The organism is Micromonospora sp. NPDC050200, from assembly GCF_040656135.1.
GTDB lineage: Bacteria > Actinomycetota > Actinomycetes > Mycobacteriales > Micromonosporaceae > Micromonospora.
Map to the genome: position 1 here is coordinate 1 of NZ_JBFALG010000001.1, position 42,912 is coordinate 42,912.

36 protein-coding genes are annotated in these 42,912 nt (G+C 69.5%); 18 read left to right on the forward strand and 18 right to left on the reverse strand.

Translation table 11 applies throughout. The annotated features are described in order from the left end of the window. Positions 1-89: 89 nt before the first annotated feature. From AB0I41_RS00005 to metK, 4 genes are all read right to left on the reverse strand, one after another. Positions 90-2,288, reverse strand: a complete 2,199-nt coding sequence (locus tag AB0I41_RS00005) for an MMPL family transporter (protein ID WP_357099677.1) — start codon at positions 2,286-2,288, stop codon at positions 90-92. 62 nt (positions 2,289-2,350) lie between these two features. Continuing rightward, positions 2,351-3,391 carry a carbohydrate kinase family protein gene (locus AB0I41_RS00010; protein ID WP_357099680.1) on the reverse strand — a complete coding sequence of 347 codons (1,041 nt, stop codon included), beginning with the start codon at positions 3,389-3,391 and terminating at the stop codon, positions 2,351-2,353. Between the two features lie 12 nt (positions 3,392-3,403). Beyond that, positions 3,404-4,879 (reverse strand): adenosylhomocysteinase, encoded by a 1,476-nt coding sequence (gene ahcY, locus AB0I41_RS00015; protein WP_357099684.1) that lies wholly within the window; start codon positions 4,877-4,879, stop codon positions 3,404-3,406. 9 nt (positions 4,880-4,888) lie between these two features. Then, positions 4,889-6,079, reverse strand: coding sequence for a methionine adenosyltransferase (gene metK, locus AB0I41_RS00020; protein ID WP_357099687.1), 1,191 nt, complete (start codon positions 6,077-6,079; stop codon positions 4,889-4,891). 147 nt (positions 6,080-6,226) lie between these two features. Here metK and AB0I41_RS00025 point away from each other — a divergent pair, with 147 nt between their 5' ends. Both AB0I41_RS00025 and AB0I41_RS00030 read left to right on the forward strand, forming a co-directional pair. After that, positions 6,227-7,738 (forward strand): FAD-dependent monooxygenase, encoded by a 1,512-nt coding sequence (locus AB0I41_RS00025; RefSeq protein WP_357099690.1) that lies wholly within the window; start codon positions 6,227-6,229, stop codon positions 7,736-7,738. After that, the gene (locus AB0I41_RS00030; protein ID WP_357099693.1) at positions 7,731-8,966 is read left to right on the forward strand and encodes an FAD-dependent monooxygenase; all 1,236 of its coding nucleotides are present in this window, start codon (positions 7,731-7,733) and stop codon (positions 8,964-8,966) included. The genes AB0I41_RS00025 and AB0I41_RS00030 overlap by 8 nt, the downstream gene beginning before the upstream one ends. Positions 8,967-9,072: 106 nt before the next feature. On the opposite strand, the gene AB0I41_RS00035 is transcribed toward AB0I41_RS00030, so the two are convergent. Genes AB0I41_RS00035 through AB0I41_RS00050 form a run of 4 tightly spaced genes read right to left on the reverse strand, consistent with a single transcriptional unit; the run spans position 9,073 to position 12,928 of the window. Continuing rightward, positions 9,073-10,419, reverse strand: a complete 1,347-nt coding sequence (locus AB0I41_RS00035) for an acetyl-CoA carboxylase biotin carboxylase subunit (RefSeq protein ID WP_357099696.1) — start codon at positions 10,417-10,419, stop codon at positions 9,073-9,075. Between the two features lie 12 nt (positions 10,420-10,431). Then, positions 10,432-10,926, reverse strand: coding sequence for a biotin/lipoyl-containing protein (locus AB0I41_RS00040; protein ID WP_357099699.1), 495 nt, complete (start codon positions 10,924-10,926; stop codon positions 10,432-10,434). Positions 10,927-10,983: 57 nt separating this feature from the next. Next, entirely contained in the window at positions 10,984-12,660 is a 1,677-nt protein-coding gene (locus AB0I41_RS00045) for an acetyl-CoA carboxylase carboxyltransferase subunit alpha (RefSeq protein ID WP_357099701.1), read from the reverse strand. A gap of 10 nt (positions 12,661-12,670) precedes the next feature. Beyond that, the gene (locus AB0I41_RS00050) at positions 12,671-12,928 is read right to left on the reverse strand and encodes an acyl carrier protein (protein ID WP_357099705.1); all 258 of its coding nucleotides are present in this window, start codon (positions 12,926-12,928) and stop codon (positions 12,671-12,673) included. Positions 12,929-13,230: 302 nt separating this feature from the next. On the opposite strand from AB0I41_RS00050, the gene AB0I41_RS00055 reads away from it, so the two are divergent. After that, positions 13,231-14,280 carry a Gfo/Idh/MocA family oxidoreductase gene (locus tag AB0I41_RS00055; RefSeq protein ID WP_357099708.1) on the forward strand — a complete coding sequence of 350 codons (1,050 nt, stop codon included), beginning with the start codon at positions 13,231-13,233 and terminating at the stop codon, positions 14,278-14,280. A gap of 73 nt (positions 14,281-14,353) precedes the next feature. Then, positions 14,354-16,234, forward strand: coding sequence for a KedN5 family methylcobalamin-dependent radical SAM C-methyltransferase (locus tag AB0I41_RS00060; RefSeq protein ID WP_357099711.1), 1,881 nt, complete (start codon positions 14,354-14,356; stop codon positions 16,232-16,234). A gap of 138 nt (positions 16,235-16,372) precedes the next feature. Here the strand turns inward: AB0I41_RS00060 and AB0I41_RS00065 are convergent, their stop codons facing one another. Together AB0I41_RS00065 and AB0I41_RS00070 are read right to left on the reverse strand one after the other, a co-directional pair. After that, complete coding sequence (locus tag AB0I41_RS00065) at positions 16,373-18,328, reverse strand: AMP-binding protein (protein WP_357099714.1); 1,956 nt, start codon at positions 18,326-18,328, stop codon at positions 16,373-16,375. 9 nt (positions 18,329-18,337) lie between these two features. Further along, positions 18,338-18,772 (reverse strand): nuclear transport factor 2 family protein, encoded by a 435-nt coding sequence (locus AB0I41_RS00070; protein ID WP_357099717.1) that lies wholly within the window; start codon positions 18,770-18,772, stop codon positions 18,338-18,340. Between the two features lie 235 nt (positions 18,773-19,007). Between AB0I41_RS00070 and AB0I41_RS00075 the strand changes: the two genes are divergently transcribed. From AB0I41_RS00075 to AB0I41_RS00095, 5 genes are read left to right on the forward strand one after another with little or no spacing between them, the layout of a single operon-like run. Then, positions 19,008-19,796, forward strand: coding sequence for an SDR family NAD(P)-dependent oxidoreductase (locus AB0I41_RS00075; protein WP_357099720.1), 789 nt, complete (start codon positions 19,008-19,010; stop codon positions 19,794-19,796). A gap of 44 nt (positions 19,797-19,840) precedes the next feature. Beyond that, on the forward strand, positions 19,841-20,788 hold the full coding sequence (locus AB0I41_RS00080; RefSeq protein ID WP_357099723.1) for an aromatase/cyclase: 948 nt from the start codon (positions 19,841-19,843) through the stop codon (positions 20,786-20,788). Next, positions 20,781-22,433 (forward strand): FAD-dependent oxidoreductase, encoded by a 1,653-nt coding sequence (locus tag AB0I41_RS00085; protein ID WP_357099726.1) that lies wholly within the window; start codon positions 20,781-20,783, stop codon positions 22,431-22,433. Before AB0I41_RS00080 ends, AB0I41_RS00085 begins: the two co-directional genes overlap by 8 nt. Next, a complete protein-coding gene (locus tag AB0I41_RS00090; RefSeq protein WP_357099729.1) occupies positions 22,430-23,206 on the forward strand; it encodes an SDR family oxidoreductase in 777 nt (258 codons plus the stop codon). The genes AB0I41_RS00085 and AB0I41_RS00090 overlap by 4 nt, the downstream gene beginning before the upstream one ends. Before the next feature lie 30 nt (positions 23,207-23,236). After that, the gene (locus AB0I41_RS00095; RefSeq protein ID WP_357099733.1) at positions 23,237-24,010 is read left to right on the forward strand and encodes a cyclase family protein; all 774 of its coding nucleotides are present in this window, start codon (positions 23,237-23,239) and stop codon (positions 24,008-24,010) included. A 95-nt stretch (positions 24,011-24,105) separates the two neighbouring features. Here AB0I41_RS00095 and AB0I41_RS00100 read toward each other — a convergent pair whose 3' ends face one another. Next, positions 24,106-24,855, reverse strand: a complete 750-nt coding sequence (locus AB0I41_RS00100; protein WP_357099736.1) for a cytochrome d ubiquinol oxidase subunit II — start codon at positions 24,853-24,855, stop codon at positions 24,106-24,108. Positions 24,856-24,872: 17 nt separating this feature from the next. Beyond that, positions 24,873-26,126, reverse strand: a complete 1,254-nt coding sequence (locus tag AB0I41_RS00105; protein WP_357099739.1) for a cytochrome ubiquinol oxidase subunit I — start codon at positions 26,124-26,126, stop codon at positions 24,873-24,875. A gap of 176 nt (positions 26,127-26,302) precedes the next feature. Between AB0I41_RS00105 and AB0I41_RS00110 the strand changes: the two genes are divergently transcribed. The 5 genes from AB0I41_RS00110 to AB0I41_RS00130 all read left to right on the forward strand — a co-directional run bounded on the left by AB0I41_RS00110 (position 26,303) and on the right by AB0I41_RS00130 (position 30,620). Further along, entirely contained in the window at positions 26,303-27,232 is a 930-nt protein-coding gene (locus AB0I41_RS00110; protein WP_357099742.1) for an ABC transporter ATP-binding protein, read from the forward strand. 37 nt (positions 27,233-27,269) lie between these two features. Next, positions 27,270-27,989, forward strand: coding sequence for an ABC transporter permease (locus AB0I41_RS00115; RefSeq protein WP_357099745.1), 720 nt, complete (start codon positions 27,270-27,272; stop codon positions 27,987-27,989). Further along, a complete protein-coding gene (locus AB0I41_RS00120; RefSeq protein ID WP_357099748.1) occupies positions 27,986-28,657 on the forward strand; it encodes a TetR/AcrR family transcriptional regulator in 672 nt (223 codons plus the stop codon). Before AB0I41_RS00115 ends, AB0I41_RS00120 begins: the two co-directional genes overlap by 4 nt. A gap of 192 nt (positions 28,658-28,849) precedes the next feature. Then, positions 28,850-29,842, forward strand: a complete 993-nt coding sequence (locus tag AB0I41_RS00125) for a methyltransferase (RefSeq protein ID WP_357099751.1) — start codon at positions 28,850-28,852, stop codon at positions 29,840-29,842. A gap of 16 nt (positions 29,843-29,858) precedes the next feature. Continuing rightward, positions 29,859-30,620, forward strand: a complete 762-nt coding sequence (locus AB0I41_RS00130) for an SDR family NAD(P)-dependent oxidoreductase (RefSeq protein WP_357099754.1) — start codon at positions 29,859-29,861, stop codon at positions 30,618-30,620. 63 nt (positions 30,621-30,683) lie between these two features. Here AB0I41_RS00130 and AB0I41_RS00135 read toward each other — a convergent pair whose 3' ends face one another. Beyond that, complete coding sequence (locus AB0I41_RS00135) at positions 30,684-31,724, reverse strand: NAD-dependent epimerase/dehydratase family protein (protein WP_357099757.1); 1,041 nt, start codon at positions 31,722-31,724, stop codon at positions 30,684-30,686. A 181-nt stretch (positions 31,725-31,905) separates the two neighbouring features. Here AB0I41_RS00135 and AB0I41_RS00140 point away from each other — a divergent pair, with 181 nt between their 5' ends. Together AB0I41_RS00140 and rfbC are read left to right on the forward strand one after the other, a co-directional pair. After that, positions 31,906-33,117 carry a nucleotide disphospho-sugar-binding domain-containing protein gene (locus AB0I41_RS00140; RefSeq protein ID WP_357099760.1) on the forward strand — a complete coding sequence of 404 codons (1,212 nt, stop codon included), beginning with the start codon at positions 31,906-31,908 and terminating at the stop codon, positions 33,115-33,117. A 4-nt stretch (positions 33,118-33,121) separates the two neighbouring features. Beyond that, entirely contained in the window at positions 33,122-33,736 is a 615-nt protein-coding gene (gene rfbC, locus AB0I41_RS00145; RefSeq protein ID WP_357099763.1) for a dTDP-4-dehydrorhamnose 3,5-epimerase, read from the forward strand. A gap of 162 nt (positions 33,737-33,898) precedes the next feature. Here the strand turns inward: rfbC and AB0I41_RS00150 are convergent, their stop codons facing one another. From AB0I41_RS00150 to AB0I41_RS00170, 5 genes are all read right to left on the reverse strand, one after another. Beyond that, positions 33,899-34,564: a response regulator transcription factor gene (locus tag AB0I41_RS00150; RefSeq protein ID WP_357099766.1), complete on the reverse strand. Its 666-nt coding sequence runs from the start codon at positions 34,562-34,564 to the stop codon at positions 33,899-33,901. A 531-nt stretch (positions 34,565-35,095) separates the two neighbouring features. Continuing rightward, positions 35,096-36,358: a nucleotide disphospho-sugar-binding domain-containing protein gene (locus AB0I41_RS00155; RefSeq protein WP_357099769.1), complete on the reverse strand. Its 1,263-nt coding sequence runs from the start codon at positions 36,356-36,358 to the stop codon at positions 35,096-35,098. Between the two features lie 39 nt (positions 36,359-36,397). Next, the gene (gene rfbH, locus AB0I41_RS00160) at positions 36,398-37,696 is read right to left on the reverse strand and encodes a lipopolysaccharide biosynthesis protein RfbH (protein WP_357099772.1); all 1,299 of its coding nucleotides are present in this window, start codon (positions 37,694-37,696) and stop codon (positions 36,398-36,400) included. A 35-nt stretch (positions 37,697-37,731) separates the two neighbouring features. Next, positions 37,732-38,697: an NAD(P)-dependent oxidoreductase gene (locus AB0I41_RS00165; protein ID WP_357099775.1), complete on the reverse strand. Its 966-nt coding sequence runs from the start codon at positions 38,695-38,697 to the stop codon at positions 37,732-37,734. 2 nt (positions 38,698-38,699) lie between these two features. Beyond that, positions 38,700-40,136: an NDP-hexose 2,3-dehydratase family protein gene (locus AB0I41_RS00170; protein WP_357099778.1), complete on the reverse strand. Its 1,437-nt coding sequence runs from the start codon at positions 40,134-40,136 to the stop codon at positions 38,700-38,702. Positions 40,137-40,380: 244 nt separating this feature from the next. On the opposite strand from AB0I41_RS00170, the gene AB0I41_RS00175 reads away from it, so the two are divergent. Continuing rightward, positions 40,381-41,637: a beta-ketoacyl-[acyl-carrier-protein] synthase family protein gene (locus AB0I41_RS00175; protein WP_357099780.1), complete on the forward strand. Its 1,257-nt coding sequence runs from the start codon at positions 40,381-40,383 to the stop codon at positions 41,635-41,637. A gap of 9 nt (positions 41,638-41,646) precedes the next feature. After that, complete coding sequence (locus AB0I41_RS00180) at positions 41,647-42,861, forward strand: ketosynthase chain-length factor (RefSeq protein WP_357099783.1); 1,215 nt, start codon at positions 41,647-41,649, stop codon at positions 42,859-42,861. Positions 42,862-42,912: the final 51 nt, after the last annotated feature.

Below are 42,912 nucleotides of genomic sequence, written 5' to 3' on the forward strand. Positions count from 1 at the left end.
CCCCTATGTGTCAACTCCCGGGCCACCCCTCCCCCGGGCCCGGGGCGGCCCCGCCCACGCTGGGGGCCGGCGCCGGCCGCTGCCAGCCCCTACTTGGCGACGGTGGTCTGCAGATTCGACGGTGTCGAGGTCCGGTAGTCGTCAGGCGGGTCGATCGACGCGTGCGGCAGGATCCGGTCGAGCCAGCCGGGCAGCCACCAGTTGGACCGTCCCAGGAGATGCATCACCGCGGGCACCAGGAACGTGCGCAGGATGAACGCGTCAAGCGCGACCGCGACCGCGAGCCCGATGCCGAACTCGGAGAAGGTCCGCTCGTCGCCGAGACCGGTGGAGCCGAACACCAGGATCATGATGGTCGCGGCGGCGGTGATGATCCGGCCGGTTTCGGCCTGCCCCACCTGGACCGCCCGGCCGTTGTCCCGCGTGTTGACCCACTCCTCGTGAATCCGGCTCACGAGGAACACCTGGTAGTCCATCGAGAGTCCGAAGAGGACGGCCAGCATCAGCGCCGGCAGGTAGGACTCGATCGGCCCCTCTCTGCCGATGGTGATGAGGTTGATGTCCCAACCCCACTGGAAGACCGCGATCACCACACCGAACGAGGCTCCGGCGGCGAGCAGGTTCATCGCGGCGGCGGTGAGCGGGACGACGATGCTGCGGAACGCGATGAGCAGCAGCAGACAGCCGAGCCCCACAATGACCGTGATGAACAGCGGCAGCTTGTCGGCGAACACCTCCGCGAAGTCGTCGAAAATCGCGGTCAGGCCGCCGACGTGGACGGTTACCCCGGTGCCCTGGGTGACCGACGGGATCACGTCGCCCCGGAGCCTGGCGATCGTCTTGGTGGTCGCCTCGTCCTGCGGTGCGGTGGTCGGGATCGCCTGCAGGATGGCCGCCGTGCCGGCCTCGTTGGGAATCGGCACGCTGACCGCGGCGATGCCCGGGGTCGCCTTGACCCGATCGGCGAGCGTCTGGAGGGTGGCGTCACCGCCGCCACCGGGCGGCAGTTGGGCGACCAGCAGCAGCGGACCGTTGAAGCCGGGCCCGAAGCCCTGCGCGAGCAGGTCGTAGGAGCGGCGGGCCGTCGTCTCCTCGGGGAGGTTGCCTTGATCGGCGGCGCCGAGCCGGAGCGAGAAGAACGGGATGACGAGTACCGCCATGACGGCCAGCGAGAACAGAGCCAGGATGGCGGGGCGGCGACGCACGAAGCCGGAGAACCGCGTCCAGTAGCGGCCCACGTTGTCGACCCTCGGGCCCAACTCGGCGAGCCGCTTGCGCTCCCGCCGGCTGAGCACCCGGGTGCCGATGACGCCGAGCATCGCGGGCAGCAGGGTGAAGGACGCCGCCACGGTGAACGCGACGGTGACCGCCGCGCCGACCGCCATGCCACTGATAAACGCGATGTCAAGGACGAAGAGGCCGAGCAGGGCCACGACGACGGTCCCGCCGGCGAACAGGACCGCGCGGCCCGAGCTGTTCAGCGCGTTGCCGATCGACTCATCGGGGGTACGTCCGGCCTTGATGCCGTTGCGGTGCCGCGTCACGATGAACAACGCGTAGTCGACGCCGACACCGAGCCCGATGAGAGCGGCGAGGGTGGGCGCCGTGGTGCCGATCGTCATGGCGTGGCTGAGCAATCCGACGGTGAAGAGTGCGGCGCCGAGCGCGACGATCGCGGTGAGCAGCGGCAGGAACATCGAGGCGAGTGAGCCAAATGCGAGGAAGAGTACGACGGCTGCGGCAATGAGCCCGACATACAGCTCGGCCCCGAAGGACGGCCCCTGCTCGCTCGCCTGGATGGCGATGCCGCCCAGCTCCACCTGGAGGCCGTCGGTGCGGGCGTCCTCACCGATCTCGATGATGTCGGTGAAGACCTTGGTGGGCAGTTGGTTCGCCTGGTCATCGAAGTTGACCAGCGCGTATGCCGTCTTCTTGTCGCCGCTGATTTGCGTGCCGCCGAGCTCGCCGTACGGGCTCATCACGCCGGAGACGTGCGCCGAGTCGTCGATACGTTGGAGCGTCGACGTCATGCGGTCACGCACGGCCTGGTCCTCGACCGAGCCGTTGGTGGTGTGCCATACCACGGTGATCGTGTCACCGGATGTCGCCGGGAAGGAGTGCTGCAGCAGGTCCAGCGCCTTGGTCGACTCGGTTCCGGGCAGGGAGAAGGTGTCGTTGTACGCACTTCCGACGGCGCTGTTGGACACGCCGAGACCGCCGAGAACCGCGACCCAGATCAGGATCACGACGTACCTGTGCCGTAAGCACCAGCGCCCGAGCGTCGCCATGGTTGACTCCTCCTACACCCTAGAGACCTCTACGGGGTAGAGTAGTTCTACGGTGTAGGAAGTCAAGCGACGCCGGCCTGCTCGTGTCGACCACCGACCAGATCCGGGGTCTGCCGTGGGGACGAGCCCGTCCACGCGTCGCGCACTCTGATCGCGTCGGCGTCGCCGTAGGTCACGGCCAGTCGGGCGCAGAAGAGGTCCGGCTCCACCACGTACTCCTGGGCGCCGTCCGTCTCGAGGGTGTAGGCGGCGAGGAGGCAGCCGACCTGCGCGGCCTCCCGCAGTGACAGCCCCCAGGCCAGACCGGTGAAGAAACCGGCGCGGAAGGCGTCGCCGACCCCGGTCGGGTCGACCGGCTCGGACACCACAACGGCGGGGACGTGCCTCGGCGCGCAGCCCCGCTCGGTGATGTGCACTCCGCGCTCACCGAGCGTCGTCACCCTGACGTCGACCAGATCGGCCAGGGCCTCCTGCGACAGGCCGGTCTTCGACGCGAGAAGGTGCGCCTCGTATTCGTTGGTGAGCAGGTACTCGGCGCCGCGGATGCATTCCAGCACATCCTCACCGGGCATGACGGCCAACTGCTGGGACGGGTCGGCGGCGAACCGCCACCCCTCCCGACGGCAGGTCGCCGCGTGCCGCAGCATCGCCGCGGGATCGTCAGTGCCGATCACGACCAGATCCGGGCGGCCGGTACGGCGGGCGACGGCCGCGAGATCGATGGAGGCGGCCTCCCGCATCGCACCCGGGTAGAAGGAGGCGATCTGGCACATGACCTCGTCGGTGGTGCAGACGAACCGGGCGGTGTGTGCGGAGTTGCTCACCTGGACGTGGTCGCAGTCGACGCCGTGCCGCTCCAGCCACGCGCGGTATTCGGCGAAGTCGAGTCCCACCGCGCCGACGACGACGGGGCGCCGTCCGAGCTGCCCCATCCCGTAGGCGATGTTGGCGGCCACACCGCCCCGCCGTACGACGAGGTCGTCCACGAGGAACGACAGCGAGACGGTCGCCAACTTGTCGGCGACGATCTGGTCGGCGAACCTGCCGGGAAAGCGCATCAGATGGTCGGTGGCTATCGAGCCTGTGATCGCCACGATCTGCATTCCGGTCACCGCCTAATACCGGTAGTGGTCTGCCTTGTACGGGCCTTCGACGGGGATGCCGAGGTAGTCGGCCTGCTTCCTGGTCAGCTCGGTGAGCCTGACGCCGAGGGCGTCGAGGTGCAGGCGGGCGACCCTCTCGTCGAGGTGCTTGGGCAGGGTGTGGACGCCGGTCGGGTACTGCTCGCGCTTGGTGAACAGTTCGATCTGGGCGATGACCTGGTTGGCGAAGCTGTTGGACATGACGAACGACGGGTGTCCGGTGGCGTTGCCGAGGTTGAGCAGCCGCCCCTCGGACAGCACGATGATCGAGTGGCCGTCGTCGAACTTCCACTCGTCGACCTGCGGCTTGATGGTGATCCGGGTGACGTCGGAACGTTTGGCCAGGCCGGCCATGTCGATCTCGTTGTCGAAGTGGCCGATGTTGCCGACGATGGCCTGGTGTTTCATTCGCGCCATGTGCTCGGCGGTGATCACATCCAGGCAGCCGGTCGCGGTGACGAAGATGTCCGCGGTCGCGACGACGTCGTCGATGGTGGCGACCTGGTAGCCGTCCATTGCCGCCTGCAAGGCGCAGATCGGGTCGACCTCGGTCACGATGACCCGGGCGCCCTGGCCTCGCAACGACTCCGCGCAGCCCTTGCCCACGTCGCCGTAGCCGAACACGACCGCGACCTTCCCACCGATCAGTACGTCGGTGGCCCGGTTGAGGCCATCGACGAGGGAGTGCCGGCAGCCGTACCGGTTGTCGAACTTCGACTTCGTCACCGAGTCGTTGACATTGATCGCCGGGAACAGCAGTGTCCTGGCCCGCTGCATCTCGTACAGCCGGTGCACCCCCGTGGTGGTCTCCTCGGTCACGCCCCTGATTCCGGCCGCGACCCGGGTCCAGCGACCGTTGTCCTCCCGCAACGACCGTTTCAGCACGCCGAGGATGACCGCGGACTCCTCCGAGTCGGTGGTGTCCGGTGCGGGGACCGCGCCGGCGTGCTCGAACTCGGCGCCCTTGTGCACCAGCAGCGTGGCGTCACCGCCGTCGTCGAGGATCATGTTCGGGCCGCACCCGGCCGGCCACCGCAGCGCCTGCTCGGTGCACCACCAGTACTCCTCCAGCGTCTCGTCCTTCCAGGCGTACACCGGAATCCCGGACGGCCGCTCCGACGTGCCGTTCGGGCCGACGGCGACCGCGGCGGCCGCGTGGTCCTGGGTGGAGAAGATGTTGCAACTGGCCCAGCGCACTCGCGCACCCAGCGCGGTCAGGGTCTCGATCAGCACCGCGGTCTGGATCGTCATGTGCAGCGAACCCGTGATCCGCGCGCCACGCAGCGGCTGCGCGGCGGCGAACTCACGGCGGATCGCCATCAGGCCGGGCATCTCGTGCTCGGCGAGCTCGATTTCCTTACGCCCGAAGGCCGCCAGGGAAAGGTCGGCCACCTTGAAGTCGCGGTTCGTGTCAGGCGGGACCGTTTCGGGCGGTGCGATGGTCGTCATGAGTGCCTCTCAGAGTGCGATGGACTTGAGCTCGGCGACCCGGTCCGTCCGCTCCCAGGCGAAGCCGGGCAGCTCCCAACCGAAGTGACCGTAGGCGGCGGTCCGCCGGTACACCGGCTTGAGCAGGTCCAGATCCCGGATGATCGCCGCCGGACGCAGGTCGAAGACCTCGTCGATCGCCTGCTCGATCCGCTCCACCGGGACGACCTCCGTGCCAAAGGTCTCCACGGACAGGCTCACCGGGTGCGCCTTGCCGATCGCGTACGCCACCTGCGCCTCGCAGCGCTCGGCCAGCCCGGCGGCCACCACGTTCTTGGCCACCCAACGCATCGCGTACGCCGCGGAGCGGTCCACCTTCGACGGATCCTTGCCCGAGAAGGCCCCACCGCCGTGCCGGGCGTACCCGCCGTAGGTGTCGACGATGATCTTCCGCCCGGTCAGGCCGGCATCACCCATCGGACCACCGATCTCGAATCGCCCGGTCGGATTCACCAGCAGTCGGTATCCCCCGGTGTCCAACCCCAGACCCTCGAGCTCTGGCGTGATCACGTGCTTGCGCACGTCCGGGGTCAACAGCGACTCCAACGAGATGTCCGGCGCGTGCTGGCTCGACACCACCACGGTGTGCAGTCGAACCGGGCGCAGCCCGTCGTACTCGATCGTCACCTGCGTCTTTCCGTCCGGCCGCAGGTACGGGATCGTGTGGTCCTTGCGCACCGCGGCCAACCGACGGGCCAACCGGTGCGCCAGTGCGATCGGCAACGGCATCATCTCGGGCGTCTCGCTGCACGCGAACCCGAACATCATGCCCTGGTCGCCGGCGCCCTGGAGGTCCAGATCATCCGTGCCGGAACCCTCCCGCACCTCGATCGCCGCGTCCACACCCTGGGCGATGTCCGGCGACTGCGACCCGATGGAGACGCTGACCCCGCACGACGCACCGTCGAACCCCTTCTTCGACGAGTCGTAGCCGATCTCCAGGATCGTGTCCCGCGCGATCTGCGGGACGTCCGCGTACGCACGCGTCGAGACCTCACCGGCCACGTGCACCTGGCCGGTCGTGACAAGCGTCTCGACCGCCACGCGACTGCGTGGATCCCCGCCGATGAGCGCGTCGAGAATGGCGTCGGAGATCTGGTCCCCGATCTTGTCGGGATGTCCCTCGGTCACTGATTCCGAGGTGAAGAGTCGAAACGCCATGGGTGATCCTTCCGTGGATGCTGCGCCGAGACGCTAGCGCCGTGTTTTCGAGGGCGGTTTGAGCCGGCGACTCGACCGCACCACGACGTGTCCTTGAGACCTGCGAGCCAGGCTCGGTCGGACGTGTCACCAGGGAAAGAGGTTGCGATGGCGGTCGATGTCGTGGTCGTTGGTGGAGGACCTGTCGGCCTGCTGCTCGCGGCGGAGCTGCGCCTCGCCGGGGTGGGCGCGGTGGTGCTGGAGAAGCGACCGGACATCAACCCGCACTCGCGCGCCTTCCGGTTGCAGCCGCGCACCCTGGAGATCCTGGACGCACGCGGGCTGCTCGACCGGTTCCGCAAGGACAACTTGATGTGGCCGAGCGCCCACTTCGCCGGGATCAAGCCGTTGCTCAACCTGGCCGGCCTGGAAAGTGAGCACCCGTACTCGTTGCTGATCCCGCAGGCCCGCACCGAGCGGCTGATCGAGGCCCACGCCCGGGAACTGGGCGCCGAGATCCGTCGCGGCCACGAGGTCGTCGACCTGCGCCAGGACGACGACACAGTCACCGTCCAGGTACGGGAGGGCGACACCGAGTACGAGCTGCGGGCGGACTTCCTGGTCGGGTGTGACGGCGGTGGCAGCACCGTCCGGAAGCTCGCGGGCATCGAGTTCCCGGGCACCGGCGGATCCGTGGCCGCGCTCCTCGGCGACGTGACGATCGTGGAGCCGGAAAAGCTGCCCTCCGGCGTCCCCGGCACCATGCGTACGGCGAACGGCCTGCTGATGGCGGTCGCCCTCGAGGTGCCGACGACACGCGTGCTGACGACCGAGTTCGGCCGCGAGCACGCGGACCGGACGGCCCCGGTCACGCTCGACGAGCTGCGCGAGAGCATCCTGCGGGTCACCGGCCAGGAGGTGCGGCTGCGCGACCCGCAGTGGCTGTCCCGGTTCACCGACGCGACCCGTCTCGCGGAGAAGTACCGCAGCGGCCGGATCCTCCTCGCCGGTGATGCCGCGCACGTGCACTTCCCGATCGGCGCGCAGGGACTGAACCTCGGCCTCCAGGACGCCATGAACCTCGGCTGGAAGCTTGCCGCGGAGGTCAACGGCTGGGCACCGAAGGGCCTGCTCGACACCTACGCCCGGGAACGCCAGCCGGTCGCGCGGGCGGTGCTGCGCGAGACGCAGGCCCAGCTCGCGCTCATGAATCCCGACGAGCGCGTCAACCCCCTCCGTGAGCTGTTCGGGCAACTGCTCGCGCTCGACGCGGTCAACCTGTTCCTCTCCAGACTCGTGAGCGGCACGGACGTCCGGTACGCCTTCGACCCCGCCGACGAGGCGGATCCGTTGGTCGGCGGGTACGCCCCCGCCATCGCCATCCGAACGGCGGACGGGCGGGGCCGGGTCGCCGAGCTGCTCCGCTCCGGTCGGGGTGTGCTGCTGGTCCTGGGCGACCTGCTGGAGCCCTCCGCGCTCCAGGGGGGTTGGGCGCGGCGGGTCGACGTGGTCGCCGCCGATCCGGTGGACAAACCGGAGGTGAAGGCGTTGCTGCTGCGCCCCGACGGGCACGTGGTCTGGGCGGCGCCGCTGGACGCCGTGCAGGAGGAGACCCGTACCGGGCTGCGTCAGGCGCTGACGACCTGGTTCGGCGCGCCGGACGAGGACGGCCGTGGCTGACGTCGAGACCGACTTCTGCGTGGTCGGCGCCGGCCCGGCCGGCCTGGTGCTCGCGCTCCTGCTGGTACGCTCCGGCGCCCGGGTCACGCTCGTCGAGCGCTCGCGCAGCTTCGAGCGCGAGTACCGGGGCGAGATCCTGCAACCGGGTGCGCTGAGCCTGCTCGACCAGCTCGGTGTGCTCGAGGCCGCTCGGGCGCGAGGTGCCCACGAGCACCACCGGTTCCGGCTGGAGGACGGCGATCGGGTCCTGCTCGACAGCGACTATCGGGCACTACCCGCGCCGTACAACTACCTGCTGAGCATCCCGCAGCGGCACGTGCTGGAGGAACTGCTCGGTCAGTGCCGCCGCTTCGCCCAGTTCACCTACCTCGACGGCAACCGGGTCACCGCCCTGCTGCGCGACGGCGGCCGTACCACCGGCGTGGTCACCGACCGCGAACTCGTCGTCAACGCCCACTGTGTCATCGGTGCCGACGGCCGGTACTCGAAGGTGCGTCGCCTCGCGGGGATCGAAGACGGCCGGCTGGACGTCTTCGAGCGCGACGTGCTGTGGCTCAAGGTTCCCGTGCACGGCGAGGCACCGCGCGACGTGCGCATCTTCCGTGCCGGCGGGGAGCCGGTGCTCAGCTACGTCTCCGTCCCCGGCTCCATCCAACTCGGCTGGACGCTCCCGCACGGTCGCTACAACGAGGTGGTCGGGGAAGGGCTGGACAGCCTCAAGGAGCGCATCGGCGCCGCGGTCCCGCCATACGCCGAGCTGATCCGTGAGCACGTCACCAGCCTCAGGGATCTCAGCCTGCTCGACGTCTTCTCTGGGCGCGCCGAAACGTGGGTGCGCGACGGGCTCGTGCTCATCGGCGACGCCGCTCACACCCACAGCCCCATCGGTGCGCAGGGCATCATGCTGGCCATCCAGGACGCCGTGGTGCTGCACCCGATCCTCGTGGACTCGTGGCAGTCGGGTGACCCGAGCTCGGCGCGGCTCGGGGCGTTCCTGGCCCGGCAGCGGGACATCGACCGGGTCATGCGGTTCCAGGTCGCGCAGAGCAAGGTGATGCTGTCCACCACCGGCATGGCGGCGCGGGTCCGGCCGAAGATGGCCTCGCTCGTGTCGCGGACCCCGCTCTACGGCAGGATCCTGCGTCAGATCGCCTACAACAACGCCGGCATCCGCATTGCGACCGAGGCGTTCACCACGCCCGGCCGGCAGAATTCCCCACGTCGCTGAGTGACCTCCGGAAGCCCTTGTGATCCACGGCGCTCTCGGCGCCGGGAACGCTTCCGCCACGGCGTCTCCGCGCCGTGGCGGAACCTCCAGCTGGAGTGTGCGATGGTCAGCCGGGCTGGGTCATGCCCTCGACGAGTGCAGTGCTGTGCAGACCCTGCCGGAAGGCCGGCTCGTCGAGGACGCGCCGCAGGAAGGCGGACGTGGTGCTGACCCCGGCAACCCGGAACTCTTCGAGCGCGGCGCGCATCCGGTCGATCGCCTCGTCGCGGTCTGGCGCCCAGACGACGACCTTCGCCAGCAACGAGTCGTAGGACGACGAGATCGTCAGGCCGGGGAAGCCGTGGGTGTCGACGCGGACGAACGGGCCACCGGGCGGCCGGAACTCGGTCAGGAGCCCGGGCGTGGGCACGAAGCCCCTCTCCGGGTCCTCGGCGTTGACCCGGCACTCGATCGCCGCGCCGCGCGGCACGATGTCCTCCTGCTTGAGGCCGAGCGGGTGCCCGGCCGCGACCCGGATCTGCTCGCGGACCAGGTCGATGCCGGTGGCCATCTCGGTCACCGGGTGCTCGACCTGGATCCGGCAGTTGACCTCCAGGAAGTAGAAGCCCCCGCGGTCGTCGACGAGGAACTCGAACGTGCAGCACCCGACGTAGCCGACGCTCAGCGCACCGTGCAGGGCGAGTCGTTTCATCTCGTCCAGCAGGTGGGCGGGCAGGTGCGGAGCGGGCGTCTCCTCGATGAGTTTCTGGTGCCGGCGCTGCACGCTGCAGTCCCGCTCACCCAGGTGCACCCCGTTGCCCTCGCCGTCGCACAGGACCTGTACCTCCACATGGCGGGCGAAGGGCAGGTACCGCTCCAGGAACACCCGGCTGTTGCCGAAGAACGCCTGCGCGTCCGACCTGCCGCGCTGGTACGCGCCGGGAAGCTCATCGGCGGTCGTGGCCACGTGCATCCCGCGCCCACCGCCACCGCCGACGGCCTTGATGATCACCGGATATCCGATCTCCCGCGCGGTCTCCTGTGCCTCGGCGAGGCTTTCCACCGGGTCCACGGTGCCGGGCAGCAACGGCAGCCCCGCCTCCGCCATCGCGGCCCGCGCCAGGGCCTTGTCGCCGAGCCGGCGCAGGACCGGCGCGGGTGGACCGATGAACGTCAGGCCCGAGGTGGTGCAGACCTCGGCGAAGTCCGCGTCCTCGGAGAGGAATCCGTAGCCCGGGTGGATCGCGTCGGCCCCGGTCCGTCGGGCGGCGCCGATGATCGCCGGGATGCTGAGATAGCTGCGCTTCGCCGGCGGCGGCCCGATCCGGACGGCCTCGTCGGTGACGCCGAGCACAGCCGCGTCGGCGTCCTCGCTGGAATACACGGCGACGGTACGAATGCCGAGACCACGGCAGGTGCGGGCGATCCGCAGCGCGATCTCGCCCCGGTTGGCGATGAGGACCTTGGCAAACATTCCGACCCCGCGTCACGCCGCGTCGAGCGGGACGATGGTGAGGAGCGGCTCGCCGAACTCCACGATGGTTCCGTCCACCGCGATCACCTCCACGATGTGCGCCGCGCGGTCCGCCTCGACCGGGATCATGAGTTTCATCGCCTCCAGAATGCCGATCTGCTGGCCGACCTCGACAATGTCGCCCTCCTCGACGAACGGCTTGGCGTCCGGACCCGGCGCGCGATAGAACGTGCCCACCATCGGCGCGCGCAGGTATTCGACGCCGTCGGCGCCGCTCGTGCCCGCCGTCACCGCCGTGTCGGTCGACATCGATGTCGGCGGGTCGACCTGGATCGTTGTGAGGCTCGCGGTCGCGGCCGCCCACTCCAGCTCGACGGTCATCCCGTCGGCCCGGAGCAGCAGCCTGCTCGGCGGCACGGGCGTGGCCGTCGCCAGCCGTACCGCGTGCTGGCAGAGCTCCTGGAATGCCGGACGGTTGCCATCTTCGGTTCGCTCTTCCTGCCCCACCTGCTGTCCTCGCCTTCACACTTGTGACCGAGCGCCGATCGCGTGCGTGCCCACCCTTCACACGGGTGGCAGGGTGCCGAAGCTCCGGAAGCGGAGCCTCCGCTCTGCGATGAGCTGGCGGGCGTCGAGCCCGGAAAGCTCCTCCAACGTGCTCTTGACCGCGTGGCCCAGCCGCTCGGCGGCCAGCGCGGGGTCGGCCTGGGCGCCGCCCTCCGGCTCGGGGATGACCCCGTCGATGATCCCGAGCGCCAGCAGGTGCCGCGTCTCGAGGCGCAGCGCCTCGGCCGCGCGGGGTGCCTGCGCCGCGTCCTTCCACAGGATCGCGGCGCACCCCTCGGGGCTGATGACCGAGTAGACGGCGTTGGAGAAGGCGAGCACCCGGTTCGCGACCGCGATCGCGAGCGCGCCGCCGCTGCCGCCCTCGCCGGTCACGACCGCGACCACCGGCACCGGGAGCCTGGTCATGATCCGGAGGTTGTCCGCGATCGCCACGGCCTGCCCCTGCTCCTCGGCCTCCGGGCCGGGATAGGCGCCGGGTGTGTCGACCAGCGTCAGCAACGGCAGCCGGAGCTTGGCGGCCAGGCGCATCAGGCGGGCGGCCTTGCGGTAGCCGGCCGGCGTGGCCATGCCGAAGTTGCACGCGGCCAGCTCGGTGGCTGTGTGCCCCTTCTGGTTACCGAGGACGACGAGCGGGACGTCGTCCAGCCGGGCCAACCCCCCGACGACGGACGTGCAGTCGCTGGCGAGCCGGTCGCCGTGCAGCTCCTCGAAGTCCTCGAGCATCGCATGGATGTAGTCGAGCGTGGTCGGCCGGTGCGGATCCCGCGCCTGTTGCACGGTCTCCCACGGACTACCCGCCACCAACTCCCCGCCGTCGTGGACCAGCCGCGCGGTCCGGGCTCCGGATGGGCGCTCGGCGCGGTCACGCACCCCGAACGACAGGATCCGCGCGAGCGTGGCCGGCAACGCGGCGCGTGGGCACACCATGTCGACCATGCCGTGATCGAGCAGGAACTCCGCGGTCTGCAGGCCGGTGGGCAGCACGCGCCCGATGGTCTGCTCGATCACCCGGGGTCCGGCGAAGCCGAGGCGCGCGCCGGGCTCGATGACGATGACGTCGCACAGGGTCGCGTACGACGCGGCTACCCCGCCGAACGTGGGATCGGTGATCAGCGAGACCGTGAGGATCCCGGCTTCGTCCAGCTCCGCCAATGCCTGGCTGGTCTTCGCCATCTGCATCAGGGCCAGCGCGCCCTCCTGCATCCGCGCGCCACCCGACGCGGTCACGAGAAGGAGCGGGATCCGCCGGTCCAGCGCGTGCTCGGCGGCCCGAGTGACGAGCTCACCGACGGCCGTGCCCAGGCTTCCACCCATGAAGTCGAAGTCCATGACCGCGGCGACCACCGGACTGCCGCCGATGGTGCCGCGCACGCACAGCACCGCCTCGGCGAGACCCGTCTTGCGCTGTGCCGAACGGATCCGCTCCGGATACGGGCGCGTGTCGACGAACCCCAGCGGGTCGCCGGGGTCGACCTGGAAGTCGAGCGGTGTGGCGGAGCCGGCGTCGAAGAGCTGCCGGACCCGCTCCCGGGCGGTCAGCCGCTCGTGCCGCCCGCACTCCGGGCAGACGCTCCGGTTGCGTTGCAGGCGTTTGCGGTAGACGAGACTGCGGCAGTGCGCGCAGAGCTGCCACTCGGCCCCCCCGACGGCCGCATCACCCACAACGGCGGTCATCAGTGCCCGCTCACGCCTTCGCGGCGAGCTGATCGTTGATGAAGTCGAGGAGCCGTCGCGGCGTGGTGGCGCTCGCCATCCCGTCCTCCGGCAGCTCGACCGCGAACTCCTGCGAGGTGCGGCTGGTCGTCTCCAGCAGCGCCAGCGAGTCGTAGCCCAGATCGTCGAACGACGTGTCGAGGATGTCACCGTCAAGGTTCAGCGCGTCGCTCTCGCCGGCGCACTGGCGCATGATCCGCCTGAGGTCCTCTATCGTGAACTGCCGCATGTGGTCCCTCCCACGTCTGGTGACATGCTGCGGAAGTGGTGGCGCAGGATGCCACCGCGCCGCCAGGACCCAGATCGTCGGCCGATGCCGTCGAGACACGCTCAAGGCTCGTTGGCGGTGCGGGTGGGCGCGCACCGACGGACGTCCCGACAACTGCTCGACGTCGTCTCGAACGGTGTCCGCGACGTTGGAGGCCTCGTAAGCCTCGCGCACACCGTGGAGGATCCGTGCGGCCCGACCATGACATTGCGGCCATCGATGCCGGTCCGGGCGCAACTGCGACGCGCCCCGGGACGACCGGGGTGACGAGCCCTCGCGGGAGGGTCCGACTCGGCGTGCTGGGCTGCGCCGGGATCGCCTGGCGGCGGACGCTCCCGGCCGTCGAGGACGAGCCGAGTCTCGATCTCGTGGCCGTCGCGAGCCGGGACGCCGACAAGGCGCACCGGTTCGGCGCACGGTTCGGGTGCGAGCCGGTCGAGGGGTACCAGCGGCTGCTCGATCGAGCCGACATCGACGCTGTCTACGTGCCCCTTCCGGCGGCGCTGCACTCGCCGTGGGCACGTGCCGCGCTCCGGGCCGGCAAGCACGTCCTCGTCGAGAAGCCGTTGACGCCTGATCCCGCGGAGACGGCGGAGCTGCTCACCGCAGCCCGGAAGGCGGGACGGGTGCTGATGGAGAACTACATGTTCCCCTTCCATACCCAGCACGCGGCGATCCGGCAGCTCATCGCCGAGGGCGCGGTGGGTGAGCCCCGCTCGTTCCTCAGCGCGTTCACCATCCCGCGGCGGCCGGAAGGGGACATCCGCCTCCAGGCCGCGCTCGGTGGCGGTGCGCTGCTCGACGTTGGCGGCTACCCGGTCGGCGCGGCCGAGCTCATTCTCGGACCGCGGCTGCGCGTCGTCGGTGCGGCCCTGCGGCGGCAGCCCGACCTGGGTGTCGACATCGCCGGCGCCGCGCTGCTCGTCACCGATGACGACGTCACCGCACACCTCACGTTCGGGATGGACCACGCGTACCGCGCATCCTATGAGCTGTGGGGAACCGCCGGCCGGCTCGTGCTCGAGCACGCGTTCGCACCGCCGGCCGACCACCGGCCCGTCGTGCGGATCCACCGCCAGGACGGCGTGGAGGAGCTCGTGCTGCCCGCGGACGACCAGTACCGCCGCGCGATGCGCGCCTTCGCGTCCGCCGTGCTGAACGGCGACAGCGGTCACGGCGAGGGTGACGACGACGGCACCGACCTGTCGGCGACCCGGCGGACGGAGCGGGAGGGGGCTGCGCTGCACCACGCGGAGCTCGTGCGGCAGATCGCCCGGACCGCGGAGGTCCAGCCACCTTCCACCGGCCCTTGAGCGCGCTTCGTGAGTATCGAGGCCCGTCCGGCCAGGAGCGTCCATTCGGACGCCCGTCAGGAGCGTGAGTCGAGTGCTTACCGTCGATATCGTTCAGCAAGGTGCCTGGGACATGCCGTTGGACTCCATGCCCCTCGCCGCGGGCTACCTCAAAGCGTCACTCGACGCTGACGTGGACATCGGCGGCGAGGTGGACGTACGGATCCGCAACTTCCGTGGTGGCGTCGGCCTCCCGGACATGGCGCGGGAGCTGTTCGGCGAGCGGGTGCCCAACGTGATCGCTTTCTCGGTCCTGGGCTGGAACTACCGTAACTTCGCCACCTTGGCCGAGACGTTCAAGCAGTTCAACCCACACGGTCTCGTCGTCTTCGGCGGCAACCACGTCGCCAATCAGGGCGAGCGGGTGTTCCGCGAGTATCCCCAGGTCGATGTGGTGGTCAACGGTGAGGGTGAGTTCACTTTCCGCGACCTCATCGAATACCGGCTGAGCAATCCGCGTGAGCTGAACCCCGTGACGACCGGCGGGATCTCGTTCCGCACGGAGGACGGCGTCGTCCACACCACACCCGACCGGGAACGCATCGACAATCTGGATATCGTGCCGTCGCCGTTCCTCACCGGCACCCTCCCGATGCTCGACGCCGCCGGCAACTTCCGCTACGACGTCGCGCTGATGGAGACCAACCGCGGTTGCCCGTACAAGTGCTCGTTCTGCTACTGGGGCGGCGCGGTCGGCCAGCGGATGCGGTCCTTCTCCCGGGAACGGATCGCGGAGGAGCTCGACTACTTCGCCTTCCACGGGGCGCCGACCATCGTGTTGTGCGACTCCAACTTCGGGCTCCTGGAGTCCGACGAGGAGTTCACCGAGGACCTGATCAAGACCCGGGAACGGTACGGGTACCCGCGCGCGCTGGAGACGAGCTGGGCGAAGAACAAGTCGACCCGCTTCCACCGCATCGTGCGCGAGCTCAAGGCACACGGGTTCAAGAGTTCCTTCACCCTGGCCCTGCAGACGCTCTCTGACGAGGCGCTCGGCGACATGCAACGCAAGAACATGAAGGTCAACAAGTGGGAGGAGCTGGTTGACTGGCTCCGCGACGAGGACCTCGACTGCTACGCCGAGCTGATCTGGGGTGCCCCCGGAGAGACCGTCGAGTCGTTCTTCGAGGGCTATGACCAGCTCGCGGCCAAGGTGTCGCGGATCGCGATCTATCCGATGCTGCTGCTGCCGAACACGTCCTACGTGGAGAGCCGGGAGCTGCACGGCTTCGTGACGATCCGCGGCGAGGACGACGACTTCGAGTACGTACTGGCCAACCGCAGCTCCACGCTGGCCGAAAACCTGGAAATGCAGCGGTTCATGTTCTGGGCGCGCATCATGGGGGAAAACCAGTTCCTCCGCTGCACCTGGGACCCGGCCCGACAGCTCGCTGGCATGACCCAGTCGGAGGTCATCAAGAGCATGATGGCCGCGGCCGCCGCGTCGAGCGACCCGATCGTGAGCGAGTTCCACGACATGGCGCCGGTCATCGCGGAGTCGCCGGTCATCGCGGCCGGACTCCGCCGCCTGTGCTCGCAGCCGGTGTTGCAGGAGTTCGTCCGGTCGTGGTGGCGGGAGGTGGTGGTGCCCCGGTTCCCCGCCGCCTGGCAGGCGTTCGCGGTCGACCTCTACGAGTACGAGCACTGGTCACGCCCCGTCTACGACCAGCCGGGTGGCGAGCTGTCGGCGGGCTGGAGCGTGATGGAGACCGCCGACGGACCGGCGTTCGCCAGCGCGCCCGTCGAGTTCGACTACCCGGTCAAGGAGATGCTGGCCAACTGGGAGACGGTGCGGACGGCGCAGCCGGTCAGGCAGCCCACCACGTACGTGTTCGAGGCGATTCCGGGCTACCACGACCACCTCGACAACCACGAGACCGCGGCGCACTACATCGCGCAGGCGCGCCTGGTGTAGTCGACGTGACAGGGGCCGGCCACGTTCGTGGCCGGCCCCTGTCGCATGCGGTCACCGTCGGTCAGCTACTCGAGGCATGCGGGCGGGAGAAGAGGGCGGGGCGCCGCCCCGCCCCTCCCCCTTGTCCCGCCCGCGGGGCTATTTCGCCACGGCGACGTCGTAGCTCTTGAGGATGGTGAAGGGCGCCGGGTCCGCGGTGGTGACCTTCATGAGCTGCTGGACGAAGCCCTTGAACTCGTCACTGCCCATCGCCTGCCGGTGTCCGCTCGGGTCGTCCCACTCGGAGATCTCGACGTAGATCTTCGGATCCTTCGCCGAGTGGTAGAGGCGGTGGGTACGGAATCCGGGCTGCTTGATCATGAAGTTGGTGAGGTTCTCGAGCACGGCCTCGAACTCGTCCGTGTCGCCGGTGACCGTGAACCGGTTGATGAGTGTGAACACGCGAACTCCTCCTGGTCGGTGAGACACCATTGGGTCGGTTGTTGCCATCTGGGAGAGCACCCGGGACCGGAGGTCCCGGCGCTGCACCTTGCCGGTCGGGGAACGTTGGATCTCGCCCACGAACTCGACCGCGCGGAGATGCTGGTAGTAGGGCAGCCGTTCGGCGACGAACGCGATCAGTTCCTGCCGGTCGACGGCGGAACGCTTCGGGAGCACAACGCCGAGGGCGACCGCTCCGCTGTGCGGGTCCGGCACGTCGACGACCACGCAGTCGGCGACCGCCGGGTGGGTACGCAGGACGTCTTCGATCTCGGTGGGCGAGACCAGCCAGTTGTCACACTTGAAGACGTCCTTGATCCGGTCGACGAGGAACAGGTAACCGTCGGTGTCGACGTAGCCGACGTCGCCGGTGGAGAACCATCCGTCGGGGTCGACGCAGCGGCTGTTCCCGCCGTCCAGATAGCCGAGCATGAGCTGCGGGCCGCGCACCTGGATCTCGCCCTTGGCGCCGACCGGCAGCACGGCCCGGGTCTCCACGTCGACGACGCGGCATTCCGTGCCGGCCACCGGCGTGCCGCACGAGCGCAGCCGCGGGCGGTCGAGGCTGTCGCAGTGGGTCAGCGGCGAGGTCTCCTGCAGCCCGTAGCCCTGCACCACCGGCACGCCGAAGTGTGCGGCGAGCGCGTTCGTCGCCAGTGCTGGCAGTCCCGATCCGCCGGACAGCACGGCCTCCAGGGTCGGTACGCCATGCCCTGGGAGCCGGGGGTCGACAGCCAGCTGCGACAGGCGCATCGGGAGGCTGTAGTAGTGGGTCGCGCCGAACTCGGCGGCGGCGTCGACCGAGCCGACGAGGTCGTCGTCCGGCCAGAGCACCAGCGTCGCGCCGGCGGCGACCGGCGTCGTGAGGTGCATGAGGTGGAAGGTCGGCAGGTGGTCGAAGAGCACCGACGTCGACGTCACCCGATGGGCGTGCGCGGTCTGCGCCGCGTTGACGCTCAGGTTCCGGTGGCTCAGCCGCACCCCCTTGGGTAGGCCCGTCGTGCCGCTCGTGAACTGCAACACCGCGAGCGCGTCTGGATCGGCGGACGGTGCCGCGGGCGGCGGCGGGGCGCTCGAAACGGCCCCGACCAGCTCCTCCAGGGCGGACAGTCCGGACAACTCGTCCGTGACGTCGGAGGGGCGACGCGTCAGGAGGATGGTGTCGAGCTCCGGGATCCGGTCGCGGACCCGGGCGATCCGCTCGGCCATCACCGGAGTGGCGATGACCACACGCGCGCCGGCGAGCCGCAGCACGTGGGCCAGCGCCTCCTCCCGTAGCAGCGGGTTGACCAGCGCGGCCACGCCGCCGGCGCGCACGATGCCGAAGAAGGCCGTGGGAAACACCGGATCCAGGGCCAACGCCAGTGCGACCACGCCGCCGGGGCCACCGACAACCGCGTGCAGGGCCGACGCGCAGGCGGCCACCCGCTCGTCGAGGTCGCGGTAGGTGAGGTCGCCGGCCGGGGACCGCACCGCGAGCCGGGACGGCGTCCGTTCGGCCGCCCGCCGGAGCAGGTCGTCGACGCGCGGTCCGCCGATCAGGTCGTTCAGGACGTCGAGACCGGGACCGGTGGCGACGCTGCCGGCCGGCGTCGGGGCTGATGGCGTGGTCATCCCGCGGCCTCAGCCCTTGGGAAGATCGTCACGGAAGACCCGGCGGTCCTGGACCAGCAGCTGTCCGTCCTTCCGGACGAGCACATCGTCGCAGGTGCAGCTCAGGCGGACCTCAGCCTGGCCGCCCAGCTTCGTGCTGAGGATGAGCGCGTAGGAACGTACGACGATCGCGCCGTCCGCGCGTGGCGCCACCTCGAGCATGCCGAGCCAGTGCCGGCGTTGGATGCCCTCCGCGGCGAGCTGGCTCGCAGCCTGCCGGGCACCGGCCTCGATGGCCGCGCGTCCGCGTGCCGGCTCGGGATGGGCGTTCGCCGCGAACACCCCGTCCTCAGTGAACGTCGCGGCCCACGCCCCCACCTCGGCCTCGTCGAGGAGGCGCATCTGACGTCCGTAGAAATGCTGCACCTCGATGTAAAGCTCGGTGCCCTCGGTGGTCGTGACCAATTGATCCGTAGGCGACATGGTCTCTTTTCTCCCGCCGTCGTGGAACAGACCGACGTGAGGGTGGCACCGGCGCCTCGAGCGTCGCTGGAGCGCGACCGCATCCCGGTACCGACAGCGTGCGCCGAAGCCGGCCGGTGACCTCCTCGAGCGCTCCAGCGGCGTTCGGTCGAAACTCGAGCCGTGCCCGACAGGCTCAGAGCCGACCGAGCGAACGCGCCGGCTGAAGGGAATCCTGATGAGCACTGTGCGCCCTGCCCCTGTCGCACTTGTCACCGGTGGTACCAGCGGCATCGGGCTCGCCGTGGTGAAACGGTTGGCCGCACGGAAGATGCCGGTCTTCATCTGCGCCCGGACCGCCGAGAACGTCGCCTCGACCGTGAAGAGTCTGCGTGAGCAGGGTCTCGACGTCGACGGAGTCGAGGGCGACGTGCGCTCCCGGGAGTCGGTCCACCGCGTGGTCCGCGCGGCGGTGGACCGGTTCGGTCCGATCACCGTCCTGGTCAACAACGCCGGCCGCAGCGGCGGTGGCGTCACCGCGAGCATCACCGACGACCTGTGGTACGACGTCATCGACACGAACCTCAACGGTGTCTTCCTGGTGACCCGCGAGGTGCTCACCACGGGTGGACTCGCCGGGGTCTCCGGGGGACGGATCATCAACATCGCCTCGACCGGCGGCAAGCAGGGGGTTCCGCTCGGCTCGCCGTACTCGGCGTCGAAGGCGGGCGTCATCGGCTTCACGAAGGCGCTGGCGAAGGAGCTGGCACGCACGGGCGTGACGGTCAACGCCGTCTGCCCCGGCTATGTCGAGACACCGATGGCACAGCGCGTCCGGCAGGGCTACGCCGCCGCCTTGAGCGTGACCGAGGGCGAGGTGCTCGAGCAGTTCCAGGACAAGATCCCGCTCGGCCGGTACGCCACCCCGGAGGAGGTGGCCGGGCTCGTGGACTACCTGGCTACCGACACCGCGGCGTCCATCACCGCGCAGGCGTTGAACGTCTGCGGCGGGCTGAGCAGCTACTGAACCGACCTCGTATCGCCCGACGCGCCAGGGAAGGGTGCCGCACCGTGTCCAGCAGCAACCGTCACCATGCCGAGCACGCGATCGACGTCGACGCACCGGTGGACATCGTCTACCGCGTCATCGCCGACGCCGTCGCCTGGCCCCAGCATTTCCGTCCCACCATCCACGTCGAGCGTCTGGAGACGGACGGCACGACCGAGCGACTGCAGATCTGGGCCACGGCCAACGACGCGGTGAAGACGTGGACGTCCCGCCGGGTCCTCGACGAAGCGGGACACCGGGTCACGTTCCGCCAGGAGGTCTCGGCGCCACCGGTCGCCTCGATGGGCGGCGAGTGGCTCGCGGCACCGCGGCCGTACGGCGGCACGCGGCTCACTCTCCGCCACGACTTCACCGCAATGGACGACGACCCGGAGGGCGTGGCCTGGATCAGACGCGCGACCGATCGCAACAGCGATGCCGAGCTGGCCAACATCAAGGCCGTCGCCGAGCGTTGGGACCGCCTCGGCGAGCTGGCCTTCTCCTTTGACGGTTCGGTCACCGTCGATGGCCCGATGGAGTTGGCCTACGACTTCCTCCACCAGGCGGCGCGGTGGCCGGAGCGGTTGCCGCACGTGGCCCGGCTGAACCTGCGGGAGGACGTCGAAGGCATCCAGCACATGGCGATGGACACCCGGGCCAACAACGGATCGGTGCACACCACCGAGTCGGTGCGGGTGTGCTTCCCGGGCCAGCGCATCGTCTACAAGCAACTCGTCACGCCCGCGCTCATGACCGCGCACACCGGCGAGTGGGTCCTCGAAAAAGCCGACGGGGTCGTGCTCGTCACGTCCCGGCACACCATCGTGGTCAACGAGTCGGCCATCACCGGCGTGTTGGGTCCGGACGCGACGGTCGCGTCGGCCCGCGCCTTCCTGCAGAACGCCATCGGCACGAACAGCGAGAAGACGCTGAGACTGGCCAAGGCATTTGCGGAGGCCGGTGGTGACTGATCCGACGAAGGCGCCGGCCGTGCTCGTGGCCGGCGCGGGTCCGGTCGGCCTGACCGTGGCCCACGAACTGGCCCGCCGCGGGGTCGCGGTACGCATCGTGGAACGGGCCAAGGGCCCGGCGGCGACGAGCCGAGCGACGGCGACCCACGCCCGGACGCTGGAGATCTTCGATCAGATGGGGGTCCTGCCCCGGCTGCTGCACCGCGGCCAGCGGGTGGTGCACTTCTCCCTGCACATGCGCGGCCGGCGACTCGTGCGCTTCGACACCAACTACGCGGACCTGCCGACCCGGTTCCCGTTCAGCCTCATGGTGGACCAGGTCATCACTGAGGAGGTGCTTCGGCAGAGCCTGGCGGAGCTCGGTGTGCCCGTCGAGTGGGACACGGAGCTACAACGGTTCGAGCCCTCCGAGGATGGCGTGTCGGTGTCGCTGGGTCACGGGGACGGCAGCGTCGAGCAGCTCGACGTGCCCTGGCTCGTCGGCGCCGACGGTGCCCGCAGCACCGTACGCAAACAGCTCGGGCTGCGGCTGTTGGGCGACACGACCCAGACGTGGATGAACGCGGACGTGGTCATCGACGCCGACCTCCAGCGGGACAGCAACCACCTACTGCACACCGGCAAGGGCACGATCCTGCTCGTGCCGTTTCCGGACCCCGGCAAGTGGCGGGCGGTCGACACCGTCGACGTGTCCGACGCCGAGGACTGGGAACTGGTACGTGCGCGCCTGGCCCGCAAGATCTCGCTGGCACTGCGCCGACCGGTCGAGGTCGCCACGCCGACCTGGGTGTCGGTCTTCACCGTCCAACAGCGCATGATCCAGCAGATGCGGGTCGGGCGCTGCTTCGTGGCCGGCGACGCCGCACACGTGCACAGTCCGGCCTCCGGGCAGGGCATGAACACCGGAATCCAGGACGGGTACAACCTCGCCTGGAAGCTCGCGGATGTCGTGCGCGGCTACGCCGCCGAGGAGCTCCTCGACAGCTACAGCGCCGAACGGGTGCCGATCGGCAAGACCCTGCTCGGCTCGACCCGGACCGCCACGGCGCTGGTCGCCCTGCGAACCGCGCTCGCACCGGTGCTGATCCCGGTCGGCCTCGGCCTGCTCAACCGGCTCAAGCCGGTCAAGCGCAAGATCGAAGGAAAGATCATTCGGGGCTTCTGCGGACTCGCCCTGGACTACGCCGGCAGTCCGCTGAGCGGGGACTCCGCCGCTGAGCGGGGTGCGCTGCCATCCGGTCACCGGGTCGGTTGTACCAGCGGCATGGAGCGTGACCACACCGGTTGGGGCGAGCTGGTCGCCCAGCTCCGGGACCCCCGCTGGACCTTGCTGGCCTTCACGGACGGCACCGGCTCGCGGCGGCTGCTCGAGGAGCTGGATGCACGTTACGGGGATGCCGTCGCGCTGCGTACCGTCGCACCGGTCGGCGTCGACGGGGCGGGCCCCAATCCCCTGGCCGATGCGGATGGCGCCCTGCGGCGCGCGCTCGGGCCGCGGTCCGGCAGCTATGCGCTGATCAGACCCGACGGGTACCTCGCCGGGACCGGTCCACTCGAAGACCTCGAGCGCACCACGGCGCTGCTCCGCGGGTTCGGCCTGGTGAACGGACGCGAGGTGGCACAAGCAGACAGGGGAACGCCTTGACCACGCAGACGGAGATCATCGACTCATCGCTGGACCTGGCCGGCAAGGTCGTGCTGGTGACCGGCGCCACGCGGGGGCTCGGCCTCGCCATCGCGCGGAAACTGTGCGCGTCCGGTTGCGAGGTCCTGCTCAACTATGCGAACGACGACAACGCCGCCGAGGAGGCCGTACGCGCGCTGACGGGCCTCGGCGGCAAGATCGACGTGGTGAAGGCCGACATCGGGCGGCCCGACGAGGTCGACCGGCTTCTCGACGAAGTCACCCGCACGCACGGTCGGCTCGACGTCCTCGTCCACAACGCCTCGCTCTTCCACCCGATGCCGTCCGGCAAGCCGTCGGCCGGACTGTGCGAGGAGGACCGGGCCGTGGCCCTCGGGCCGCTGCTTCACGGGGTCGAACGGCTCGCGGCGATGCTGCCGGACGGCAGCGGCCGGATCATCGCCATCTCCAGTAGCGGAGCCCGTCAGGTGGTGCCCGGCTACGTCAGCCTCGGCATGGCGAAGGCGGCGTTGGAGAGTCTTGTCCGCTACCTCGCGGTCGAGTTCGCACCGAGGGGCATCACGGTCAACACCATCTCCGCCGGCAAGCTCGACAAGGGGACGGGCAGCGACCCGGGAGGGATGGCCACCCGGATCGTCGCCCGCACCCCTGGCGGTCGGCTGACCGGCGTCGACGACGTCGCCGACGTCGCCGCGCTGCTCTGTCGCAAGGAGGCCGGCTGGATCCATGGTCAGGTCATCGTCGTCGACGGTGGCCTCGGGCTGACCGCCTGAACCGGCGCAACGGTATTGGAGAGCAGGCACATGCGCCTCATAGACCTTTCCTCGCCGATTGATGCGACGGCGTGGGAGCCGGATCCGGTCATCCACGAGATCATGTCTCCGGCCGAGGGTGCCGTCCACATGGCGGAGGAGATGCGGAAGCACGCCGGCATCGATTTCGATCCGTCCGTCCTGCCCGGCGGCGAGCTGCTGTCGTTGGACACCCTCACGCTCACGAGTCACACGGGCACGCACGTCGACGCGCCGTCACACTACGGTTCGGTCGCGGCATACGGTACGCCCCGGCACATCGACCAGCTGCCTCTCGAATGGTTCCTACGGCCCGGTGTCGTGCTCGACCTGTCCGACGAACCGGTCGGTACGGTCGATGCCGCCCGGCTGAACGCGGAGTTCGTGCGGATGGGCTACACGCCGCGGGCGCTCGACATCGTGCTGCTGCACACTGGCGCCGACCGGCTCAACGGCACGCCGAAATACTTCTCCGACTTCGTCGGTTTGGACGGGTCGGCGACGAACCTGTTGCTGGACCTCGGCGTGCGGGTCATCGGCACCGACGCGTTCAGCCTGGATGCGCCGTTTGCGCACATGCTCGAACGGTTCGACCACACCGGCGACCCCGGGGTGCTCTGGCCCGCCCACTTCGCCGGGCGGGAACGCGAGTACTGCCAGATCGAGCGGCTCGCCAACCTCTCGGCCCTCCCCCCGACGGGATTCACCGTCTCCTGCTTTCCGGTGAAGATCGCCGGCTCCGGCGCGGGGTGGGCGCGGGCCGTGGCGCTGCTCGACGAACCCTGATCCGTTTTGCCACCGCACGGCCCGGCCGATGTCCCCTTCCGGGCCGTGCGGTCGCCACCCTTCCCAGGTGCATGGCCGTACGGTTGGTGGGTCGGTCAGAAAAAGGACTGCACCGTTGCCGGACGGGTGAATGCCCGCCAGGCCCACCACTGGGCCGCGGCGATCAGTGGCACCACCGGCAGGGCGATCCAGGCCATCGTGCTGAGCGTCCCGTCCGGAGCGGCATTGTCGAGCAGATGCGACGCCCGCAGGCTCACCATGACCAGGGCGGGTAGCACCGCCGCGAACCCGGTGACCCCGATCTTCGAGAATGGACCGAGTCGTCGCGCGATTAGTGTCGCGGCGCGGTTGCGTGTCTTCGATGCCGCGAACACCAGGCCGTGCACGGCGAGCAGGGCGGTCACGGCGAGACCAAGCAGGATGCCGGCCGGGCTGAGGACCTGGCGGTGGAGGCCGACCAGCAACGCGTAGAGGATCAGTCCCCAGGTGAACGCGAGCGTGATGCTGCCGGTGACGACGAGACCGTCACACCAGAGCCGCCACGCGGGAGCCGTTGCGCGGCGCCGGAACCAGACGCCGGCATCGCGGACCACCCAACCGAGCAGCAGGACGACCACGAGCGGATACAGGGCGGGCAGCACATGACCCTCGACCGACGGGAACGCGCCGAAGAGCAAGCCGGCAACCGCGACCAGCCAGACCTCACCGACGAGCACCAGCGGCCCGAGCGTGGACACCAGCCGGGCCCGCTCCCGCTCGCCGCGCCCGAGGACGGGCAGCAGCACGCCGACCCCGATGTTCGCGCCTTCCAGCGCAAAATAGCCGACGAGGATGAGGGCGAACAACACGAACCACAGGACTGTCATCCCTGTTCTCCGATCAGGCTCCGCGCGGGGGCGTCCATGTCTGGCGGCGCGCCCGGCGTGGGGGGCGGCGTGCCGAGCGCGACGTCGTCGGGTCCGCGTCGCGCGGCGCCGGCGATGAGGACGTAGTCGAGCACCACCAGGATCCCGAGGACGACGGCGAAGCCGATCAGGGAGGCCAGGATCATGTCGGCCGTGATGCCGGGGGTGAGCGCGTCGGCGACCCGGAGCTTGCCGTAGATAAGCCACGGCTGCCGGCCCACCTCCCGGCTCACCCAGCCGAGGACGGACGCGGCATAGGGCAGTGGGATCAGCGCGATCAGCAGCGGATGCAGCCATCGCCACCGGGCCAGCCGGTCGCGCCGGAGCAGAGGCAGCATGACCAGGATGCTGAAGAGCATCAGGGCGTCCCCGATGCCGAGCATCGTGTAGAAGGGGCCGTCGATCGCCGGGGCGTCGAACTTGCCCGGCTGCGTCCGCTCGGCCGGGAAGACGGAGAGGTGGCCGGACACAACCGTCAGGATCGTGCCGATCAGTGCGGTCACCACCGCGGTCCGCAGCGAACGAGTGAAGAACTCGGAGGCCGACGTCCGCCGGAACAGGTGATAGGAGCTGATCGCTATCATGACGAAAGCGGCGGTGACCAGCGCGGCACCGACGACATGGGGCAGCGACCAGGCCAGGTGCCGATTGCCGATCAGCGCGCCGAAGTCGGTGAGCACCAGTTGGCCGTCGCGCTCCTCGACGCCCACCGGGTTCTGCAGGAACGAATTGGCCACCATGATCCAGAATGCCGACAGGTAGGCCGTCAGCGTGACCAGCCAGATCAGGGCCAGGTGCACTTTCGGGGGTATCCGGTGCCAGCCGAAGATCCACAACCCGAGGAGGGTCGACTCCAGGAAGAACGCCACCATGGTCTCGAGTGCCAGTGGGGCACCGAAGACGGCGCCGGCATAGTGCGACAGGCCACTCCAGTTGAGCCCGAACTGAAACTCCATCACCAGGCCGGTGAGGATGCCGACCCCGTAGTTGATGAGGTAGATCTGGCCCCAGAACCGGGTCATGCGTTCATGGATCGCGGCGCCGGTGAGCACGTGCCGGGTCTGCATGATGGCGACCAGCGGTGCCAGCCCGAGCGTGAGGGCGACGAACAGGAAATGCAGATTGGTCGTCATCGCGAACTGCAGGCGTGCGAGATCAAGCGCATCCACGCCAGGTCCTCCGTCTCGGATGGCCGTTGATGAGCGCGGCACAGCCCGGCCCCGTCCTACAGCGCTGCGACGACGTGGACTCGTGACGCGACGTGCGGCAGCCCGGCCACCACGCCGACTCTACGCCGTAGAATTGTCCGGTGCAACGCCTTGACTCGGAACGAGGGCCGGCTACTCTACTGCGTAGATGAGTTCTACGCCGTAGAAGGGGAGCCGCTTTGCTGGAAATCAAGGACCTGAAGAAGGCGTATGGCGGCGACCATCCTGTTCTGCGCGGGGTCGATCTGTCGGTGCGGTCCGGGCAGATCGTGGGCCTGCTCGGTTCCAACGGCGCCGGTAAGACGACGCTCATTTCGATCGTGGCGGGGCTTCGGTCAGCCGACGGTGGCAGCGTGCGGGTCGCGGACATCGACGCGCTGCGCGACCGGCGCGGGGCCGCCCGGCACATCGGGCTGGCGCCGCAGGAGCTGGGCATCTATCCGACCGTCACAGTCCTGGACAACCTCGAGTTCTTCGCAAGGCTGGCCGGTTTGTCCGGCGGTGCCGTACGGCGTCGGAGCCTCGAGGTCGCGGCGGCGCTCGGTCTGGGCGAGTCGCTGAAGAAGAAGGCCGGCGAGCTGTCCGGCGGTCAGAAGCGCCGGCTGCACACCGGCCTGGCAGTCCTGCACAAGCCCGACCTCATGTTTCTGGACGAGCCGACCGTCGGTGCCGACGTGCAGTCCCGCACGGGGATCCTCGACATCGTCCGCTCCCTCGCCGCCGAGGGTGCCGCCGTCGTCTACACCACCCACTACCTGACCGAGCTGGAGCAGCTCGACGCGGACATCGCGGTGCTGTACGAGGGCCGGGTGGCCGTTCACGGATCGCTCGCCGAGGTGGTCGGGCGCTACGCCACCGCGAGTGTGGCACTTCGCTTCGACGGGCCGCCTCCGGCGCTGCCCGGCTGGCGGGCGAACGAGTCGACGCTGGTGCCGATCGAGCCGCCGTCCGATCCGGCCGCGGCCGCCGCCGGTGCGCTCGCGACGCTGGGCGACAGTATCCATTCGCTCGCCGGCGTCGAACTCGTCCGTCCAAGTCTGGAAACCGCCTACCTGGCCATCACCGGCCGGGCACTCACTTTGGAGGACGACCATGATGTCGTCGCGTAGCCTCGCCATCGCCCGGAGCGGCACTCGGCTGCTGCTGGTGGACCCCGCCCCGTTCGTCCTGACCATCCTGATGCCGTTGCTGCTCACCGCTTTCCTCCTGCCCGCGACCAAGGCGCAGCTGACGCAGTCCGGTTATTCCGGCGCCACCGGCAGTGAGCAGCTCATCCCCGGCCTCAGCGTGCTCTTCGCCCTGCTGGGTACCGCGCTGGTCGGCACCCTGTTCTTCCGCGAGCACGCCTGGGGCACCTGGGACCGGCTCCGCGCGAGTTCCGCCTCGACGCTGGACATCGTGCTCGGCAAGGTCGCCCCGCTGTACGCGGTCCAGCTCCTCCAGATGGGTGTGTTGTTCCTGGCCGGCGCGCTGCTGTTCGGATACCGCCCGAACGGCTCTGTCATCGCACTGATCGTCGTGATCGCGGTGTTCGTCGCGATGGTGGTGTCCTACGGTGTGATGCTGGTGGCGGTCTTCGCCACGATGGACCAGGCGCTGGTCATCGGTAACCTGGGCGGCATGCTCATGGGCGGCATCGGTGGTGCCCTGGCACCCGCCTCGGCGCTGCCCGGCTGGTTGCAGGCGGTAGCGCACATCAGTCCCGCCTACTGGGCTCTGGACGCGCTGCACAAGATTACGCTCGACCACGCCGGTCTCGCCGACGTGGCCCCGTCTTTGCTGGTGATGGCCGCCTTCACGCTAGGCTTCGCCATCGTGGCCGGTCTGCGTTTCCGGCCATCGGATGCAAAAGTGGGAACCACATGACCGAACGCTCGACGAGAGGCACGAGCAGCGCCGGACGACCCGTTCGCCCGGCGCTGACGCGCGACTACATCATCCGGACCGCAATGGCCCTCATCGACCGCGACGGGGTCAGTGCGCTGTCGATGCGCAAGTTGGGAGCCGAGCTCGGCGTCGACCCGATGGCGGTCTACTACTACCTGCCGAACAAGTCCGCGCTCTTCGACGGTTTGATCGAAGCCGTCTACACGGAGATCGAGACTGCCTTCGACGCCGTCTCCGAGGGCTCGTGGCGCGAGCAGGTTGCCACGTTCATGCGTGCGATGCGTGAGGTGCTCCGCCGGCACCCGAATCTGCTCTCGGTCATCGCCACCCGCCCCGCCTACGCACCGTCGGTGCTCGCCTTCGGGGACCGGGCGATCGGGCTGGTGCAGAGCTCCGGGTTCACCGGCCGGGAGATCCTCCACATGGTCAACTGCCTGCGTACGTTCACCGTCGGCCACGTCTTCGCCGAGATGGGGGATCCGGTCGGCGGCCCGACGACCTCACCGGAGGCCGTCAATGCGATGATCTTGGAGAGCTATCCCAACCTGGCCGAGGCCATCTCGGGGGGATACCAGCCCGACGAGGAATACGAGCTGGGCCTGCAGGCGCTGCTTGACGGCTTCGAGCAGCGGCTGTCCCGGAGTTGACGGCCGGGCCCGGACCGCCCGCGAGGCGGACCGGCGGAGATCGAACGCTTCTCGACGGCTCCTCGAGGGTGACGAAGAAGGCTGGCAGCGGCGCATCACCGACGCGCAGCCTCCGCTTCGAACACCGAGAGGGCGGTTCATTCGACCATGGGCGACACGCTACTGGGCCTTGCCAGGCAGGCACGATCGATCATGCAGCTCAACTCGGCCTACTTCCAATCCAAGGTGCTGCAGAGCGCGGTCGAGTTGGGCCTGTTCGAGATGCTCGCGCAGCGTCCGGCGACGGCTGACGAGGTCGCCGAACAGCTGAAGATCCGGCCGCGGATGACCCCCGACTTCCTCGACGCGCTCGTCGGCCTGAACCTCCTCACCCGTGCGGGCGGACGCTACGCGCTCGGCGACGGCGTCGGGGAGTTCCTCACCTCCTCCGGCGGCCACTACATCGGCGGCAGCATCGTGCAGCACGCGAGGAAGCACTACCGGCTCTGGGCCGACCTGACCCAGTCCCTGCAGGACATGGCGGCCGAGGAGCATGTGCTGTACGGCACGGACTCGTTCCTCAAGGTCTACGAGAACCACGAGGTCGTGCGTGGGCTGATGAACCACATGGACACCTACAACGGCTTCGTCGCGCCGCAGTTGGCGACCGCGATCGACTGGAGCGGTTACCGGTCGTTCGTCGACCTGGGTGGGGCGCGGGGGAACGTGGCCGCGCTCCTCGTCTCGGCGGTCTCGCACCTGACCGGTGGCGTCTACGATCTGCCGCCGGTCAAGCCGCTCTTCGACGAGCACATGGCCAAACACGGCACCGCTGAACGGGTCACCTTCCACGGCGGTGACTTCGTACAGGACACCCTGCCCGAGACGGATGTAATCATCATCGGTCACGTGTTGCACGACTGGCCGCCGGAGTACCGGGAGAAGATCATCGGGCGCACGTTCGCGGCAATCCGGCCGGGCGGTGCCCTGCTCGTCTACGACGCCATGCTCGACGACGCGCGGACCGAGGCGCCGGCACTGCTGCAGAGCCTGAACTGCCGGGTGCTGAGCCGGGGCGGCGGGTCCGAGTACTCCGCCGAGGACTGCCGCGGATGGATGGAGAAGGCGGGCTTCCGCTACGACACCGTAGTCGATCTCGAAACCGTCACCAACGATCGGGTCGTCGTCGCCCGCAAACCCGCCTGACCGGCAAGGCCAGATCATGGATCTCGGGCTTTCCGGCAAGACGGTGCTCGTCACCGGGGCCACCCGCGGCATCGGGCGCGAGGTCGCCCGGGCGTACGCCACCGAGGGAGCCCGGGTCGCGCTGACGTACCACACGGACAGGTCGGCCGCCGAGGCGATCGCCGACGAACTGGGCGCAGCACGGGATCAGGCGTTCGCGGTGCCGTACTCGCTGGACGACCCGGCCGCCGCCGCACAGGCGACGGCCGCGGTCGTCCAGCGCTGGGGTGCGCTTGACATTCTGGTGGCCAACGCGGTGCGGCGGCCGCCGAGGCGCGACGCGGGTGTCCGCTTCGAGGACGTCGACGACGAACAGTGGCTGCCGGTGGTGCACGACAACCTCGGCGGCACGATCCGCCTCACCCGCCTGGCCGTCGCCGAGATGCGGTGCCGCACGTGGGGTCGGATCGTGCTGCTGTCGTCGCACAACGCGCTCGGTGGCGGCTCCGGGCAGGAGTTCCTGGGCGCCGCGAAGGCGGCGCTGCACGGCTTCGCCCGCAGCCTGGCGTGGGATGTCGGCAAGGACGGGATCCTCGTCAACGTCGTCTGCCCCGGCCTGACCACGACCGCCGACGTGCTTTCCAGACTGCCGGCTCCGGTCCGGGAGCGAGAGACCGCCGGCACCCCGACCGGCCGGCTCAGCGCCCCGGAGGACGTGGCGCGGACGGTCCTGTTCCTGGGCTCGGCCGCCAACGGCAACACGACCGGCGAGACGGTGACCGTCTCCGGCGGCCGGTGACGGACGAGCGACATCGACGGCGCTCACCGGCCGGCCTGCGGCAGGAGACCGGCCGGGCGGTGCTCAGTCAATCATCGGGGACGCCACGAACTCCATGACCCCGTCGGTGAAGTCGACGGCCGGACGCCAGCCGAGCTCCGCGATCAGCCGCTGCGGCGTCGCGACGAGGTGGCGCAGGTCGTCGAGGCGGCACTGCCCGGTCAGCACCGGCGCCGGCGCGCCGGCGATGCGGGCCATCGTGGCCGCCATCTCCCCCACCGTCCGGGGCTGGCCGCTCGCGACGTTGTACGCCCGGAAGCCCTCGACCTGCCCGCTCAGGGCCGCCACATTGGCCGTCGCGACGTCCCGCACGTGGACGAAGTCGCGGCGCATGCGGCCGTCCTCGAACACCTGGGGCGTCTCGTTGCGCTGCACCAAGCTACGAAACGTGCACGCCACCCCGGAATAGGACGAGTCGCGTTTCATGCCGGGCCCGTACACCTGGTGGTACCGCAGCGCGGTGCCACTGCCGCCGGTGTGGATGGCCCAGGCCCGGACGAGATGCTCCTGGGCCACCTTGCTCGCGCCGTACATGCTGAGTGGCTCCAGCGGCGCGGTCTCCTCCACGACGACCGGTGTCAGCTCCCGTCGGCAGCGCAGGCAGCGATGCTCGAAACGGCCGGCGTCGATGTCCTCCCGCTGCCGCATTCCGGGCGAGGACTCGCCGTGCTCGTCGCAGCGGTACCGTCCCTCGCCGTAGACGACGACCGAACTGGCGAGCACCAGCCGGGTCAGGCCGAGCCGGGTCATGGTCGCCAGTAGCACGCCCGTGCCGTAGTCGTTGCAGCTGGTGAAGCCGGGCGCGTCGATCGTGCCGCGACCCCGGCCGACCATCGCGGCCTGGTGGCAGACGACGTCGATCCCGCGCAGGGCCGCGGCCAGGGTCGCCTCGTCGCGGACGTCCCCGACGATCAGCTCGACATCGGCCGGAAACGTGGGGGTGTGCCCGCCGTGGACCTGGGGCAGCAGCGCGTCGAGAACGCGGGTCTCGTGGCCGGCCTCGAGGCAGGCGGACACGACCGGTTGGCCGATGAATCCCGCACCTCCGGTGACGAGCACACGCATGGATGGCACCTCCGCAGACGACGGATCGACCGTTCGCGGTGATCCTCGGCTGGTGGGCTCGATGATGGGTTGAGATGGCTTCGAGCAGTACCGGCGCGGCTCCACTGCTGCTCGACCGGCACTCGACCCGTCGGGCGGAGCATGACGGCACGTCACACTGACTCGTCAGAAGGTGGTCGCCTTGCGTGTACTTTTCACCAGCTACGGGACGCGCCCCCACTACTTCCCGATGGTGCCGCTCGCCTGGGCCTGCCAGACGGCAGGGCATGACGTCCGGGTCGTCGGCGCGCCCGCGATCGCGGAGCCGCTGCGGGAGTCTGGGCTCCTCGGCGCGGCGGTCGGGAGGGACGCCGACATCTCGGCCTTCATGGCCAGCGGAGCGTTCCGCCCCAAGCCGCCACAGCCTGGCGAGACCACGGAGGAGGCGCTGGCGCGATTCGTCGACGGCATTGCTCCGATCGCCTTCCTGCGCTGCGAGGGCATGATCGAGGAGACCGTGCAGTTCGCTCGCGCATGGCGCCCCGATCTGGTCGTGTACGACCCGGTGACGTTCGCCGGCGCGGTGGCCGCGCAGGTGCTCGGCGTTCCCGCCGTGTGCAATCTCTACGGGATGGTGCGACACTTCCGGGTCGAGATGGACACCATCTACGGCACCGAACTGCGCTCCGACTACGTCAACCAGTTCAAGCGCTTCGGGGTCGAGCCGATCGCCGACCCGGCGGCCTGGGTCGACCCCTGCCCGCCCAGCCTGCGGTGGCGCGACGAGGACGGGCCGTCGTCGTACACGGCGGGAGCGCCCCGCTTCGACATGCAGTTCGTCCGGTACAACGGATCGGGCAACGTGCCGAATTGGCTGCTCCAGCCGGGCGAGCGTCCCCGGGTGGTCTTCACCTGGGGGACGACTCAGGAGAAGAAACTTGGCCCCGAGGTCGTCCAGTTCGCCCGCGAGGCCATCGACGCCATCGCCGCGCTCGACGTCGAGGTCGTCGTCACCGTCGCTGCCACCGCGCCCGGTAACGCCGGTTACCTGGCCGGTCTGCCGTCGAACGTCCGTACGGTCGACTGGGTGCCGTTCCAGCTGCTGGCCGACGCGAGTGCCGCCGTGGTCCACTTCGGGGGTACCGGCATGATGCTGACGACGGCGGCGTGCGGCAAGCCCCACGTCGCGATCACCGCGATCCCGGAGGGCATCTTCAACGGGCAACGGATCGAGGCCGCGGGGGTCGGTCGGCACCTGCCGCAGGAGGAGGCCGACGCGGCGGCGATCCAGTCCGCGGTGAGTGCAGTGATCGGCGGCGGGCCGTACCAGCGGGCGGCGCTGAACCTGCGCCACGAGATCGAGGCCCAGCCCCGGACGAGTGAGATCGTGCGCAGGCTGGAAGAGATCGCCTAGCCCGGTGAGCATCGAAGAGACGGCGGTGTCGGGCGCCTTCCGCATCGTCCCGGAGCGCTTTCCGGATCATCGGGGAGTCAGCCTGGAGATGTTCAAGAGCGGCGCCCTCACCGGCGTGATCGGCCACCCCTTCAGGATTGGGCAGTTCTACTGCTCGACGTCACGGCGCAACACCCTGCGTGGGATCCATTCCACGGCGCTGCCGCCCGGCCAGGAGAAGATCGTGACCTGTGTCCGGGGGGCGGTGCTGGACGTCGTGGTCGACCTTCGGGTCGGCTCACCGGGATTCGGTCAGTTCGATGTCACGGCGATGGACGGCGCGTCGGGGGTCTCCGTCTACCTCGCCGACGGACTCGGGCACGCGTTCCTCACGCTGACCGACGATGCCTGCATGGCCTATCTCTGCTCCACGGAGTACGTCCACGGCACGATGATCGAGGTCAACGCGCTCGATCCGGCGCTGCGGCTGCCGTGGGGCCTGTCCGAACCTCCGATCATGTCCGCGAAGGACGCCGCCGCGCCGTCGCTCGCCGAGGCACAGGCGGCGGGACTGCTGCCGGGCTACGAGGAGTGTCTGACGTTCGCCGAGCGGCTCGCCCCCGGTGACGTCCTGAGCTGAGCGGCGCACCGCCGCACTCGGGGGCCGTCCCGCACGCTTCCGCGCTGTCCGCCACAGAGGTATGGGCGGACACCGCGGCAGCGTGCCGACCGGAAATGTCGGACCGTATCCGGGATGGTGGCTCCGCGGGCTCAACCTGAGAAGGACGACGAGCCAGGGATGCTACATGCTGCCGCCCAACACGGACGGGATCAGGGTGGCCATCATCGCCTTGTTGACGGCGTCCACCCGCGATGCCGCTCCGAGTTTCATATAGACGTTGCTCAGGTGCCGTTTGACGGTCCCCTCGGTGATGGAAAGCCGCCGCCCGATCTGTGCGTTGCTGAGCCCCTGCGAGGCGAGGATGAGTGCTTCCCGTTCACGCCGGGAAATGCCCTCCGCCCCGCTACGCCCGGTCTGCAAGGCATAGGTGAGCGTGTCGGCCGAAACCATCATGACAATGCGTCGCTCGCGCGCGAAAAGGCTTCTGATCGCGCAGACGAGTTCGAGTCGGGTGATGCTTTTCAGCACATAGCCGCCCACTCCACTGGTGACCGCGGACCGGATCAACCACGGATCCTCATGCCAGGTGAGGACCAGAAGCCTGGATTTCGTCTTCAGATCACCGATCTGACGCACGCGCTCGGCCAGCGCCTCAGGAGTATGTGCGTCGACCAGGACGATATCGGGCTCCGAACTCAAGATCATATCCACTGCGGCCTCGGGGCGGCCTGTCTCGCCGACGACCGACAGTTCGCTTTCCGTCTCCAGTGCTTCCCGGAGCGACTCCCGGAACAGCGTGTGGTCGTCCAGCAGGAGAATCCTTATTGGTGTACGTGCCGCTGTCACTCGCCCTCCATACCGCCTGCTTGTACGTCGGCAGTGTGAGCCCCCGTTGTGGGCCTCGCCGTTGCCTACACGTCGACCGGCCACGATCAGTGACCTGTCCACGAATCAAGGGTGCGGGCTCCATCTGTCCGTAGACGGCGCGCTGTCCGTCGAATCGACCGCGCAGAAACTGGCCTCCCCCCTGGCTCCAGCGTCGGCATCGCCTGCGCCCGCAAGCTACGACAGTGCGCGGACGGCCAACCACCACCACCGTCCACTGCGTCGCACCATTGTGACGCGGGATCCGGCGGCCGGCCCTCCACGATACCCGGTTCTCCTACAGCGTAGAGTTGGGTTCTAAAGGCCGGCTAACTCCCCTGCTACGGTCGGTTACCCGTCCTTGCCTGCGCTGATCGGACGGATCCGTTCCTCGTACGGTGCCGGCGCGGCAACGCGGTCCGAGGCGTGGAAATGCCCTGGAGGTCATCCGGATACGGCGGGGTGTCCGGACAACCTCGAGACACTGTTGTCGCTGACGCTGTACCCACGCCGTCAGGCACTCCGGACGGCGAGGGCGTCGGCGAGGTCGGCCGCGGTGAGCCGACCCGTCCCGGCGAGCCGTTCCAGCGGTGCCACGAGATCGGCGGCGGTCGGGTTCGCGGCCATGTCCGCCTGGATCTTCTTGGCGGCCTCCCGCAGTCGGGGGCTGCCGAACAACTCGGCGGTGCCGGCGCGCACCTCGTCGGCGGTGGCGTTCAGGCCCGACAGCACCAGCGCCGAGCCGGCACGCGCGAATCGTCGACCCATCTCGACACCGTCGTCCGTCATGGCGAGCATGAGCTGCGGCAGCCCGGCTGCGGCGCCGCTCATCATGGGGTTGCCGCTGCCCTGGTGGATGATGGCATCGCTGGTCGGCAGCAGCATGTGCAGCGGAAACTCGCGGAGGACCCGCACGTGTTCCGGCATCGCCCCGAGGGCGTCCGCCTGGGCCGGCGGCGCGGTCACCACGACTTCCGCGCCCAGCGCCACCGCGGCGTCGATGGCGTGCCGCAGCGTCGGTACCGCCGTGCCGAAGATGTTGGCGGTTCCCCGGCTCCAGAGCAACGTCACGCGGGGACGGCTCGGCCGCTCGAGGACCCACAGGGGCATTTCACCCGGTCCGTTGTAGGTGAGGTAGCGGATGGGCAGGCGCAGCGCGTCGCCGTGCGCGGGCATGATCATGCTGGGCGTCGGATCGATGACGTAGCCGATGAGCGACCGTTCCAGCGTGACGCCGTACCGGGCGGCGGCGTTGGTGGGGTCGTACAGGCTGGCCTCCGCCGCCCCGAACATGCCCAGCGAGTGGTAGGCCGACGGCACGCCGGTCACCTGGGCCGCGAGCACGCCCTCCGGGCTCATGAGGTCATGGATCACCAGGGAGGGCCGCCACGCCCGGGCCAACCTGACCGCCGCGTCGAAGTTGCGGTCCAGGATTTCCTGGGATTCCCGACGGAATACCGGCTCGTTGGTGGCGACGTCGTAGTCGGCGACGTCGGTGACCGGCTCACCGGTGATCGGGTGCAGCAACGGCACGTCGTCGGTGAACTGGTCCGGTTGCCGCACCGCCGCCGCGTACCGGGCGAGGCGCTCCAGCTCGACGACGCCGAGCGGCTCGAGCACCGCGACCGGCGTCAGTCCGGCATGGCTGATGGTTGTCGTCTGCGGGGGTGCGCATGCGAACCGCACCTCGTGCCCGGCGGCCTGCAACGCCCAGCCGAGCGGGAGCATGCAGGAGTACAGACCTCGCCAGTTTGTGGTTGTGAACAGCACACGCATGTGGTCTCCTCTGCGGCACCCCGCCCCGAGGCGGAGTAGTCAGGAGGTGGCGACGAACTCGCGGATCGTCGCCACCACGTAGTCGATCATCTGGGCGGTCAACGCCGGGTAGACGCCGACCCAGAAGGTGTTCTGGGTGATGAGGTCGGAGTTGGTGAGGGCGTGCGCGATCCGGTGCTCACGGTCCACGTACGCGGGATGGCGGGTGAGGTTGCCGCCGAAGAAGCGGCGGGTGGCGACGCGCCGGGACTCCAGGAAGTCGGTGAGCCCGCGACGGGTGAAGGGCGCGTCCGGTTGCACGGTGATGACGAAGCCGAACCAGCTCGGGTCGCTGTCCGGGGTCGGGCTGGGCAGCAACAGTCCCGGTACGTCGCGCAGACCGTCGTGCATGCGCTGCCAGTTGCGCCGGCGGGCCGCCCCGAACTCGGCGACCTTCGCGAGCTGGCTGAGGCCGAGGGCCGCCTGGAGGTCGGTCGACTTCAGGTTGTAGCCGACGTGGGAGAAGATGTACTTGTGGTCGTAGCCGTACGGCAGCGTCCCCAGCTGGTACTCGAAGCGCTTGCAGCAGGTGTTGTCCTTGCCCGGCTCGCACCAGCAGTCCCGGCCCCAGTCGCGCAGCTGCTCGACGATCCGCGCCAGCGACACACTGCGGGTCAGCACACAACCGCCCTCACCCGTGGTGATGTGGTGCGCCGGGTAGAAGCTCACGGTGGCGATATCGCCGAACGTGCCGGTGAGCTGGCCCTGGTAGGTGGAGCCGACCGCGTCGCAGTTGTCCTCGATGAGGTACAGGTCGTGTCTCCGGGCCAGCGCCGCGACCTCGGCCACGGCGAACGGGTTGCCCAGCGCGTGCGCGACCATGATCGCTCTGGTTCGGGGCGAGATCGCGTCGGCTATCCGCTCAGGCGTCGTGTTGTAGGTGCCGAGCTCCACGTCGACGAAGACCGGGACCATCCCGTTCTGGATGATCGGGTTGACCGTGGTGGGAAAGCCGGCCGCCACCGTGATGACCTCGTCCTTCGGCCGGAGTCGCCGCTCGCCGAGCGTCGGCGACGTCAGCGCCGTCAGCGCCAACAGGTTCGCCGACGAGCCCGAGTTGGCCATCTGGGCCTTGCGGAGGCCGAAGAATTTCGCGAGGTCCCGCTCGAACCGCTGGGTGCTGACGCCGGCGGCGATCCGCATGTCCAGTGCCGCCTCGACCAGTGCCACCCGGTCGTCGTCGTCGAACGTGGCACCCGAGGACTGCACGAGCGTCACGCCCGGAATGAACTCCTGGTCCGAGCGGAGCTGATGGTACTTGCGGACCAGCTCGAGAATCTCGGTCTTCTCATCGCTCACGGCGCATCTCTTTTCGCAACGCGGTTGGCGGGTGCTCATGGAGTCGGCACGGCGCCGAGTTCGGGGGCCGGTTCGCTCGCCGCGAGCCACATCGCCCGGAGCGAGCCTGTCAACGTGGTTCGAGCCCGCCACCCGAGCAACTGGTCGGCCAGCGTGGTGTCGACCGTGATGTGGTGGGCCCCGCCGCTGTTTCCGACGGCTCCCGGCCCGACCGGCTCGAGCTCGGCGACGGTCGCGGGTACGCCGCTGATGGCGACGAGCTCGTGGACGAGCCAGCGCACGCTGGTCGCCGCACCGCTGCCGATGGGGATCACCCGACCGCCGACCGGCCGGACCGCTGCCCGTACCACCGCGTCGGCGACGTCGGCGACGTCGATGTAGTCGCGGGCTGCGTTGAGTGCCAGCAGTTCCAGGACGCCCGACTCGCCCCGCCGGTGCAGTCGCGCCAGTTCGGCGACCACGCGGCCGGGCAGGCTGGTCGTCGGCGCGTCCCGGCCGAGCAGGTTGACGACGCGCAGTACGACGGCGTCGATCGCGCCCGCCGCATGCGCGCTGCGGACCAGCGTGGTCGCGCGCAGCTTTGTCTGCCCGTACACACTGGTCGGGCGCGTCGGGGTGTCCTCCGTCAGGGGGGCGCCCGCCGCCGCGTCGCCATGTTCGTGGACGGTGCCGAGCTGGATCAGCCTCGGCGTCCACGACAGCGCGGTCAACGCCGTGACGAGTTGCTCGACCAGGAGGACGTTGGCGTCACGCATCTCCCGCTCGGTCGCGCCGAACACCCCGCCGGCGGCGTTGACCACCACCGCGGGGCGCTCGTGCAGCAGCAGCGGCAGAACCGACGCCGTACACAGGTCCAGGGGTTGTGTCCGGACGCCGGGCAGGGGCACCGGCCGGCGGGACACCGCCACCACGTCCCACCCGGCCCGGGTCAGGTCGCGGCAGACCCGCCGCCCGATGAAGCCCGCTCCGCCGAGCACGACGGCGCGTCGGTCGGTGGACATCCTCACCACAGGGTGTGCAGGCAGGTGAGGAGACAGCGCGCCTCAACGTTGAAGTAGTGCCCGTGCCGGGTGAGGTCGGTCAGCTGGCTGATGGTGGCCCATACGTATCCGTCCGGCACGTCGGTGGGGAAGGCATCGTCGACCTCGATGATGAGGCAGCGGTTCTCCGCCTGGAAGAACCGTCCGCCCTCCTCGGAGTGCACCACGTCGAAACGGATCTGCGACGCGGGCGCGGACAGGACGTAGTCCAGGAAAGGCGGCCGGCCCTCGTCGTAGTTCTCCGGGCTGCACTGCACCGTCGGCGCCATCTCGACGACGTCGAACGTGCCGGCCTGGGTGTGCGCCTGCACGAGCGCGTGCAGCACCCCGTTGACCTGTCTGGTGAGCAGCGCCAGTACGCCCCGGCTCGCCGGCGCGATCATCGGCTGCGACCAGCTGGTCACCTCACGGTCGTCGGCCTCCACCCGCACGCCGACCACGGAGAAGTACCGCTCGTCCTCATGATGGATCCGGTCGGACGTCCGCAGCCATCCCTTCGTCTGGTGGAGCGGGATGGGGCGTCGCCTGAGGGTCCGGCGCGACTTGACGTCGGTGAACCAGCTCACCAGGTTGCCGGTCGCGTCGTTCGGGTCGGGCCTCGTGCTCAGTGACCGCAACAGCGCCCCGCGGAAGGAGTCCTCGTTAAGCAGGGACGGCCGGTCGATCGGCGTCGCGAGAGGGATGATCGACATGACACTCCGGGTGTCCATGTTGACCAGGTTTTCCACGGCCAGCAGCTCGTGGAGCTGTCCGACGGTGAGCCAGCAGAAGCCGTCCAGCACCGGTACGTCCTCGGTCACCTCGACGATCATGTTGCGGTTGCGCTTCTGCAGGAACCACGCGCCCTGTTCGGACTGCAGGGTGTCGGCCACCACCCGGCCCCGGCCGGCCGTGATGAAGTGCTCCAGATAGGGAATGGCGTTGCCCTGGTGCACTCGCGTGTAGTTGCTCGGTGTGGCCTGCACCGTCGGGGACAGTTGGATGCCGTTGACGTTGCCGGGCTCCATCTTCGCCTGCATGAGACAGTGCAGGACGCCATTGAACTCCTTGACCAGGATGCCGAGGATGCCGATCTCCGGCTGGAGGATGATCGGCTGGGACCAGGTGGGGTTGTGCCGGTGGCCGGTGACGACCTCCAGCCCCTCGATGGTGTAGAAACGTCCGCTGCGGTGGCCCAGGTTGCCGGTCTCCGGGTCGGCGCTCCACCCGTCGAGGTCGTCGAGCGCGATGAGGTCCACGCGGTGCTTTCTCGAGAGTGCGCGCTCGGCGAGCCACGCGTGGAACTGCGCGGTCGGCATGACTCCGGTGCTGTACGTGTGCGCGGACTCGGCGAACCGGCGGGCGGTCCGGTCGTCTGCGCCGGTGAACGATCCACCGATGACGGTAGCCGTCTGTGGCACGGAGACTCCTTCCCTCATGTGACGGGTTGGGGCTGGCGGCCGGTGCGGACACGGTTTCCAGCCACACACGGCGATCTTCGGCCGACGCGCTCGAGCGTCGGTCGACCTGGCGTCCAATCCGGCGTCGCCACGGTCTCTCCAGAGACCCTTGAGTCGGAATCGAGGGCTGGTGCACATGGTCGGTGACGGTGTGGTCGCGGTTGCGCATGCGATCGCGAAGCTGCTGTGAGGAGCGAGAGTGTCGATGAATCGACGTGTCGCCATCACCGGGATTGGCGTGGTAGCGCCCGGCGATCCTGGCGTGAAGGCGTTCTGGGAACGGATCACCGAGGGACGCACCGCCACAAGGACGATCACCAGCTTCGATCCGTCGCCGTTCCGGTCCAGGATTGCGGCCGAGTGTGACTTCGATCCGGTGCGGGAAGGGCTGACCCCGCAGGAGGTGCGGAGAATGGACCGCTCGGTGCAGTTCGCGGCCGTGGCGGTCCGTGAGGCGCTGACCGACAGCGGCATCGAGACCAAGGATCTGCGGCCGGACCGCACCGGGGTCAGCATGGGCACGGCCGTCGGTGCGACGATCAACCTCGACGAGGAGTACCGCATCCTCAGCAACGGTGGCCGGCAATGGGTCGTCGACCCCGCGTATGCGGTGCCGCACATGTACGACTATCTCGTCCCGAGCGCGATGGCCAGCGAGGTTGCCTGGTACGTCGGCGCGGAGGGGCCGGTAGGGGTGGTCTCGGCCGGCTGCACGTCCGGGCTCGATTCCGTCGGGCACGCTGTCGGGCTGATCCGCGAAGGCACGGTCGACGTGATGTTCGCCGGCGCCGCGGACGCGCCGATCTCGCCGATCACCGTGGCCTGTTTCGACGCGATCAAGGCGACGTCCAATCGCAACGACAACCCGGCACACGCCCTGCGCCCGTACGACCGCACCCGGAACGGGTTCGTGCTCGGCGAGGGCGGCGCGGTCCTCGTCCTGGAGGAACTCACGCACGCCCGGCGGCGGCGGGCCCACGTCTACGCCGAGATCGTCGGCTTCGCGTCGCGCAGCAACGCCTTCCACATGACCGGGCTGCGTCCCGACGGTCGGGAGATGGCGGAGGCGATCCGTTCGGCGCTCATTCAGGCGCGGCTGGCACCGGAGGCGGTCGACTACGTCAACGCGCACGGAACCGCCACGAAGCAGAACGACCGGCACGAGACGGCCGCGTTCAAGGCGGCGCTCGGCCCGCACGCGTACGCGACGCCGGTCAGCTCGATCAAGGCTGTCGTCGGGCACTCGCTCGGTGGGATCGGCTCGATCGAGATCGCCGCGACGGCCCTGGCGATCGAGCACGGGATCGTGCCGCCGACCGCCAACCTGCACGACCAGGACCCGGAGCTGGACCTCGACTACGTGCCGCTGGTGGCCCGGGAGAAGCGGCTCGACGTGGCGTTGACCGTCGGCAGCGGCTTCGGTGGTTTCCAGAGCGCCATGCTGCTGGCCCGACCCGAGTAGGGGGCACGGATGAAGACGGTGGTGACCGGCATCGGCGTCGTCGCGCCGAACGGCGTCGGTGTGGAGGCGTTCTGGGCGAGCACGCTCAACGCGGAGAGCGGCATCGACCACATCCGACGGTTCGACGCATCTGGGTTCCCGATCCGGCTCGCCGGGGAGGTGCATGACTTCGAGGCCGCCGAGCACATCCCGGGACGGCTGCTGCCGCAGACCGACCGGTTGACGCAGATGGCGCTGGCCGCAGCCGACTGGGCGCTGGTCGACGCGGCCGTCGACACGAAGCGGCTCGACCCGTTCGACATGGGGGTGGTGACAGCGAACTCGGCCGGGGGCTTCGAGTTCGGGCAGCGGGAGCTGGAGAACCTCTGGGCGAGAGGGCCCGAGTACGTGAGCGCCTACCAGTCGTTCGCCTGGTTTTACGCGGTGAACACGGGGCAGATCTCCATCCGGCACGGAATGCGGGGACCGACCGGCGTGTTGGTCAGCGAGCAGGCCGGCGGGCTCGATGCCATCGGGCATGCCCGGCGGCACGTACGCAACGGGGTACGCCTGCTCGTCACCGGTGGCATGGAGGCGTCGCTGTGCCCGTGGGGCATGGCGGCGCAGGTGCCCAACGGGCGACTGAGCCGGCGGGACGACCCGAGGCGGGCCTACCGCCCGTTCGACGCGGACGCTTGCGGGTACGTGCCGGGTGAGGGCGGCGCGATACTCATCGTCGAGGACGCCGCGACCGCGTGGGAGCGGGGCGCACCACAGATCTACGGCGAGATCGTCGGCTACCGCGCCACGTTCGACCCGCCTCCCGGCTCTGGCCGGCCTGGCCGGCTGGAGGCGGCGATCCGGGGTGCGCTCGAAGACACGGAGCTGTCCCCCGTCGACGTCGACGTCGTGTTCGCCGACGCGGCCGGGGTGCCCGAGCTGGACCGGGCCGAGGCACAGACGATCGCGGCGATCTTCGGGCCGGCGGGCGTGCCGGTCACCGCGCCGAAGACGATGACCGGCCGGCTCAACGCCGGTGCCGGCGCACTCGACATCGCGACCGCTTTGCTGGCGATCCGCGACGGCGTGATCCCACCCACCGTCAATGTGGATGCGCTCGCCGAGGGGTGCGAGCTCGACCTGGTGCGCGAGCCACGTTCCGGGCACCTGCGCACCGCGCTCGTCATCGCCCGCGGGTTCGGCGGCTTCAACGCCGCGATCGTGGTCCGCGCCGTCGACGGGTGAGCCGGTCGGCGGTGCCACGAGAGGGGACCCCGACCGTGACGGTCGGGGTCC

Coding starts and splice junctions, on each gene's coding strand:
- AB0I41_RS00035 (WP_357099696.1), bottom strand. CDS start 10,419: ATGTTTGCCAAGGTCCTCATCGCCAACCGGGGCGAGATCGCGCTGCGG.
- AB0I41_RS00135 (WP_357099757.1), bottom strand. CDS start 31,724: ATGCGTGTGCTCGTCACCGGAGGTGCGGGATTCATCGGCCAACCGGTC.
- AB0I41_RS00025 (WP_357099690.1), top strand. CDS start 6,227: ATGGCGGTCGATGTCGTGGTCGTTGGTGGAGGACCTGTCGGCCTGCTG.
- AB0I41_RS00175 (WP_357099780.1), top strand. CDS start 40,381: ATGAATCGACGTGTCGCCATCACCGGGATTGGCGTGGTAGCGCCCGGC.
- ahcY (WP_357099684.1), bottom strand. CDS start 4,879: ATGACGACCATCGCACCGCCCGAAACGGTCCCGCCTGACACGAACCGC.
- AB0I41_RS00180 (WP_357099783.1), top strand. CDS start 41,647: ATGAAGACGGTGGTGACCGGCATCGGCGTCGTCGCGCCGAACGGCGTC.
- AB0I41_RS00005 (WP_357099677.1), bottom strand. CDS start 2,288: ATGGCGACGCTCGGGCGCTGGTGCTTACGGCACAGGTACGTCGTGATC.
- metK (WP_357099687.1), bottom strand. CDS start 6,079: ATGGCGTTTCGACTCTTCACCTCGGAATCAGTGACCGAGGGACATCCC.
- AB0I41_RS00050 (WP_357099705.1), bottom strand. CDS start 12,928: ATGCGGCAGTTCACGATAGAGGACCTCAGGCGGATCATGCGCCAGTGC.
- AB0I41_RS00130 (WP_357099754.1), top strand. CDS start 29,859: ATGGATCTCGGGCTTTCCGGCAAGACGGTGCTCGTCACCGGGGCCACC.
- AB0I41_RS00045 (WP_357099701.1), bottom strand. CDS start 12,660: ATGACCGCCGTTGTGGGTGATGCGGCCGTCGGGGGGGCCGAGTGGCAG.
- AB0I41_RS00095 (WP_357099733.1), top strand. CDS start 23,237: ATGCGCCTCATAGACCTTTCCTCGCCGATTGATGCGACGGCGTGGGAG.
- AB0I41_RS00010 (WP_357099680.1), bottom strand. CDS start 3,391: ATGCAGATCGTGGCGATCACAGGCTCGATAGCCACCGACCATCTGATG.
- AB0I41_RS00065 (WP_357099714.1), bottom strand. CDS start 18,328: ATGACCACGCCATCAGCCCCGACGCCGGCCGGCAGCGTCGCCACCGGT.
- AB0I41_RS00165 (WP_357099775.1), bottom strand. CDS start 38,697: ATGTCCACCGACCGACGCGCCGTCGTGCTCGGCGGAGCGGGCTTCATC.
- AB0I41_RS00125 (WP_357099751.1), top strand. CDS start 28,850: ATGCAGCTCAACTCGGCCTACTTCCAATCCAAGGTGCTGCAGAGCGCG.
- AB0I41_RS00075 (WP_357099720.1), top strand. CDS start 19,008: ATGAGCACTGTGCGCCCTGCCCCTGTCGCACTTGTCACCGGTGGTACC.
- AB0I41_RS00155 (WP_357099769.1), bottom strand. CDS start 36,358: ATGCGTGTGCTGTTCACAACCACAAACTGGCGAGGTCTGTACTCCTGC.
- AB0I41_RS00120 (WP_357099748.1), top strand. CDS start 27,986: ATGACCGAACGCTCGACGAGAGGCACGAGCAGCGCCGGACGACCCGTT.